This window comes from Streptomyces sp. NPDC050617, from assembly GCF_040654795.1.
Taxonomy (GTDB): domain Bacteria; phylum Actinomycetota; class Actinomycetes; order Streptomycetales; family Streptomycetaceae; genus Streptomyces.
The window spans coordinates 1-57,671 of the sequence record NZ_JBFAIS010000019.1; the positions used below are offsets into that span (position 1 = coordinate 1).

Below are 57,671 nucleotides of genomic sequence, written 5' to 3' on the forward strand. Positions count from 1 at the left end.
CCCCGCACCCCGCCCACCCCCTCCCCCCTTCCCCCCCCCCCGCCCCCCCCTTGCACCAACCCTCCGCGGCCCCCCCCCCCACGGCCCCGCCCCCCCCCCCCCCCCGGGGGCGCGCCCGGGCCGTGTTGGTCAGGATTCGTGCTTCCTGCCGCCGCTGTCGTCCGGTCGGACTCGCTCAGATCTCGCCGCGGAGCTTGGCGAGCGCCTCGGCGAGGATCGCCTCGCCGTCCGCGTCGCTGCGCCGCTCGCGTACGTACGCGAGATGCGTCTTGTACGGCTCGGTACGCGGCGGGTCCGGCGGGTTGTCCCGGTCCTTGCCTGCGGGGAAGCCACAGCGCGGGCAGTCCCAAGTGTCAGGAATCTGCGCGTCGCTGGCGAAGCTCGGCTGCGTCTCGTGCCCGTTCGAGCACCAGAAGGAGATGCGGAGGCGCGGCGCGGACTCGCCTCGCTCGGCCTCCCCCATCGGCCCCGCTCCGACCCGACTTCCTCGGATCGCGTTGCCACTTGCCACGGTCGTAACTCCCTGCGTGATGGTGCCGCGAAGCGTCAATGATGCAGCTCCGCTGCGGGCGCCCCAGTCTACGTAAGGCCCAACGCGCGTCCAGTGGCCGGAGTTACCGCCCGTCCGCGAGACGCAAGGCCCATGATAGGCCGCGCATACGACGGTACGTCAGCTGTCGAGCTTCATCAGCAGGCCGAGCACGATGATGCAGACGAACCACAGCACGCCGACGACGATGGTGATCCGGTCGAGGTTGCGCTCGGCGACCGAGGACCCTCCGACGGAGGACTGCATGCCGCCGCCGAACATGTCGGAGAGGCCGCCGCCCTTCCCCTTGTGCATGAGCACCAACATCATCAGCAGCAGGCTGAAGACGATGAGGGCGATCGAGAACCCCAAGACCACGGCTGGACCAACTCTCTCGGACTGAACACTTCGGACTGGAAAAACGGGAAACGCTGTAACCGCTGAGGAACACCAGGAACGGCGCGGGGCCGGGGCGGCGCGTATACGCCGGTCCCGGCCCCGACAGGGTACGACGGGCAGGCCCCATCGTCATAGCAGCCGTAGCCGCCGCCGCTGCTGCTACTGGTCGCGGAACCTGACGATCTTGACGAACTCGTCCACGTCCAGCGCCGCGCCGCCCACCAGGGCGCCGTCGACGTCCGGCTGCGCCATGATCGCCGCGACGTTGCCGGACTTCACGGAGCCGCCGTACTGGATGCGGACCTTGTCGGCCAGTTCCTGGCTGTAGAGCTCGGCGAGCCGCCCGCGGATGGCGGCGCAGACCTCCTGCGCGTCCTCGGGGGTCGCGACCTCGCCGGTGCCGATCGCCCAGACCGGCTCGTACGCGATCACGATGGACTCGGCCTGGTCGGCCGGGATGTCCGCGAGGGCGCCGTCGAGCTGCGCGAGGGTGTGCGACACCTGGTTGCCGGCCTTGCGGACGTCCAGGCCCTCGCCGACGCAGAGGATCGGCGTGAGGCCGTTGTCGAAGGCGGCCTTGACCTTGGCGTTGCAGACCTCTTCGTTCTCGCCGTGGTACTGGCGCCGCTCGGAGTGCCCGACGGCGACGTAGGTGCACTTCAGCTTGGCGAGCATCGCGCCGGAGACCTCACCGGTGTACGCCCCGGAGGCGTGCGCCGACAGGTCCTGGGCGCCGTACTTGATCTTGAGCTTGTCGCCGTCGACCAGCGTCTGCACCGACCGGAGGTCGGTGAACGGCGTCAGCACGGCGACCTCGACGGACTCGTAGTCCTTGTCGGCGAGGGCGAAGGCGAGCTTCTGGACGTGCGCGATGGCCTCAAGGTGGTTGAGGTGCATCTTCCAGTTGCCCGCCATCAGCGGGGTGCGGTCACTCACGGTGATTCAGTCCTCCAGTGCGGCGAGGCCGGGGAGCGTCTTGCCCTCGAGGTATTCGAGGCTGGCGCCGCCGCCGGTCGAGATGTGGCCGAAGGCGTTCTCGTCGAAGCCCAGCAGGCGCACGGCCGCGGCCGAGTCGCCGCCGCCGACGACGGTGAACGCCGGGCTGTCCAGAAGCGCCTGCGCGACGGCTTTGGTGCCCTCGGCGTAGTCGGGGTGCTCGAAGACGCCCATCGGACCGTTCCAGAAGACGGTGGCCGTGTCGGCGAGCTTCGAGGCGTACAGCTTGCGGGTCTCGGGACCGATGTCCAGACCCTCCTGGTCGGCCGGGATGGCGTCCGCGGCGACCGTCGTGGGGTGGGCCGGGGCCTTGGTCTCCAGGTCCGGGAACTCCCCGGCGACCAGGACGTCGACGGGGAGCACGAACTCCACGCCGCGCTCCTCGGCGCGCTTCAGGTAGCCCTGGACCTTCGGGATCTGGTCCTCCTGGAGCAGCGAGATGCCGACCTCGTAGCCCTTGGCCTTGAGGAAGGTGTACGCCATGCCGCCGCCGATCAGGATGCGGTCGGCCTTCTCCAGCAGGTGCTCGATGACCCCGAGCTTGTCGGAGACCTTCGCGCCGCCCAGGACGACGGCGTAGGGCCGCTCGACCTCGGCGGTCAGCTTCTTCAGGACGCCGACCTCGGTGGCGATGAGGTAGCCGGCGGCGTGCGGCAGCCGGGCCGGGAGGTCGAATACGGAGGCGTGCTTGCGGTGCACCGCACCGAAGCCGTCGCCCACGTACAGGTCGGCCAGCTCCGCGAGCCGGTCGGCGAACGCGCCGCGCTCGGCGTCGTCCTTGCTCGTCTCGCCCGCGTTGAAACGGAGGTTCTCCAGCAGCGTGACCTCGCCGTTCGCCGTGGCGGCTACGGTGGCCTTCGCGCTGTCGCCGACCGTGTCGGTGGCGAACGAGACGTTCTTGCCGAGCAGTTCGCCCAGTCGCGCCGCGGCCGGCGCGAGGGAGAACCGCGGGTCCGGGGCGCCCTTCGGGCGGCCCAGGTGGGAGGCGACGATCACCTTCGCGCCCGCCTCGGCGAGCGCGCTGACCGTCGGGACGACGGCGCGGATGCGCCCGTCGTCGGTGATGGCGGTGCCGTCCAGCGGCACATTGAGGTCGGCGCGGACGAAGACCCGCTGCCCTTCGACCCCACCCTGGATGAGTTCGTCGATCGTCTTCATGGTGACTCCGTCGTAGTCAGTCATGAGACAGGGCCCGCACGACGCGTCATCGCATCGCACGAGCCCTGTCCTTCACATCTCGGTGCCCGGGTCAGGCAACGCTCAGAGCTGGCTGCCGACGTACGTGGTCAGGTCCACCAGACGGTTGGAGTAGCCCCACTCGTTGTCGTACCAGCCGATGACCTTGACGCTCTTGCCCTGGACCATGGTCAGGGAGGAGTCGAAGGTGCAGGAGGCCGGCCAGTTGACGATGTCCGAGGAGACGATCGGGTCCTCGGTGTACTCCAGGATGCCCTTGAGCTGGCCCGCGGCGGCCTTCTGGAACGCGGCGTTGACCTCGTCCTTGGAGGCCTCCCGCTCCAGCTCGATGACCAGGTCGGTGACCGAGCCGGTGGGGACGGGGACGCGCATCGCGATGCCGTCCAGCTTGCCGGCGAGCTCCGGGATCACCAGGGCGGTCGCCTTGGCGGCGCCGGTGGTGGTCGGGATGATGTTCTCGGCGGCGGCGCGGGCGCGGCGCAGGTCCTTGTGCGGGAAGTCCAGGATGCGCTGGTCGTTCGTGTACGCGTGGACCGTGGTCATCATGCCCTTGACGATGCCGAAGTTCTCCAGGAGAACCTTGGCCATCGGCGCCACGCAGTTGGTGGTGCAGGAGGCGTTGGAGATGACGTGGTGGTTGGCCGCGTCGTACTTGTCCTGGTTGACGCCCATCACGATCGTGATGTCCTCGTCCTTGGCGGGCGCGGAGATCAGGACCTTCTTGGCGCCGGCGGCGAGGTGCTTCGAGGCGTCGGCCTTCTTGGTGAAGATGCCGGTCGACTCGATGACGATGTCGGCGCCGAGCTCGCCCCACGGGAGGGCGGCCGGGTCGCGCTCGGCCATCGTCTTGAAGGTCTGGCTGCCGACCGTGATGGTGTCGTCGGTGTGGCTGACCTCGTGCTTCAGGCGACCCAGGATGGTGTCGTACTTCAGCAGGTGAACCAGGGTGGCGTTGTCGGTCAGGTCGTTGACACCGACGATCTCGATGTCCGCACCCTGCTCCAGCAGTGCGCGGAAGTAGTTACGACCGATACGGCCAAAGCCGTTGATGCCTACGCGGATCGTCACGAACCGATCTCCTCGTTGGTTTGCCGGTCTGGACGCCGGCGAGCTGTATGGGATGTCCCCGACCGACTCCGACCCTACCTCTAACAAGGGACGTACGTGACATTGGCAGCGCTGGCCCGCACCCTCCGGCTTCGGGGTGCGGGCCGGCGCCCCCGGCCGCGCCGGGTCAGCCGCGTACGGCCCGCAGCGCGCCGCCCAGGAGCTTCGCCCGCTCGGCCGCTCCCGGCACGTGTTCCAGGCCGAACCCCAGCAAAGCGGTGTCGCGGGTGGTGACGGCCGCCGAGGAGTGGAAGAGCTCCTTGGAGCGGGTCCAGTCGGAGGGGCTCACCGGGCTGCCGGGCGGCGGTCCGGGCGCGGCCCAGGGGGCGAGGGCGGTCTCGAAGCCCTCGGCGGGCTGTGCGGCGCCGCCGATGACGACCTTGGTGCTGTCGACGAAGACGCCGCGCCCTCCGGTGTTGGGGTCGGTGATGTACGAGATCGCCAGCTCGACCTTCTTGCCCGCGTAGGCGCTGAGGTCGAAGGAGGCCGGCTGCCAGCCCGCGGAGGCGCCGGTGAAGCGGTTCCACGCCCCCGTGGTGCCGCGCGGCTGGCAGCTGCCGTCGCCGAGGGTCAGGTAGTGGGTGAGCCAGGGGTGCAGGTTGATGTAGTAGCCCTGGCCGCATTCGGCGGGGACGTCGGCGGTCGTCCCGCCGTTGGCGTCGGGCAGCGTGGTCCAGTCGTCCTGGCCCACGGTGTGCGCCTCGACGACCGCGTTGTCGTAGCCGTTCTCGGTGTCGAAGGCCAGCTGGAGGGCGAGGCTCGGCTTGTCCGCGGCGCTCGCTCCGGTCAGGTCGACGGTGCGGGCCAGCCGCTGGTAGGCGCTGTCCTGGTGCTGGGCCGCGGCCATCCAGTCGCCCTCGAAGGGCTGGGAGGGCGGGCGCGGGCCCTGGTAGTCCCCGGCCGCGGCGCCGGTGAACTGCGGGAACTGGGCCGGGGGCAGGCTGTCCGAGGTCAGCGCGTACGAGCCGGCCGCGTCGAGCGGGTTGCCGGCGGCGTCGGCGAGGTTCGCGGAGATGCCCTTGAGGGGGCCCGCGCCGGTGAACTTCGTGGGCGCCTTGAGGGACGTACGGCCGTACGCGCCCAGGTAGTACTGGCTGAAGTCGTCGGTGTCGGCCGGGCCGACGCGCGAGCTGCCGCCGGCCAGCTCGCCGCTGGTGACGACCTTGCCGCCCTCGTTGATGTAGTCGCGCACGGCGAGCAGGGTCGCGCCGCCGGGGCGGTTCGCGCCGGTGTACCAGAGCACGGTCCGGAAGTGGCTGAGCACGCCGAGCGCGTGCGGGGCGCCCTGCTTGGCGACGTCCCAGACGGCGGCCTTGCGGCCGTTGCCGGCGAGGGCCTCGGTATAGGCGGCGAGGTGCCGGGCGGGGGCGGCGCCGCCCTCGTCGGCGAGGATCAGGGTGTCGGCGCGCGGCCGCTCGGCGACGGTGTAGGTGAAGGGCTTGCTGGACGTGGTCGCCCCGTCGCGGGTACGGCCGGTGAACCACACCTGCACCTTGGAGCCGACGGCGGCGTCCTCCACCTGGGCCCGGTACTGGTCGAAGCGGATGTTGTCGTCACCCCCGTACCGTTCGCCGCCCGTCCACGCCTTCAGCGGCTCGGTGTGCGTACGGCCGCCGTCCACGCGGTAGTTGAGCCGCTTCTCGCGCAGGCTCTTGCGGGCGGTGACGGCGACTTCCTGGCCCTCGCCGCGCGCGTAGGAGGCGGCGAAGGTGTCGGGGCTGAAGTCGGGGGCGGGGATGCCCACCGAGGAGGCCGGCCGGTCGGGGTGGAGGGAGCTCTCGGCGACCGAGAGGGCGAAGGGGATGTTCTTGGCGAACTCCCGCTGGATCAGCTTCTCGTCGTCCGGGAAGTTGAAGACGGACTGGCAGTCGGCCGGGTTCCAGGGGTCGTTCGGGTCGACGGCGGAGGCCGTCTGGCAGGTCGACATCTCCGGGGTGAACATCATGACCCCGTTGGCGTTGGCCGCGTGTCCGTCGGCCTCGCCGTTGGTGGTGTAGAGCTCGGAGGAGACCTGCGGGCGGTAGCCGGGGATCGCGGGGTTCTCCGGGGTGCCGGCCAGGGACCGGTAGATCACGTCGTCCGGGGTCGGGGTGGCGACCTGCCAGCCGACGCCGTAGAGGATCAGTTCGGCCGCGGAGTGGTAGTTGATGGCGTACGTGAAGCCGACGCGCTTCTCGAACGCGTCGAGGGCCTGGGTCTCCGGCTCGGAGGAGGGGCTCTTGCCGCGGTAGGTCTCGCTCGCGGGGCGGGGTGACGAACCCTCGTTGTCGTAGCCCCACTTGTAGGAGAAGTTGCGGTTGAGGTCGACGCCGTCGCCGGCGGTGATCTTGCCGTCGCCGTTGTTGTCGCGGAGGTTCTTGCGCCAGAGCCGGTTGGCGGGGTCCTTGAAGGTGTAGTCGTAGCCGTCCGGGTTGGCGGAGAGCAGGAACCACAGCTCGGACCGGTCCACGAGCTTGGTGATCTGCTCGGTCCGGCCGTAGTTGTCGAGGTAGTAATGCAGCAGCCGGCGGGTCATCTCGGGCGTGATCCACTCGCGGGCGTGCTGGTTGGAGGCGTACAGCGTCGCGGGCTTCTCGCCGTCCGGGGTCTTCTTCGCGCCCTTGCTGAGCTTGAGGGCGAGGATGTCCTGGCCGTTCAGCGTCTTGCCGATGCTGACGACCTTGGTGATGTCCGGGTGGGCCCGCCCGATGTCGAGGATCTCCTGCTGGAGGCCGTTCTTGCCGCTGTACGGGCGGAAGACGCCGTCCCCGGCGGCCTTGAGCCGCTCCGTCGTCCGCCGGGAGATCTTCTTCTCGGTGAGGTGGACGCCCTGGCCGCGCAGGGTCGCGGCCTGGCCTCCGGTGAGGTACAGCTCGACCGGGGCGGTTCCCTTGTCCGGTATCCGCCTGCCGATCTCCTGCCCGTCCACGCCCGCCCGGAGCAGCAGCGGCAGCTGCGCGTGCCCCACGTCGGCGGTCCATACGGTCAGCCCGTCCCCGCCCGGCCGTGCCTGTTCCCGCGCCTGTGCGAAGGGCGCAGCGGCCAGTCCGCCGAATAACAGCGATGCCACTGCGAGAACCGCTCTCGCCTTGCGTCTCATGTGCCCCCCTTGCTGTTGTCTGTCGCGTCTGTGCGCAGACGACAGGCTTGCCACACTTCATGATCATGTCAATGACTCATCCGGGGGCGGACACGGCGCCGCCCCCGGCATCCGTTCTTTTCGGACGCCGGGGGCGGCTCGCGGTGACTGCGGACCGGTCAGCCGACCAGACCCTCGGCCAGGTCGTCGGCGAGATCCTCGGTGAGATTCGACTCCGTGCCCGGGATTCCGAGGTCCTGCGCGCGCTTGTCGGCCATCGCCAGCAGCCGGCGGATGCGGCCCGCCACCGCGTCCTTGGTCAGCGCCGGGTCGGCCAGCGCGCCCAGCTCCTCCAGCGACGCCTGCTTGTGCTCCATGCGCAGCCGGCCGGCCGCGGCGAGGTGCTCGGGCACCTCCTCGCCGAGGATCTCCAGCGCCCGCTGCACCCGCGCGCCCGCGGCCACGGCGGCCCGCGCCGAGCGGCGCAGATTGGCGTCGTCGAAGTTGGCGAGCCGGTTGGCGGTGGCCCGCACCTCGCGCCGCATCCGGCGCTCCTCCCAGGCCAGCACCGACTCGTGCGCGCCGAGCCGGGTCAGCAGCGCGCCGATCGCGTCCCCGTCCCGTACGACCACCCGGTCCACGCCGCGCACCTCGCGTGCCTTGGCCGCGATCTGGAGCCGGCGGGCGGCGCCGACCAGCGCGAGCGCGGCCTCCGGGCCCGGGCAGGTCACCTCCAGGGACGAGGAGCGGCCGGGCTCGGTGAGCGAGCCGTGGGCGAGGAACGCGCCGCGCCAGGCGGCCTCGGCGTCGCAGGTGGCACCCGAGACGACCTGCGGGGGCAGTCCGCGGATCGGCCGGCCGCGGCCGTCGACCAGGCCGGTCTGCCGCGCCAGCTGGTCACCGCCCGCCACTACCCGCACCACGTATCTGCTGCCCCGCCGCAGCCCGCCGGGGGCCATCACCACCAGGTCGGAGGCGTGCCCGAAGATCTCCAGGATGTCCTTGCGCAGCCGCCGCGCCGCGATCCCGGTGTCCAGCTCCGCCTCGATCACGATGCGGCCGCTCACCAGGTGCAGCCCGCCCGCGAACCGCAGGATCGCCGAGACCTCCGCTTTCCGGCAGCAGGTCCGGGTGACGGGAAGCCGGGAGATTTCGTCCTTCACCGCTGCCGTCATCGCCATGGGCCGATCCTTCCATGCATCCGAAAAATACGGTCGTACGCGGCGGCCAACAGCTCCGGGTCGTGCCTCGGGGAGCCGTCGAGCGCGGCGACCGGCGCCAGCTCGACCGCGCCGCCGAGCCGCTTGGCGGCTTCGGTGAGGCTCTCCCGGTCGGGCACGGCGGCCTCGTCGGCCAACACCACGTCCAGGGCGAGTTTAGGGGCGTGTCGGGCCAAAACCTCCAAATGACGCTGCGGGGAGAAGCCATCTGTTTCACCGGGTTGCGGTGCCAGATTCAACGAGAGGACCCGGCGCGCCTTGGTCTCCTGGAGCGCTTCGAGCAGTTCGGGTACGAGCAGGTGCGGGATGACGGAGGAGAACCAGGAGCCGGGGCCGAGCACCACCCAGTCGGCGTCGAGCACCGCCGCCACGGCCTCCGGCACCGCCGGCGGGTCCTCCGGCACGACGTGCACCGACTGCACCTCGCCGGGGGTGAGCGCCACGGTGGCCTGCCCGCGCACGGTGGACAGCTCGTCCGGGCGGTCCACGTCGTGGCCCCGTACGAGCGCCTGGAGCTCCAGCGGCACCGCCGACATCGGCAGCACCCGGCCGTGCGCCCCAAGCAGCTTGCCGACCAGGTCCAGGGCGCTCACATGGTCGCCGAGCTGCTCCCAGAGGGCGACGATCAGCAGATTGCCGACCGCGTGCTCGTGCAGCTCGCCCTCGCTGGTGAAACGGTGCTGGATCACCCGCGCCCAGGTCTGGCCCCAGTCGTCGTCGCCGCACAGCGCGGCCAGCGCCTTGCGCAGGTCGCCGGGGGGCAGCACGCCGAGCTCGTCGCGCAGCCGCCCGCTGGAGCCGCCGTCGTCGGCGACGGTGACGACGGCGGTCAGATCGCCGGTGATCCGGCGCAGCGCGGTGAGCGAGGCGGACAGCCCGTGGCCGCCGCCGAGGGCGACGACCTTGGGCTGGGCGCCGCGCGGGCTCCGGCGCGTACGGCCGCCCGGCACGAACTTGCGTACGCGCCGCACGCGCATCGTGCGATCCGTCATTCCCGCCCCATGTCCCGGTGGACGACGACGGTCTCGACGCCTTCCGAGACCAGGCGCTGCGCGAGCCGCTCGGACATGGCGACGCTGCGGTGCTTGCCGCCCGTACAGCCGACGGCGATCGTCACATAACGCTTGCCCTCGCGGCGGTAGCCGGCGGCGATGAGCTGGAGCAGCTCGGCGTACCGGTCGAGGAACTCCTTGGCGCCGGGCTGGTTGAACACATAGCCGGAGACCTCCTCGTTGAGGCCGGTGAAGGGCCGCAGCTCCGGCACCCAGTGCGGGTTCGGCAGGAAGCGGCAGTCCACCACGAGGTCGGCGTCGACCGGGAGCCCGTACTTGTAGCCGAACGACATGACGGTCGCCCGCAGCTCCGGCTCCTCCTCGCCCGCGAACTGGGCGTCCATCTTGGCGCGCAGCTCGTGCACGTTCAGGCTGGAGGTGTCGATGACCAGGTCGGCGTCGCCGCGCAGCTCGCGCAGCAGGTCGCGCTCGGCCACGATCCCGTCGACGATGCGGCCGGGGCCCTGTAGCGGGTGCGGCCGGCGGACCGACTCGAAGCGGCGGACCAGGGCCTCGTCGGACGCCTCCAGGAAGATCACCCGCCGCTTGACGTGCTTGGCCGCCAGCGCCGCGAGCGATTCGCGGAGGTTGTCGAAGAAGCGCCGGCCGCGTACGTCCACGACCACCGCGATACGGGCCACATTGCCCTGCGAGCGCGCGCCGAGGTCCACCATGGTGGGGATCAGGGCGGGCGGCAGGTTGTCGACGACGAACCAGCCGAGGTCCTCCAGGCACTTCGCGGCGGTGCTGCGGCCCGCCCCCGACATGCCGGAGATGATCACCAGCTCGGGGATGGCCGCCGTCTCGCCGCCCTCCGCCGCCGTAGCCGTACTCACCTGTGCTCCGTCTCCGTGTGTCTCGTTCATGCCTCATGCCCCCGTTCCGATGAGGACGCTGCGGGTGCGGCCTCCTCATCATCAATGATCTCTCCTGTCGCGGTATTCACCGCAGGGGCGGCCGGAGCCGCCTTGGCGAGGGCCGCGGCGACGGTCTCGGCGGTCTTGCGGCCGATGCCGGGCACCTCGCAGATCTGCTCGACCGTCGCGGCGCGCAGCCGCTTGACGGAACCGAAGTGCTTGATCAGCGCCTGCTTGCGGGTGTCGCCGAGGCCGGCCACGGCGTCCAGCGGGCCGGCCTTGATGGCCTTGGCGCGCTTGCTGCGCTGATAGGTGATGGCGAAACGATGCGCCTCGTCGCGGACGCGCTGGAGGAGGTAGAGCCCCTCGCTGCTGCGCGGCAGCACGACCGGATCGTCCTCGTCCGGCAGCCAGACCTCTTCGAGCCGCTTGGCGAGCCCGCAGACGGCGACGTCGTCGACGCCGAGCTCGTCGAGGGCCCGCTTGGCGGCGGCGACCTGCGGCTGCCCGCCGTCGACCACGACGAGCTGCGGCGGGTAGGCGAACCGCTTGGGGCGGCCGTCGTCGTCCAGGGGACCGGATTCGAGAGGCTCGGAATCGAGAAGACCGGACTCGCGGGGACCGGATTCGCGGGCGCCGGACTCGCGGGCGCCGGATTCGAGAGGCTCGGAGGACCCGGCCGCTGCCGCGCCGGGCTCGCCCGATTCCCCCGGCTCTCCCGGCTCCCCGGGCTCTCCGGCCCACTCCCCCGTCTTCTGCTTCTCCTGGAGATAGCGGCGGAAGCGGCGCCCGATGACCTCGTGCATGGACCGGACATCGTCCTGGCCCTCGAACGTCTTGATCTGGAAGCGCCGGTACTCGCTCTTGCGCGCCAGCCCGTCCTCGAAGACGACCATGGAGGCCACCACGTCGTCGCCCTGGAGGTGGGAGATGTCGAAGCACTCGATGCGCAGCGGCGCGGAGTCCAGGCCGATCGCCTCCGCGATCTCCTCCAGGGCGCGGGAGCGGGTGGTCAGGTCGGAGGCGCGCTTGGTCTTGTGCAGTACGAGCGCCTGCTGGGCGTTCCGCTGCACCGTCGCCATCAGGTCCTTCTTGTCGCCGCGCTGCGGGATGCGCAGGCTGACGCCGGAGCCGCGGCGCTCGGCGAGCCACTGCGCGATGGGCTCGACCGGGTCGGGGAGGGCGGGGACGAGGACCTCCTTGGGGACCGCGTCGCCCTTCTCCTCGCCGTACAGCTGCTGGAGGGCGTGCTCGACGAGGCCCGCGGTGTCGACGGCCTCGACCTTGTCGGTGACCCAGCCGCGCTGCCCGCGGACCCGGCCGCCGCGCACGTGGAAGATCTGCACGGCGGCTTCGAGTTCGTCCTCGGCGACGGCGATCAGGTCGGCGTCGGTGGCGTCGGCGAGGACGACGGCGTTCTTCTCCATGGCGCGCTTGAGCGCCTCTATGTCGTCGCGGAGCCGGGCCGCCTTCTCGTACTCCATGTCCTCGGCGGCCTCGCGCATCCCCGCTTCGAGCCGGCGGATGTACGTGCCGGTACGCCCGGCCATGAAGTCGCAGAACTCCTCGGCCAGTTCACGGTGTTCCTCGGGGGTGACCCGGCCGACGCAGGGCGCGGAGCACTTGCCGATGTAGCCGAGCAGGCAGGGCCGGCCGATCTGGGCCGAACGCTTGAACACCCCGGCGGAGCAGGTCCGTACCGGAAAGACCCGGAGCATCAGGTCGACGGTCTCGCGGATCGCCCACGCGTGCCCGTACGGCCCGAAGTAGCGCACGCCCTTCTTCTTGGGGCCGCGCATCACCTGGACCCGCGGGAACTCCTCGTTGAGCGTGACGGCGAGGGACGGATAGCTCTTGTCGTCGCGGTACTTGACGTTGAACCGCGGGTCGAACTCCTTGATCCACGAATACTCCAGCTGGAGCGCCTCGACCTCGGTGGACACGACGGTCCACTCGACGGAGGCAGCCGTGGTGACCATCGTCCGGGTACGCGGGTGCAGCCCGGCGAGATCCTGGAAGTACGAGGAGAGCCGCTGACGGAGGCTCTTCGCCTTCCCTACGTAGATCACCCGGCCGTGCTCGTCACGGAATTTGTAGACCCCGGGCGAGTCGGGGATCTGTCCCGGCTTGGGTCGGTAGCTGCTGGGGTCGGCCATGTCAGACACCCTACTGGCGGCCGGTGACAGTTCCGCCGCCGAGCGGGCCCGGGGGCCCGCTTGTGCCGGGGCTGTGTTGGGCTTGCGCCGGGGTGGGTCCGGCCTACGCCGGGAGTGGGTCCGGCTGGCGCCGAGGAGGTTCCGGCTCGCGCCGGAGGGGGATTCCGGCTCGCGCCGGGGCCTGGGGCCGCTTGAGCCGGGGAGGGGCCCGCACGTTCCGGAGGCACGTATGGCACCGGCGGCACGTGGACCGAGCCCCGCCCGTTCCGGGCCCCGGGGCCACCCGTGCCGGGCGCCCGTGCTGGGGGGGGCTTATGCCATGGCCGAAAGCCTGCTCGTGCCAGGCCGGGGCCTACCGGATGCGGGAGAGCGGGATCCGGAAGTCCGATAGGGCACGGGAGAACGGGGCCGGGGCCCTACAGGACGCAAGGAAGCTGAACCGGGAGCCCGCTGAGGCATGGGAGAGCCGTTGCCGCAGGCCCTATGAGGCACGGCTGTACGGAAGGGCCGGGACGTCTCCCGCACGGGAGTTCCGAGGAGGGCGGGCACGGAGGAGCCCCGGCGGCGGGGAGGCACTGCCGCCGGGGCCGTTGATCGGGGACGGTCCGCCCGAGACGTCCGGGAGGGGCCGGTGCGGGCGAGACGTCCGGGAGGAGCCGGGCCGACCGAGACATCCGGGCGGGTCCGCGGGCCGATCCGCGGGCCCAATCGAGGGCCGAATCGCGAACCGATCCGCGGTTCCGGCCCGTACGCGGCGCCCGTCGCACCCCGTCCGTGCCGGCCCCGGCGAATCGTTCTTGCCGGGGCCGGAATCGGGGTCAGGCGCGGCGTCGCCGCCTGGCCGCGACTACGGAGAGGCCGAGCGCCACCACAGCCGCCCCGCCCGTCGCGAGGGAGGTCGCGGTCAGCAGGCCGTCGTTGTCGTGCGCCACCGACACGGCCTGCGCCACGGCCGGCGCATCGCCCTTGGCGGCATCGGCATCGGCGCCGGCGTCGGCGCCATAGCCGCCCGCCAGGCCCTTCTTGGCGTACTCGGAGCCCGGCAGCTTGTCGCCGTACGCCTTGTGCACCCGTGCCTGGTACGCCTCGACGGTGGTCCCCTTCGCGCCCACGGCGCGCTCGGCATCGGCGTCCAGCGGCAGCACCCGGTCGCCGCGCTGCACGTACCAGGCGTCGATCTGCGGCTCGCGGAAGACGGTCCCGCCGCTCGCCTTCTCGGCTCCGGCCGCCGCGTAACGCGTCTCGTCGTCGCCGGTGGCGATGTTGACCACCTTGTACGAGCCGCCCTGCCGGACGGCCCATACCGACGCCTTCCGCCCGTCGGCGGAGACGGCCTTGGTGGCGAGGAAGTCGAGCTTCGCCACGGGGGCTTTCGCCTTGCCGGCCACGAACTCCGGCGCGAGCGTGTAGACCGGCACGGTCGCGCCCTCGACCTTGGGGGCGGCCTTCGCCTTGACCATCGCGCCGCCGGCCGCGCTGTCGCGGGCGAAGAAGCGGGAGAGCGTGTCGAGCGTGGCGGGGGCGGTGGCCGCCCGGTGGGCCTCGGCGACCGCGGAGGCGGCGGGAGCGGCGGGGGCGGCCGAGGTCTCGGCCGCCTGGGCCGCCGGGGTGAAGCCCAGGAGCACGCCGGCGAGCGCGCCGCCGGCGACGGCGGCCGCGCGGGTCGCGTTCCTCTTCGTACGGCTCGGGGCGTTGGTGTGGCTCGTCGCGGTCATGACCTCACGCTCCGATCCCGTAGAGCGAGTGGGTCCAGGAGAATTCTTGATTGCTGACATACCAGTCGTGCGAGGCCCAGTTGTAGCGGTTGTTGGAGGGCCACGGGTCGCCCCAGGAGACCTGGTTGTCGCGGGAGTTGTCGTAGCCGTACAGCACATGCATGTGCCCGCCGCCGGAGGACCACTCGATGCGGGTCTCGATCGGCCGCCCGGCGCTGATCTCATTCTGCACGGTCGGGTAGCGCAGCCATCCGGTCACATAATTGCCGGAATTGATGCCCGCCCAGCGCAGCGCGGTCTGCACATTGGCGAGGTTGGCCTGGTTGTTGGGGCAGTCGGTGCCCTGGCGGCGGTTGAAGGCCGCGTTGCAGAACTGGTTCTGGCTGTAGTTCCGGCCGAAGAACGTGGCGATGGTGTCGCCGGAGGCGGCCCAGCACCAATTGTCCTTCTGCTGGGCCTGCATGGTGATGTTGAGCTTCTTGGCGCCGGGTACGGCCCGCGGGCCGGCGCTCTGGCCGCTCGCGGCCTGGACCGACGCTGCGGCTGGTGCGGCGGCCAGTGCGGCGCTGCCGGCGGGCTCGGCCGAGGCGGACGCGGCGGTGGCCGTCGTCACGGCGGCTCCGGCCAGCAGCGCCGAGGCTATGAAGCCTGCTATCGGCAGCCGTCTGCCGCGTGCGCGGCTCTTCTGCGAGGGTGCGGGTGCACGGGTCATTGCGTTCCTCCCGAGCTGGGGGGTTGGTGTGGAGGAGCGCGTCCGGACGCTGGTGAGGAGCATCCGGGTGTTGTCGGGGGTCGGTCAACAGGATTCCCCGCGGGTGATGCGGAGGTGTGAACGACGGGAACCTGATGTGAACAGACCACATCTGTCAGCCAGGAACACAACGGTCCCAGCCGATGAGACCTGTCACACTGGTTGTGAAAATTCACAGAGGGGTGCGGGAACGGTGCACATCACCTCACGGACGAAGCCGACCGAGGCCGAACTCGCGCAGACGCTGCGCACCGGTCCCTTCGACCTCGCCCTCCGCTCGGCACTGGCCGCCCGCGGGCTCGCCCTGCACAGGGTGCAGCACCGGCTCGCGCAACGCGGCATCAAGGTCGGGGTGACGAGCCTCAGTTACTGGCAGCAGGGCGCCCGCCGCCCGATGCGCCCGGAGTCGCTGCGGGCGGTACGGGCCCTGGAAGACATCCTGGAGCTGCCCGCGCAGGCCCTGACCCGGCTGCTGGAACCGCCCGCACGCCCCGCCGAGCACGAGCGCCCGGCCGGCCGTACGTACCGCTCGCTGCTGGACGAACCGCGCCCCCTGGAGCGGCTCCTCACCGAACTCGAAGCCCCCTCGGACGGCGGTCTGCACACCCTCTGCCACATGGAGCGGGTCCGCATAGGCGACCGGCGCGAGCTGCAGGGCCGGGACTCGCACCATGTGGTGCGCGCGCACCGGGACGGCGTGGACCGCTATGTGGCCATCCACCACGGGGACCCCGGCTGCGACCCCGGCCAGGTGGCGGCGCGGGCGACGGAGAACTGCCGGCTGGGGCGCGTGCGGTGGCACGCGGAGACCGGCGTGGTCGTCTGCGAGCTGCTCTTCGACACACGGCTGCGCGCCGGCGACACCTATGTCTTCGCCTACGGCTTCGAGGACGGCACCGGCGGACCGAGCAGCGAGTACGTACGGGGGTTCGGCTTCGCGGGCGCCCAGTACGTCCTCCAGGTCCGCTTCGCCGCGGCGGCCCTGCCGGTGCGCTGCCGGCGCTTCACCCAGACCACGGCCGGCGCGCCGCGCGGCAGGCTTCAGGACCTGACCCTCGCCGGGCGGCACCGCGGGGTGCACCTGGTCGAGCAGAGCGTACGGCCGGGGATTCTGGGCATCGGGTGGGACTGGCGCTGAGAGCGGTACGGGCGCGGGTACGGAGCGGCACGCGCGCGTGCGCGCGGGTAACGTGCGCGCGGGTAACGGTCGTACTCGGCTTCGGGCATGCCGTGCGGATGCGGCACGCGCGCGTGCGGGGGCGGCGCGTCCCCCATCGTCATCATCGACTTGGCGTCAGGCACGCGCGCGTGCGCGCGGGGCGGCGCACGGGGTCCGACGCGGCGGTACGCGCGCGGGCGGGCCGGTACGGGCTCGGTGCGCGGCGGCCGGGGTCAGAAGCGCTTGACGAGGCTGACCGCGCGGTCGCCGACGGTGAAGCCGAGGCTCTGGTACAGGCCGAGCGCGCCGGAGGGGTTCTCGGCGTCGACGTCGAGCACGGCCTTGTCCAGCCCCTCGGCGCGCAGCGACCGCAGCGCATGAGCGAGCAGCGTGCGCGCCAGCCCCTGCCCCCGCGCGTCCCGCCGCACGCCGACGGCCGTGATGTAACCGAACGGGCCGCCGCGCAACGGCCACTCGTCCTTGGCCACGTCGACGAAGCAGAAACCGACGACACGCTCGTCGCCGGAAGCGTCGGAAGTGCCGGAAGCGGCGGTGGCGTCAGGAGCAACGGAGGTGACGGCGATGACGGACAGGTCCGGGCGGAACGCTTCGAGGCGGTCGCCCGCGGCCCATTCGGCGACGGTGACGGGCTGCGTGCCCCAGTGGTCCCGGAAGGAGTCGTTGAAGGCGTCCCTGGCCCGCTCCTGCCACCGCGGTCCGTAGGACACCAGCCGCACCCCCGGCGCGGTCGGCGCCTCGGCGACGGGCTCGGCGAGGTCGCGTTCCAGCTCCAGCCACCACCGGGCGCGCTCATAGCCGTGCGCTTCGAGGAACCCGATCGTGGAGGCGGCCTTCTCGTCCGCGCCGGAGACGAGCCAGCCGGGCAGGGCGGAGTCGCAGGCCGCGAAGTGCTGGAGCCCGCGGGCCTCCTGCCACGCCAGCAGCGCGCTGCCGATGCCTTCGCCGCGGCGGTCGGGGGCCACCGTGCCGTCGAGGTCGATCCAGACGATCGTCTCGCGGCTCGACGGGGCCGCGGCCGAGCCGTAGGCGACGGCCCGCCCAGCGGCGTCGACGGCGATCACGGTGTCGCGCTCGGGGTGGAAGTCCTCCTTCTTGAACTCCTCCTCCAGCTCGTCCCGCGTCACCAGCCAGCGCGGGTGGTCGACCTCCCCGGCGGCCCGCCTCAGGTCGAGGATCAGGCCGATGTCGGCGGCGGTGGCGGGCCGCCAGGCGAGGCCGTCGCCGGCCGAGGGCAGCGCGACGGACGTCGGAGCGGTCACCCGGTCGCGCAGCGGACGAGGCTCGGGGCTGTGGTCTTTCGTCCCGCTCATGGGAAGTCCTCTCTCGGTACCGGGCGGCGCACCCGCTGTGCCGGCGCAGCGTCAGCGACGCCCGGTCCGTTCGGGCACAACCGGCTGCCGATCCGAGCGTATCGAGTCAAAACTATGGAAAAAACTGATTATTTGCGCGCCAATATGCGCACCCGGACGCGATCGCCGACCGGTGGTTACGCCACCACGGCCCGCGGAACCGTCCCGGGCGGTCCACTCCGGCCCCGGCGGTAGATCCGGCCCCCGGCGGCGAGCCCCGGCGGCCGCTCAGGCGTCCGGGCCCGCCACCAGCTTTCCGCCCTCCGTCTTGAGCGGTACGGACGGCAGCGGCGCGCCCGCCGGGCCGCGCAGGACCTTCCCGGTCTCCGCGTCGAACTGGCTGCCGTGGCACGGGCAGTTGATCTTCCCGTCCTCGATCTTGTCGACGACGCATCCGGCGTGCGTGCAGACCGCGCTGAAGGCCCTGTACTCGCCCTTGGCGGGCTGCGCCACGACGACCCGCTTCTCCCGGTAGAGCTTCGCGCCGCCCACCGGCACCGCGGAGGCCGCGCCGAGGTCGACCGGCGCCGTGGGGGTGGCCGGCGGCTTCCCTCCGGACGTGCCTCCCGAGCAGGCCGCCACACCGAACCCGGCGGCCCCCGCCAGGGCGGCTCCGCGCAGCACGGTTCGGCGGGCGGGCGGCTGGCTGCTCATGAGTGCTCCACAGGGGCGGCTGAGGCGGTTCGCTGGCCTCCTGACGATACCGTCACAGATCATTCCGCTTCGGTCGCCCCTCCCGTAGGAAACCCGTCCGGCCAGGGGGGACCGCGGAAAAATCAGCGCTCATCAGGCCCGCTCGCGCCGCGGGTGTGATGGGATTCGCCGGGGCCGCGGCAGTGGGGCGGGCGGCCCGGTCGCCCGCCCGCGCCACGCGCCCGCGGCGCCGGGAGAACCCGGCTCAGGGACCAGGAAAGGAACGCCCGCGTGATCGTCGTCGCCGGAGAAGCCCTCATCGATCTCGTGCCCGGCAGCGCCCCGGCCGACGGCGCGCTGCCCGCGCTGCTCCCCCAGCGCGGCGGCGGCCCGTACAACACCGCGATGGCGCTCGGCCGGCTCGGCTCGCCGACCGCCTTCTGCTCGCGCGTCTCGACGGACGCCTTCGGCGAGGCGCTGCTGGCGGAGCTGCGGGCCTCCGGCGTGGACGTGGCGCCGGTGCAACGCGGCCCGGAGCCGACGACGCTCGCCGTGGCCAGCATCGGCGCCGACGGCTCGGCGGGCTACGGCTTCTATGTCGAGGGCACGGCGGACCGGCTCTTCGAGCTCCCCGCCGCGCTTCCGGAGGAGACCCGCGCCCTGTCGCTGGGCACCTGTTCCCTGGTCCTGGAGCCGGGCGCGAGCGCGTACGAGGCCCTGCTCAAGCGCGAGGCGCGGCGCGGCGTCTTCACGGCGCTCGACCCCAATATCCGGGCCGGGCTGATCCCGGACGCGGCCGCCTACCGGGCCCGCTTCCGCTCCTGGCTGCCGCATGTGACGCTGCTCAAGCTGTCGGTCGAGGACGCCGAGTGGCTCGCGGACGGCGCGGACCTCGACGCCGCGCTGGCGGACTGGCTGGCCGCCGGCCCGGCCGCCGCCGTCCTGACCAGGGGCGGCGACGGGCTGAGCGTACGGACCCGGGGCGGCGACGAGTACGCGGTGCCCGGCGAGCGCGTCGACGTCGTGGACACGATCGGCGCGGGCGACACCGTGAACGCGGCCCTGCTCCACCGGCTCGCGGAGCACAAGGCGCTCGCGCCCGCCGAGGTCGCCTCGCTGGACGCCGGGCAGTGGCGCGACATCCTGGGGTTCGCCGCCCGCGCCGCGGCCGTCACCTGCTCCCGCGCCGGGGCGCAGCCCCCGTACGCGTCGGAGCTCGACTGAGACGCCCGCCGGAGCCGGAGAGCACGGTGCCCGGACGCCCCTTGAGCGGCGTCCGGGGCGTGCGAGAGCGGCTCATATGGGAAGAGATGGGGGGAGAGAAGGCAGACGAAGCGGCGCGTACGGGAAGGGGCGGCTGCCATGACTGATCCGCGATCGATACCTCCGGTACTCCGGTCCCGCCATGAACTCGCCGGTCGCGGGCTGTCCATGCCGCCCCCGCCGACGCCTGCCGCGGCGTTGCCGATCACTTCCGGCGGCACGACGTACGAGATGGCGCAGCGCCTCGCGTGGCTGGACGACGACCAGTTCGCCGTCGGCCGCTGGGACGGCTCGATGAGCGTCTTCCGCTTCACCGAGTCGGCGGCCGCCGGGCCGCGCATCAATGTGGCGGTCAACAGCCCCGCCTTCCAGGGCGTGCAGATGCTCGCCCCCTTGTCCGGCCGGACGCTCGCGAGCTCGAACGACGACCGCTCCCTCGCCCTGTGGCACTCGCCGAGCGGCGACTGGAGCGACCTGTGCCCGGCCGGGACCGTCCCCTACGATCCGGCGCTGGGCGTCGCCACCAGCGGGCAAGCGGTGCGTGCCGGCGTGCCGGGGACCCTGGTGGTCGGGCATTCGTCGGGCTATGTCTCCCTGTGGAACTACGATCCGGCGCGACGCCGCCTGAGGTTCGCGCGGAGCGTGGACGTACGGAATCCGCATCCGGTCAACCCCTGGGGGCTGCACGATGTGCAGGCCACCGAGGTGCTGTCCGACGCGGACGGCACCGCCTACGTGATGACCGGTTCCGAGGACGGCTATGTCTGCGTCCTCCAGGCGCCCTCCGGCCGGATCATGTCGCAGACGGTCTTCAACCCCGAGGCGCAGCGCGGCATCAACAGCCTTTCCGTGCGCGGCCGTTCGCTGCTGGTGGCCAACTGCTCGGTGGGGCCCCAGGACCACAATCTCTGGTACTTCACGGTGTCCGGGAAGACCTGGCAGCCCGCCCTCCGGGGCCGCGCCAACCTCCTGGTCGACCCCCAGCGCCCCCAGGCGTTCAACTTCAGCACCACCTGGGGCGCGTACGCGGACGGGCCGTGCTGGTTCGCGTCGACGGAGGAGGGCGCGCTGTGGATGGGCACCGCCACCCCTGACGCGCTGAACGTCATCGGCTACCAGGAGGTGACCAGCCCCTTGGGCTCGGCACTCGGCTACCGCGGCGGCCCCGGCCGGCTGGCCATGGTCGCGTACGACCTGTACGAATTCACGACCGGCGCACCCTGAACCACCCGGCCCAGGAGCCGCACCGGCCGTCCCGCGGCCCGCACCGTCCCGCCGCGGACGCCCGTAGGCACCCGGCGGCGGGACACCCGCGGCCGCTCAGTGACGCGGGACATTCTCCGCGACCACCGCTCAGCGGGCGGGCGGCTGGACACCGCCCCGCCCGCCCGCCGGGCGCTCAGGCGCGACGCGCCTTCGTGGCCTTCTTCGCGGCAGTCTTCTTCGCGGCGGTCTTCTTCGCGGTGGTCTTCTTCGCGGTGGCCGCCTTGGCCGTGGCCGTCTTCGCGGTGGCCGCGGCCACCGTCTTCTTCTTCGCGGGCGCCTTCTTCGCCGGCTTCCGCGTCGCGGGCGGCGCCGCGTCGCTCACCCGGTCGCCCAGCAGATCGCGCAGGAACTTGCCGGTGTGGCTGGCCGGAACCGCCGCGACCTCTTCGGGCGTGCCCTCGGCGATGACCAGTCCGCCGCCGCTGCCGCCCTCCGGGCCCATGTCGACGACCCAGTCCGCCGTCTTGATCACATCGAGGTTGTGCTCGATGACGATCACGGTGTTGCCCTTGTCGACCAGCCCCGACAGCACCTTGATCAGCTTGCTGATGTCCTCGAAGTGCAGGCCGGTGGTGGGCTCGTCCAGGACGTAGACCGTACGGCCGGTCGAACGCTTCTGGAGCTCGCTGGCGAGCTTCACGCGCTGCGCCTCGCCGCCGGACAGCGTCGGGGCGGACTGCCCCAGCCGCACATAGCCGAGGCCGACCTCATGGAGCGTGCGCAGGTGCCGCGAGATCGTCGGCACCGACTCGAAGAAGTCGAGCGCCTCCTCGATGGGCATGTCCAGCACCTCGGCGATGGACTTGCCCTTGTAGTGCACCTCCAGGGTCTCCCGGTTGTAGCGCGCGCCGTGGCAGACCTCGCACGGCACGTACACGTCCGGCAGGAAGTTCATCTCGATCTTGATGGTGCCGTCGCCGGAGCAGTTCTCGCAGCGGCCGCCCTTGACGTTGAAGGAGAAGCGCCCCGGCAGATAGCCGCGGACCTTGGCCTCCATCGTCTCGGCGAAGAGCCTGCGCACATGGTCGAAGACACCCGTGTACGTGGCCGGGTTGGAGCGCGGCGTACGGCCGATGGGCGACTGGTCGACGTGCACGACCTTGTCGACGAGGTCGTCGCCGTCCACCCGGGTGTGCCGGCCGGGCACGGACTTGGCGCCGTTCAGCTCGCGGGCCAGGTGGGTGTAGAGGATGTCGTTGACCAGCGTCGATTTGCCCGAGCCGGAGACTCCGGTGACGGCGGTCAGCAGCCCGAGGGGGAAGGACACGTCGATGTCGCGCAGGTTGTTCTCGCGCGCGCCGTGCACCGTGAGCTGCCGCTCCACGTCCAGCGGCCGCCGGACGTCCGGGGTGGCGATGGCCCGCTTGCCGGCCAGGTACTGCCCGGTGACGGAGTCCTTGTTGCGCAGCAGCTCCTTCAGCGAGCCGCTGTGCACGACCTTGCCGCCGTGCTCACCGGCGCCGGGGCCGATGTCGACCACCCAGTCGGCGACCTTGATGGTGTCCTCGTCGTGCTCGACGACGATCAGGGTGTTGCCCATGTCGCGCAGGCGCACCAGGGTCTCGATGAGCCGGTGGTTGTCGCGCTGGTGCAGCCCGATGGACGGCTCGTCCAGCACGTACAGGACGCCGACCAGGCCGGAGCCGATCTGCGTGGCGAGCCGGATGCGCTGGGCCTCGCCGCCGGAGAGGGTGCCCGCCGCCCGGTTCAGCGACAGGTAGTCGAGGCCGACGTCGACGAGGAACCGCAGCCGTTCGTTGACCTCCTTGAGCACGCGCTCGGCGATCTTCTTCTCGCGGGCGTTGAGCTTCATGCCGCGCAGGAAGTCCGCGCACTCGCTGATCGACATCGCGGAGACCTCCGCGATCGACTTCTGCTGCACCGTGACGGCGAGGACGATCGGCTTGAGGCGCGTCCCGTCGCAGGTGGGGCACGGCACCTCGCGCATATAGCCCTCGAAGCGCTCGCGGCTGGAGTCGCTCTCCGCCTCGGAGTGCCGCCGCTTCACGAACGGCACCGCGCCCTCGAAGGCGGTGGTGTAGGCGCGCTCCCGGCCGTAGCGGTTGCGGTAGCGGACCTCGATCTGGGTCTTGTGGCCGTTCAGCAGGGCCTTCTTGGCGCGCTGGGGCAGGCCGGCCCAGGGGATGTCCATCCGGAAGCCGAGCTCCGCGGCGAGCGCGCCGACCAGCCGGTTGAAGTAGTCCTTGGTGTGGCCGTGCGACCAGGGGCTGATCGCGCCCTCTTCGAGGGTCTTGTCCTCGTCCGGGATGATCAGCTCGGGGTCGACCTCCATGCGGGTGCCGATGCCGGTGCAGTCCGGGCAGGCGCCGAAGGGCGAGTTGAAGGAGAAGGAGCGGGGCTCCAGCTCCTCGAAGGACAGGTCGTCGTACGGGCAGTAGAGGTGCTCCGAGTACATCCGCTCGCGCTCGGGGTCGTCCTCGGCGAGATCCACGAAGTCGAGGATCACCATGCCGCCGGAGAGCCCGAGCGCCGTCTCGACCGAGTCGGTGAGCCGCCGCTTGGCGCTGTCCTTCACCGTCAGGCGGTCGACGACCACCTCGATGGTGTGCTTCTCCTGCTTCTTGAGCTTGGGCGGCTCGGCGAGCTGGATCGTCTGCCCGTCCACCCGGGCGCGGCTGTAGCCCTTGGTCTGGAGGTCGGAGAAGAGGTCGACGAACTCGCCCTTGCGCTCGCGCACCAGCGGGGACAGCACCTGGAAGCGGCTGCCCTCGGGCAGCTCCAGGACCTTGTCCACGATGGCCTGCGGCGACTGCCGGGAGATCGGGCGGCCGCACTCGGGGCAGTGCGGCTTGCCGATGCGGGCGAAGAGGAGCCGGAGGTAGTCGTAGACCTCCGTGATGGTGCCGACCGTCGAGCGCGGGTTGCGCGAGGTCGACTTCTGATCGATGGACACCGCCGGCGAGAGGCCCTCGATGAAGTCCACATCGGGCTTGTCCATCTGGCCCAGGAACTGGCGGGCGTAGGAGGAGAGCGATTCGACGTAGCGACGCTGCCCCTCGGCGAAGATCGTGTCGAACGCGAGCGAGGACTTGCCCGACCCCGAGAGCCCGGTGAAGACGATGAGGGAGTCACGGGGGAGGTCGAGCGAGACGTTCTTGAGATTGTGCTCGCGAGCGCCACGGACGATGAGACGGTCGGCCACGCCGGTAGGCACCTTTCTTGAGAGCTGCGGGATGCGCCGCACCCCGAACCCAGGGTATGGGGGGCGTCGCTCGGATGTCGTATCTCGTGCCTCCCCCGAGCCTATAGCACGCACATTCGATTCACGGCCGGAGCCGACTACCTTCACCCGAACGGGTGGCCGCCGCTAGGGTGCCGATCATGAGCGATTTCGCATCCGACCTTGCCGCCGTACGGGCCGCCACCGACCGCCTCCTCGCCGGGGCCGGCGCGCTGGACGACGCCGGGGCCGCCGCCCCGTCGCTGCTCCCCGGCTGGACCCGCGGCCATGTGTTCGCGCACATCGCCCGCAACGCCGACGCCATCACCAACCTCCTCACCTGGGCCCGTACGGACGTCAAGACGCCGATGTACGTCAGCCCCGAGGCCCGCGACGCCGACATCGAGCGCGACAGCGCGCGCCCGCTGACCGCCCACCTCGACGACCTCCGCACCAGCGCCGCGCGCTTCGACGAGGCCGCCGCGGCCGTCTCCGAGGAGCGGCGGGAGTACGTGGTGGAGATGCGCAACGGCGTCATGGAGCGGGCCGCCATGCTGCCCTTCCGCCGCCTCGTGGAGGTCGAGCTGCACCACGTGGACCTCGGAATCGGCTACGGGCTGGAGGACCTGCCGGCCGCCTTCGTCACCCAGGAGATCGGTTTCATGGCCGGCGTGAAGCTCGCGGGCCGCGCCGAGGTGCCCGCGCTGCGGCTGACGGCCTCCGACGGAAGCAGCTGGCGCACGGGCCGCGAGGACGGCGAGGCCATCACCGTCACGGGCTCCCCCACCGACCTGCTCGGCTGGCTCGTCGGCCGCGCGGACGGGGCCGGCCTGGAGGTCCGGGGCGGTTCCTCCGGGGGCCTGCTGCCCGCGCTGCCGCCGCTATAGGGTTGATGCCATGACGTACAGCGGAGCGGTGAAGGTCGGCGGACCGGCGGACGTACACGAACTGACCGAGCTGATGATCTCCAAGGTCGCGGTCGGTCCGATGGACAACAATGCCTATCTGCTGCGCTGCCGCGCGACCGATGAGCAGTTGCTGATCGACGCCGCCGCGGAGCCGGCCACCCTGCTGAGCCTGATCGGCGACAGCGGCATCGCCTCCGTGGTCACCACCCACCGGCACGGCGACCACTGGGGAGCGCTGCGCGAGGTGGTGGACGCCACCGGCGCCCGCACCTACGCCGGGCGCTACGACGCCGAAGGCATCCCGGTGCCGACCGACGTGCCCGTCGAGGACGGCGACACGATCCGGGTGGGCGACGTCGAGCTCACCGCCCGCCACCTCGTCGGCCACACGCCGGGCAGCATCGCCCTGGTCTACGACGACCCGCACGGCCACCCGCACCTGTTCACGGGCGACTGCCTCTTCCCCGGCGGCGTCGGCAATACCTGGGGCGACCCCGAGTCCTTCGCCCGGCTGCTCGACGACGTCGAGAACAAGCTGATGTCCGCGCTCCCCGACGAGACCTGGGTCTATCCCGGCCACGGCGGGGACACCACCCTCGGCGCCGAGCGCCCGCACCTCGCGGAGTGGCGCGAGCGCGGCTGGTGACGCCCTCTCAGCAGAGGACCGAGGCGCGGCGGGAGTTGTTGTACGAGCACGAGTCGGCCTTCGACCCGTTCGACTTGCGCAGCGTCGCCGTGTCCCGGTCGTTGTTCCAGACGTAGGCCCGGCGGTCCTGGTAGCGGTTTGCCGCGGTGTCGCCGCCCCGGCCGGTGCGCACCTTCACCGACTTCCCGGCGCCCAGGGTGTAGGAGCCGAACGTGTACTGGTGACGGGAGGCGTCCGTCAGCTTCCAGTTCCGCAGGTTCACGGCGCGGCTCGTCGGATTCTTGATCCGTACCCACTCGGCGTTGAGGCTGGAGTTGGAACGGGTGTCCTTGCCGGGGCTGTTGTAGTAGATCTCCGTGATGTGCACGGAGGGCGCGGCGGACGCCGGCGCGGCGGCGAACAGAGTCGCCGCGGCCGTTCCCGTCGCCAGAATGGTGGCTGCTATGCGGTGGCGCATGGGTCCCCCCTAGGAACAAGCGGCTCCGATCGCGGGCCGCTGCGCACACCACGGTAGCGGCGCGGCCGACGGACGGTTCCGCTCCGGAGCGGCCGCAGTCCGCCGGCCCGGCGCCCGCGTCAGACCTCCAGGCTGTCCTTGCGCTCCTCCGCCTCGGCCTGCTTCTTCGAGGCCCGCAGGCTGGTGATCGTGGTGATGATCAGGACCGCGCAGATGACGCCGAGCGAGACGGGGATGCTGATCTCGGGGACGTGCACGCCGGATTCGTGCAGCGCGTGCAGGACCAGCTTCACCCCGATGAAGCCGAGGATCACCGACAGGCCGTACGAGAGGTGGACCAGCTTCTTCAGCAGGCCGCCGATGAGGAAGTAGAGCTGGCGCAGGCCCATCAGGGCGAACGCGTTGGCGGTGAAGACGATGTACGGATCCTGGGTGAGGCCGAAGATCGCCGGGATGGAGTCGAGCGCGAAGAGGACGTCGGTGGTGCCGATCGCCAGCATGACGACCAGCATCGGCGTCATCAGCCGCTTGCCGTTCTCGGCGATGAACAGCTTGGTGCCGTGGTACACGCTGGTGGAGGGGACGCGCCGCTCGACCGCCTTGAGCAGGCGGTTCTCCTCGAACTCCTCGTCCTCCTCGTTGCTGCGCGCGTCCTGGACGAGCTTCCAGGCGGTCCAGATCAGGAACGCGCCGAAGAGGTAGAAGATCCAGGAGAAGTTGGCGATGATCGCGGCGCCCGCGCCGATGAAGATCGCTCGCAGTACGAGCGCTATGAGCACGCCGACCATCAGCACCCGCTGCTGATAGATCGGCGGGACCGCGAACTTGGCCATGATCAGGACGAAGACGAAGAGGTTGTCGACGCTCAGCGACTTCTCGGTGATGTATCCGGCGAAGAACTCGCCCGCCGCCTGACCGCCCCCGAGCAGGAAGAGGCCGAGCCCGAAGAGCGCCGCGAGGGCGACCCAGACGACCGTCCAGACGCCCGCCTCCTTGATGGAGACAGCGTGCGGCTTTCGGCCGCCGATGAAGAAGTCCGCGGCGATCAGGGCGCACAGACCGACGATCGTCAGCGCCCACACGTTCAGGGAAACATCCACTGCTGCTCCTCCGGCAGAGTCGTACGGCACTCACAGCGTCGTCGCTGCCGGGGGTCCCGGTCCGCTGACACGCCAGCCATGACCTCCGTACGCCAAAGAGTACAGGAACAGCCAAGAGAAGGTAAAGAAGAATACAAATCAGCAGGTCAGTGGCGGTGAGCTTGCAATGCCTGGCCCACCTGCCGGATGACCCGCCCCAGCACCTCGCTCCCCCTCGGCACGGTCGGCGGCTCGTACGTCCAGACGTGCCCGACCCAGGGGTCGGCGAGGTGGTCGTCGGGGACCGGCGTGAGGCGCAGCAGCGCCCGCCACAGCGGGTCGAGCACCGGCCCGTACTCGCGGGCGTCCTGCCGGTCGGCCACCATCATCAGGTGGACGCCCACCGACGGCCCCTCGTCCGCGAGGTAGCGCAACTGGTTGACGGCCCGGTCGTCGAAGCCGTGCGGGAAGTCGTTGACGATCAGCAGCTGTTCCGCGGTGTCGAGATCGCGCGGCAGCGAGTCCACGGCCCCGCTGCGGACCGCCATCTGCACCAGATCGACGCGGCGCGTGAGCTTCGTCAGCGTCGCGGCGACCCCGCGCGCGCCGGCCGCCGGGGGCTCCCGGAGCGCGCCCGACCGCAGCAGGGGCGCGAGCGAGGCGCCCGCCGCGCCCGCCGGGTCGATCACCTGCACCGCGAAGTCGCCGACCGGGTGGACCGCGAGGAGCCGCGCGGCGTGCGCCACCGCGGTGTCCATGGCCAGCCGGCGCACGTCGGCCGACGCCATCAGCGCCGCCTCCGGGGCGCCCGTACGGCCGCTGTCGATCCACAGACCGCGCTCCAGCGGCAGCCGCATCAGCATGGGGATGCGCAGGTCGTCGCGTTCCGGCAGGCGCAGATCGCCGAGGCGCAGGGCCATCGGGCTCTCGAACGGCATCTGGTAGCCCTGCCAGACGGGGCTGGTCCACCGGGCGTAGGCGGGCGGCAGAGCCTGCTCGACGACGTCGGACTCGGCGGCGAGCCGGCCGAGATCGCGGTCGAGGACGGCGCGGGCCCGCGCGACGAGCCCGGTCTGCTTGCGGCGCGCCGCCTCGCGGGCGGCGTCGGCGGCCGGGCCGACGCGCGTGCCCGGGTCCGAGAGGACCTCGTCGAGCTCCCGCTCCATGCGCGACTCCGCGAAGTCCACCGCGCTGCGGTACGCCGCGACCGTACGGGCCAGGTCCTCGAACATGCCCCAGACCTGGTTGTAGAGCCGCTCGTCCATCGTCCAGCCGCCGGCGTCCCCCGCTACGGGCGCGGCGGGGCGCTCCTCCTCGCCGGACCGTGCCGCCGGGCCGGGCTGCGGCCGTGGGGCGTCCGCCGGGGCGGGAGACCGCTCGGCGGAAGCCCGACCGGCCGGCGCGTCCTGGGGAGGCTTCGCGGGCCGGCGCCTCGGATGCCGGTAGTCGACCGGTCCGGAACCGGGCACGGCGGCCGGTTCGGGTGACTCGTTCTTGCCGTCGGGGTGCCGCGCCCGCTCGCCCTTGTCCTGGTTCCGCGCGGGCCGCGGCGGCGGGGCGAGCGAGCGGGACGCCCCCTGGTCCACCGCCGCCTCGATGACGGCGGCCAGCTCGGCGGCGCCCGGCAGCCCCTGGTCGTGCAGCATCGCGGTCAGCCCGCCCGCGTACCCCTGGCCCACGGCCCGTACCTTCCACGCGCCCTGCCTGCGGTAGAGCTCCAGCGCGACGACCGCGGACTCGGAGTCCAGATCCGTGATGGTGTACCCGGCGACCTCGGTGCCGTCGAGGCCGGTGACGGCGACGAACGGCGCCGCCATCGCGCCGAACCGCGCCGGGCCGCCCACGCCGGACGGCAGCGCGAGCAGCACGCTGACCCGGTGGGCGGCGGCGGGGAGCGCGTCCAGGTCCACGGCCAGCCGGTGGTCGGCGGCGGCCTGCTGGGACACCTCCAGACCGGGGAGGTGCGGCGCGGCGGGGTGCGCCACCCACCCGGCGTCCGCGGCCCGCCCCCGCTCGTCGCCGAGGACGGCCCCGGCCACGACCGGGCCGCCCGCCGAGACCCGGATCTCCAAACGGGTCTGAGGCAGTGGGTGGTTCTGGCCCCGGACCAGTTCGGCCATCATCGGTGCGCCCCCTTGTTATGTCGTTCGCGGCCGTGCCCGTCGCGCACGGCCCTGCCCGCCTGCCCGGCGGTTCTCCCCCGCCGGGCCCCGGCCGGAGCCTGGGGCCCCCTCGCCGAACCCCCGCCTACAGGCTGGGCAGTATCGCCGGAATCAGGTCCTGGAAGGTGCGGCCGTCGGCCGGGACGCCGATCGCCGTCATCTGCCAGCCGCTGCCGGACCGGTGCACCTTCGCCATGATCTGCGCGGTGTACGGGCCGCCGCCGTCGAGGGTGTAGCGGACCAGCTCCTGGCCGGTGGTCTCATCCAGGAGCCGGCAGAAGGCGTTCTGCACCTCGGCGAAGGTCTGGCCGGTGAACGAGTTCACCGTGAACACGATCTGGTCGATGTGCACCGGCACCCGCTGCAGGTCGACGAGGATCGCCTCGTCGTCGCCGCCCTGCCCGGCGCCGCCGACCCGGTTGTCGCCGGTGTGCTGGACGGAGCCGTCGTCGCTGACGAGGTGCTGGAAGGACACCACGTCGACCGGCTCCCCCTCGGCGAACAACACCGCCGAGGCGTCCAGGTCGATCTCCTTCCTGCGCGAGCCGAACAGGCCGCGGCGGGGAGCTGCCTGCCAGCCCAGCCCCATCCGCACCGCGCTCAGGGTGCCCCCGTCGGCCTTCTTCAGGCTGATGCCCTGGCCCTTGGCCAAGTTGACCGTCACGCGCTGTCCCTTCTCGATGTACCGAGTGTCCCCGTGGCCGCGCGTCGGGCGCGGCCTCCTCGGAAAACCCTATGCACTGGCGCTCCCGGTGCCACCGGCCGGACGCGGTTTGTGGCGTTCTTGCAACACGTCCCCGAGACGAGCCCTCGCACCGCTTCCTCGCACGGCGCTCGCACGGTGCCCTCGCACCGCGCCACGGCCGCCCCTCAGGCGATTCCGGCCTCCCTCATCTGCCGCAGCTCCTTCTTCAGCTCCCCGACCTCGTCGCGCAGCCGGGCCGCGACCTCGAACTGCAGCTCGGCGGCGGCGCTGCGCATCCGCTCCGTCATCTCCTCGATCAGCTCGGCCAGCTCCGCGGCGGGCCGGTCCGTGAGCGCGGCGTCCTTGCCGGCGGCCGCCTTGCCGGACTTCCCGGCCCCCGCCGAGGGCACCGGGGCCTTGCCCTTGCTCTTGTCGCCCTGCCGGTAGCCGGTGCCCAGCAGCTCCTGGGTGTCGATCTCCTCGCGCGCGATGGTCGCGACGATGTCGCCGATCTTCTTCCGCAGCGGCTGCGGGTCGATCCCCTTCTCCTTGTTGTACGCGATCTGCTTCTCCCGGCGGCGGTTGGTCTCCTCGATGGCCTTCTCCATCGCCGGGGTGACCTTGTCCGCGTACATATGGACCTGTCCGGAGACGTTGCGCGCCGCGCGCCCGATGGTCTGGATCAGGGACGTGCCGGAGCGCAGGAACCCTTCCTTGTCGGCGTCGAGGATCGCGACCAGGGAGACCTCGGGGAGGTCGAGCCCCTCGCGCAGCAGGTTGATGCCGACCAGCACGTCGTACTCGCCGGCCCGCAGCTCGCGCAGCAGCTCGATGCGGCGCAGGGTGTCGACGTCGCTGTGCAGATAGCGCACCTGGATGCCCAGTTCCAGGAAGTAGTCGGTGAGGTCCTCGGCCATCTTCTTGGTGAGGGTGGTCACCAGGACGCGCTCGTCCTTCTCCGTGCGCGTCCGGATCTCGTGCACCAGGTCGTCGATCTGCCCGTCCGTCGGCTTGACGACGACCTCGGGGTCGACGAGGCCGGTGGGGCGGATGATCTGCTCCACGAAGCCGTCGCCGCGCGCGAGTTCGTACTTGCCGGGGGTGGCGGAGAGGTAGACGGTCTGGCCGATCCGCTCGACGAACTCCTCCCACTTGAGCGGGCGGTTGTCCATGGCGGACGGCAGCCGGAAGCCGTGCTCCACCAGGGTGCGCTTGCGGGAGGCGTCGCCCTCGTACATCGCGCCGATCTGCGGGACGGTGACGTGCGACTCGTCGATGACGAGGAGGAAGTCCTCGGGGAAGTAGTCGAGGAGGGTGTTGGGCGGCGAGCCGGGCTCGCGGTCGTCCATGTGCAGCGAGTAGTTCTCGATGCCGGAGCAGGAGCCGATCTGGCGCATCATCTCGATGTCGTACGTCGTACGCATCCGCAGCCGCTGGGCCTCCAGCAGCTTGCCCTGCTTCTCCATCGTGGCGAGGGTCTCCGCCAGCTCGGCCTCGATGCCCGCGACGGCCTTCTCCATGCGCTCCGGGCCGGCGATGTAGTGGCTGGCCGGGAAGACGTACAGCTCCTGGTCGTCGGAGATCACCTCGCCGGTGAGCGGGTGAAGCGTGGAGAGCGCCTCGATCTCGTCCCCGAACATCTCGATCCGGACCGCGAGCTCCTCGTAGACCGGGAAGATCTCGATGGTGTCGCCCCGGACCCGGAAGGTGCCGCGGGTGAAGGCCAGGTCGTTGCGGGTGTACTGGATCTCCACGAACCGGCGCAGCAGCTGGTCGCGGTCGATCTCCTCGCCGACCTTGAGCCGCACCATGCGGTCCACGTACTCCTGCGGGGTGCCCAGGCCGTAGATGCAGGAGACGGAGGCCACCACGACCACGTCGCGGCGGGTGAGCAGCGAGTTCGTCGCGGAGTGGCGCAGCCGCTCGACCTCCTCGTTGATCGAGGAGTCCTTCTCGATGTAGGTGTCCGACTGCGGTACGTACGCCTCGGGCTGGTAGTAGTCGTAGTACGAGACGAAGTACTCGACCGCGTTATTGGGCAGCAGCTCCCGGAATTCGTTGGCGAGCTGGGCCGCGAGGGTCTTGTTCGGCGCCATGACCAGGGTGGGCCGCTGCAGCTTCTCGATCATCCACGCGGTGGTGGCCGACTTGCCGGTGCCGGTCGCGCCGAGCAGCACCACATCTTTCTCACCTGCGCGAATACGCCGCTCCAGCTCGGCGATGGCCGTCGGCTGGTCACCGCTGGGCTGGTAGGGGCTGACGACCTCGAAGGGCGCCACGGTGCGTTCGATCTTGGATACGGGCCGCATGGAACCACCGTACGACCCACCACTGACAACGGCCCTGCCGTCGGTGTCCGAAGCCCGTCTCTCGGCCGAATGAGGGGCGGAATATCCGCAGAGTCCGCCGATGCCCGCGCGCGTTCGCCGGTCATCGCGTACTTATCTTCTTGTACGCCACATCCGGGACGCTCCCCGGCCCGGACCGGACGCCGCGAGGAGACCGTATGCAACTGCGCCCCGCCGCCGCCGTCGCCACCGCACTTCTGGGCCTGTCGGCGCTGCTCACCGGCCCCGCCCACGCCCACGCCACCCCCCATTCGCACGCACCCGTGGTCATCGGCCACCGCGGCTCGCCCGTGAGCGCGCCCGAGAACACGCTCGCCTCCGTCGACGCCGCCGCCCGCCTCGGCATCACCTGGGTCGAGAACGACGTCCAGCGGACCAAGGACGGCGCCCTCGTCGTGATCCACGACACCACGCTCAGCCGCACGACCGACGCCGAGCGGCGCTATCCGAACCGGTCGCCGTGGCGGGTGTCGGACTTCACCCTCGCCGAGATCGAGCGGCTCGACGCGGGCAGCTGGTTCGACCGCCGGTTCGCGGGGCAGCGCGTGCCGACCCTCGGCCGCTACCTCGACCGCGTCGAGCGGAACCGCCAGAACCTCCTCCTGGAGGTCAAGGCGCCGGAGCTCTACCCCGGCATCGAGCGCCGGATCACCTCGGAGCTGCGCGACCGGGGCTGGCTCGACCGGCGGCACGTGGCGCACCGGCTGGCCCTCCAGAGCTTCAACGCCGCCTCGCTGCGTACGCTCCACCGGCTCCGCCCCGATCTGATGCTCGGCTTCCTCGGCGCCCCGAAGGCCGCCGAGCTCCGCTCGTACGCGGCGTACGCCGATCAGATCAACCCGAACCACAAGGCCGTCACGCCGGAGTACCTCCGCGCCGTCCACGCGCTCCGAGGGCCGCACGGCCGCCCCCTGCGGCTCTCCGCGTGGACCGTCGACGACACGGGCGCCGCGCGGTCCCTGGCCCGGATGGGCGTGGACGCCATCATCACCAACAAGCCCGCGGAGATCCGCCGGGCCCTCGGCTGCGGGGCTTCGGGCGCCGCCGCCCCGCCCGTACGCGTACCGGCGGCGGCCTGACCCGGCGCGCCCTGGGGGCGGCGCCCCCAGGGCCTACGCTGCTCATATGACGGACACCGAGGGCGCCGACCGCGCCGAGGAAGAAGCGGCGGCAGCGGCGGGCCGGACGCGGTCCTGGTCCTGGAGGACGCTGGAGACCCCCATCGGCACGCTGGGGCTCGCCGTCACGGCCGAGGGGCTGCTCCGCGTCGTCTTCGACGCCGGTGAGACGCGCGCCGCGCGGGCCGTGGAGGAGCTGACCCGCCGCCTCGGCACCGGGCCCGATGCGCCGACCGGGGCGGCCCGCGAGCTGCCGGCGGAGACGGAGCGCCAGCTCGGGGCCTACTTCGACGGTCGGCTGCGGGCGTTCACGGTGCCGCTGGACTGGTCGCTCACCACGGGCTTCAACCGCCGGGTGCTGCGCGCGCTCGCCGCCCACGTCCCGTACGGCACGGTCGTCGGCTATCAGGACCTCGCCCGCCGCGTCGGCGAGCCCGGCGCCGCCCGCGCCGTGGGGACGGCGATGGGCGCCAACCCCCTGCCGGTCGTCGTCCCGTGCCACCGCGTGGTCGAGAGCGACGGGGGCATCGGCGGCTTCGGCGGGGGCCTGGAGGTCAAGCGCGCCCTGCTGGCCCTGGAGGGCGTCCTGCCGCAGCCGCTCTTCTAGCCTGGTCAGGCGGCCCCTGCGGGCCCAACAGGCCCGCTCGCCCGGCCGATTGTCAGTGGCAGCCCCTAGCGTTTCCCAGCAGTAGAGGTCGGCCGCCGGTGGCCGCCCTGGGAGAGGGGTATGCCATGACGCAGGCGTCGGGCGACAGGACGTATCTGGAGCTGTCACAGGACGGCGGCGGGGCGCACAAGTTCTACGAGGTGACCGTGGACGGCGTCACCGTCTCCGTCCGGTACGGACGGATCGGCGCGGCGGGCCAGTTGCAGACCTCCACCTTCCCCACCGCCGAGAAGGCGCGGGCCGCGGCGGCGAAGAAGGTCGGCGAGAAGGTCCGCAAGGGGTACGCGCCGGCCGTGCAGGGCGCCCGCGCCGCACGGGCCGTGACGCGCCGTCAGGTCGCGTCCGCGCCGTCGACGGCGCGCGCCGTGGCCCCGGTGCTGTGGCGGTTCCGTACGGGCTCCGCGGCGTTCGGCATCCACATCGACGAGGACCGCTGCTGGGTGGGGAACCAGGCCGGGGATGTCTTCACCCTCGCGCACGACGGCGAGGTGCTGTCCCGCTACCGGCTGCCGGACGGCGTCAAGTGCCTGGTGGCGGACGACTTCTGGATCTACGCGGGCTGCGACGACGGCACGGTCTACGACCTGTCCTCCAAGCTCCCCTTCGCCGCCTACCAGATCGCGGCGGACGTCGACATCTTCTGGCTGGACGTCCGCGAGGGCGTGCTCAACGTGTCGGACCGGAACGGCGGTCTGACGGTCATCGACCATGAGGACGAGTACCAGTGGTCGCGCGGCAGCGCCGGAGCGCACGGCTGGATGGTGCGCCGTGACGAACGGGCCGTCTACCACGGCCACGACCGCGGCGTGACGGCGTACGCCCCGGACGGCGGCGGCGAGCTGTGGCACACGCCGACCAACGGGGCGGTGCTGTTCGGCTGGCAGGAGGACGACGCGGTCTACGCGGGCACCGACCGCCGCGTCGTGCAGCGCCTGTCGAAGGCGACGGGCCGGACGGAGGCCACCTATCCGTGCGACACCGCGGTCTACTCCTGCGCCACCGCCCCCGGCGGGCGGTACGTCTTCGCGGGCGACTCCGCCTCGTCCGTGTACTGCTTCGCGGCGGACGGCACCCGGCTGTGGAAGCTGGGCACCGGCGGCGGCTCGGCACTGTCGATGCAGTATCTGGACGAGAAGCTCTACATGGTCACCACGGACGGCTCGCTGGTGTGCGTCGACGCGTCGGAGGCCGCGATCGCCGCCGCGCGGACCGGCACCGTCCCGGTTCCGGTGGACGTCAAGTCGGCCGAGGCGCTGCCCACTTACGCGCCGACGACCACGCTGGCGACCGTGACGGCCGCCCCGGCCTCGGGCATCGTCGTGGAGTGCGTCGAGGAGGGCGGCCGGCTGCGCGTCCACGTCGTCTCCGAAGGCTACGAACCCCAGTGGAACGTCCAGTTCCCGCGCCAGATACGCGAGCCCGGCGTCCGTTACGTGGTCGACGCGCTCGCACCCGCGACGGCCGGCTTCTACCGCGTCCGCGGCGAGATCAGGCGTCTGCTCTGAACCCGCTCCACGCCGGATGGCGGGGGTCGTCGGCCCGTACGACCACCTGGGCGGCGTCCTCCGGCCCGACCTCGTCGGCGTAGCGCGCGAAGGCGGGTACGGTCCAGGCGTCCGCCGCGTCGGTGCGGCGCGCCAGCGCGGCGGGCGACATCCGCAGGTGCACCGCCAGGTCGAAGGGGAACCAGTGCCCGAGGAGGAGCGGGCCGTGCACGATCACGACGCCGCCGGGCGGCACCGTCAGGTACGGGCTGCGCGTCGCCCGGTCCGTCACGGGGTCCCAGAGGTCGGGCAGCACCCGTCCGCTGCCGCCGGGCTCCAGGGGCGCGAACACCTCGCGGTGGAGCGCGCCGGTGTCGAGCCACAGGTCGTAGTACGCGTCGGCGTCCTGCCGCCCGTATTCGAGGCGCAGCGAGGCGGGCCGCAGGAATCCGCCGGTCCCGATGACGGCCGCCGGCCGCCCTCGTGCCCGCAGTTCCCCGGCCATGCCCTGCGCCAGCTCCGCGGGGCGGGCGGCGGGAGCACCGTCGACGGCGACCCGCAGCCAGGGGCTGCCGTCCTCCGCCTCGGACCCCGCGATCCGCTCCACGAGCGCTTCCGTCAGTCGCGTCCACGAGATCGCTTCCCACTGCACGGACCCATGATGCACGCCGCGCTGTGAAGGGAGGGCTCCGGCCCGGCCCGCTCAGGTATCGCCGGCCCCCGCGCCCGCCTCCACGGGATGTGTCAGTACGGCGGCGCGGCCCGCGCGACCGCATCGTCGCGCTGAAGCAGCGACGACAGGGCGTCCGCCGGGTCGTCGTCCGCGGGTCCCGCCGGCCACCAGTCCGGGTCGGGGCCCGGATCGGCCTCGTAGGGGTACCAGCGGCCGTCATGGCCGAAGCGGAGCTGGAGGCCGCGGGCGTCGTCGGTGAGGTGGTTGTGGCGCGGACGCAGGGGCGGCAGCCCGGCGGCGGCCAGGGCGGGACGGGCCCGGTCGAAGGGGCCGGCCGGCGGGTTCCACGGGGATTCGAGGAGCGTCAGGCCCTCCAGCCCGCCCTGCCGCCAGGCGGCCACCGCGCGGGCCACGTCGGTCGGGGTGCGGCCGGTTCCGGCGGCCAGGCTCCGGTACAGGGTGCGGGTGGTGGCGGTGAGTCCGGAGGTGGGCCGGGTGGCGGCGAGCCGGACCGCGTCCTGCCAGGGGGTGAGGCCGGGGTGCGGGTCGCCGCCCGTGGTGAGGAAGGCGTGGGCGCGGGCGGCCGCGTCCGTGGCCAGCAGGTCGAGCGCCGCCGCGTCGACGGGCAGCCGACGGGCGGGCGGCAGCGCCGGCGGTATGCCGGGGCGCCGGGGGACGGGGAGCGGGTCGGGGAGAGCCGCGGGGGCGGGCGCGGCGGAGAGCGCGGTACGGGCGTCGACACCCGTGCGGGCGGCCGGTGACTCGCGGGACGCGTGGGCCGCGTTGCGGCGGGCGAGGTCGTCGAGGAGCGCCCGTTCGTCGCGGCCCCGCATCAGGAGGAGGACGAGCGGGTCCGCGTCCAGCAGCAGGGCGGCCTCGTAGCAGAGGGCCGCCGCGTGTTTGCACGGGTGCCCCCGGTCGGGGCAGGAACAGCGCGGCGACAGCTCGCCGGGGCCCGGCAGCAGCCGCACGCCGGCCTCGGCGGCGGCGTCGACGAGCGCGTGCGGCATGTCCTTGCCGAGGAGGGCCGCGATATGCGACGGCTGGGCGGCCACCGCGGTCAGGAAGCGGTCCCAGTCGGCGTCGGAGAGGACGTCCAGCCCGATACCGGTGCGGTACGGGCGCGAGCGGCTGCCGTCGACGCGGGCCGCGATCCGGCCGGGCGTGACGGTGATGTCGTGGACGTGGCCGCCGCGCGCGTAGGCCCGGCCGCGGGAGAGCCGGGCGGCGTCGAGCGACGCGCTCTCCAGGGCCTCGATCCAGGCGTTGCCCCACCAGGACTCGGCGAAGGTGGTCACCGCGGCCTCCTCAAGGCGACCAGCTCGGCGAGCTCCGCGTCGCTCAGCTCGGTCAGCGCCGACTCGCCGCCGCTGAGGACCGCGTCGGCCAGCGCGCGCTTCGCCTCCAGCATCTCGGCGACGCGGTCCTCGACCGTGCCCTCGGTGACGAGGCGGTGGACCTGCACGGGCTGGGTCTGGCCGATGCGGTACGCGCGGTCGGTCGCCTGGTCCTCGACCGCCGGGTTCCACCAGCGGTCGTAGTGCACGACATGGCTCGCGCGGGTGAGGTTGAGGCCCGTGCCGGCCGCCTTCAGCGACAGCAGGAAGACGGGGACCTCACCGGACTGGAAGCGGTCCACGAGCTGTTCGCGCCGCGCGACCGGGGTGCCGCCGTGCAGCAGTTGGGACGGCACGCCGCGCGCCGTCAGGTGGGCCAGGAGCAGCCGGGCCATCTCCACGTACTGCGTGAAGACCAGCACCGATCCGCCCTCGGAGAGGATGGTGTCCAGCAGTTCGTCGAGCAGTTCCAGCTTCCCCGAGCGGCCCGCCAGCCGCTCGCCGCCCTCCTTCAGGTACTGGGCGGGGTGGTTGCAGACCTGCTTCAACGCGGTGAGCAGCTTCATCACCTGGCCGCGCCGCGCCATGCCCTCGGTCCCCTCGATGTTCACGAGGGTTTCCCTGACGACGGCCTCGTAGAGGGCGGCCTGTTCGCGCAGCAGCGCTGCCGGCCGGTCGGTCTCCGTCTTGGGCGGCAGCTCGGGGGCGATGCCCGGATCGGATTTCTTCCGGCGCAGCAGGAAGGGCGCGACGATGTGGGCCAGGCGTTCGACGGCCTCCTGGGTCTGCTCGTCGTCCTCGCCGCCCTCGATGGCGCGGGCGTGGCGGGCCCGGAAGTTCTTGAGGGAGCCCAGCAGCCCCGGGTTGGTCCAGTCGAGGAGCGCCCACAGCTCGGAGAGGTTGTTCTCCACGGGGGTGCCGGTGAGGGCGATCCGGGCGGCGGAGGGGATGGTGCGCAGTGCCACGGCCGTGGACGCGTACGGATTCTTCACGTGCTGCGCCTCGTCCGCCACGACCAGTCCCCAGGGCCGTTCGGCGAGCTCCTCGGCGCTGGAGCGCATCGTGCCGTAGGTGGTGAGCACGAAGCCCCCGGCCAGGCCGTCCAGGGTCCGTCCGGAGCCGTGGAAGCGGCGCACGGGGACGCCGGGCGCGAAGCGCTCGATCTCGCGCTGCCAGTTGCCGAGCAGGGAGGCCGGGCAGATGACCAGCGTGGGGTCGGCGGGCGCGCGGTGCAGGTGGAGGGCGATGACGGTGATCGTCTTGCCGAGTCCCATGTCGTCGGCGAGGCAGCCGCCGAGGCCGAGGGAGACGATCCGGTCGAGCCAGCCGAGCCCGCGCAGCTGGTAGTCGCGGAGGGCGGCGCGCAGTCCGGGCGGCTGGACGGCGGGTTTGGGCTCGGCGGTGAGCCGGTCGCGCAGGACGGCGAGCGCCCCGACCGGCACGGTGGCGACCTGTTCGCCGTCGACCTCGGCGGTGCCGGTCAGCGTCATGGACAGGGCTTCGGCGGGGTCGAGCCGCCCCAGGTCGCGTCTGCGGGCCTTGCGGACGAGCGCGGGGTCGACCAGCACCCACTGGTCGCGCAGGCGCACGACGGGCCGGTGCGCCTCGGCGAGCGCGTCCATCTCCTGCTCGGTGAGCGGTGAGCCGCCCATCGCCAGCTGCCAGCGGAATTCGAGGATCTGCTCCGCGTCGAAGAAGCTCGGTTCGTCGGACGCGGTGCCCGGTGCGATCCGTACGACCGCGCGGGCGGTCAGGTCGCGCGCCAGCTCCCGGGGCCAGTGGACGGCGACCCCGGCCGCCGACAGCCGCTGGGCGGCCACGCCGAGGAGGTCGTTCAGCTCGTCCTCGTCGAGCGTCAGCACGTCGGGCACGGGCCGCTCCAGGAGGCGGCCGAGGGGTGGCCAGACGCGGGCGGCGCGCCGGAGCGAGAGAACCGTGTCGACACGGGCGCGCGCGCCGAAATGCTCCCCCGCGCGCCCCTCCCACAGCGCGACCGCGTCCGTGAGCAGAGTCGGGTCGGTGAGGCTGTGGACCTGGACCACCGCCGCGGCGAGCCCGCCGTCCTCCTCGTAGAGGTCGTACGCGCGCAGGTCCAGGCGGAGCGAGATCCGCACCCCGCCGTCCGTCCCGGCGGCGGCTTCCGCGACCCACTCGCGCAGCGCGGGCAGCTGGTGCGCGGCGCGCGCGGCGTACGGCTCCCCCGCCGCGTACGGCGCCGCGGGCGTCCGCGGCAGGGTGTCCGCGACCGCGTCCAGCAGCGCCCGTACGAGTCCGTCGGGGTCCGGGAGCCGCAGCGGCCCGGGGCCCGGCAGCGGCGCCGCGTACGCCTCGGCGGGCATGGCGGCGGCGACCGCCCGCAGGTGCGCGAGGTCCTCGGCGTCCAGCGGCCCGGCCCGCCAGGCGTCCTGGTCGGCCTCGGTCAGCCCTGGGAGCAGCCTGCCGCGCGCCACGAGCTGCAGTCCGTGCAGCGCCGCGGCCCCCCAGCAGGCGGCCGCCGGATGGGCCGCCGGGTCGTGGCGGGCGCGCACCAGCGGGGGGACCGCCTGTTCCAGGGGGAGCACGAGCGCGGGCACCGTGCGCTGCTCCACGCCGTCTCCGCTCCGGCGCACGACGGTCAGCTCGGTGCGCTCCCCCTCCGCTCCGACCGGAAGATCGCCGCCGTCCGGCCGCCAGAAGGCGACGGCGCCCTCGCGCGGCAGTTCACCGGGCAGGAAGACGGCGGCGCAGCGCCCCAGCGGACCGGCCGGACCGCCCACCGCAGCAGCCGAGGGACCACCAGGTTCCGCGGCGGCCGAAAGCCGCCCCGATACCAGCCTCACCCGCCCCACCACCTCGCCGTTTCCCGCGGCTCCTCGAGCCGTTTCCCGTGTTGTCCGAGCGGTTCCCGAGTCTACGGAGGGGCACTGACAATCCGGCCGGCTCAGCCCCTCAGCAGCCGCTCGGCGAGGGCCAGCGGCTCGGCGGCCCTGCGGGCGGCGGGCAGCGGCGCCGGGGCCTTCGCCCGGTGCGCGGCGGCCCGTTCGACGACCGTCGTACCGGTCTCCGCCTCCAGCACCGGCGCGTATCCGGCCGCCCGCAGGGCCCGCAGCACGGCGTCCGGCGGTTCGGCGGCGACCAGGACCGTCGGCGCGACGGCCCGCAGCCCCAGGGCGCGCAGCTCGCGGTGCGCGGCGAGCTCCCGCACCAGGGCCTCGTCGTCGGAGCGGACGCAGCAGGCGGTGCGTACGACCCGTACCCGGCCGTGCGTACGGGCGGTGTCGCCGATCAGGTACGTCAGGGGCTGCGGCAGCGTTCCCGAGGCGGACGCGGCCGTCAGTTCGGCCGTCAGCGCGGCGGGGTCGTGCCCGGCGTCCAGGGCGCGCCGCACGGAGTCGGCGGTGAACCGCCAGGTCACGGCGTGTCCCTCCGATTCGCGGTCGGCGCAGGCTCCGAGGAGGCCGGCGAGCCCGGCCGACGGCGCGCCGGGGGCGACGGCGGTCAGGTCGGCCTGGAAGTGGGCGTGTTCGAGCGGCGGCGGCAGGAGACGGCCCAGTTCGGCGCGGAGCGCGGCGGGGCCGACGAGCAGCGCCCGGCCGAGCGGGCTGAGCGCGCCGTGGGCGACGACGCCGAGGAACGCCGCCTCGCTCAGGGTGTGCGCCGACCGGTCCGCCGCCATCGGCTGGCCGCGGACGGCGAGCGGGCGGTGCCAGTCGGCGGCCCGGATGAGCGCCTGCAGCGGCTGGAGCGCGTCCGCGGCGTCCGGCAGCGGCGGCGGGGGCACGGCGGCCCCGGTCCCCTCGGGGAGCGCGGCGAGGGCCTCCAGCAGCGCCCTGCGCAGGGGCGCCGCGTAGCGGTCGTGACCGCGTACGAGCGTGGCCGGCGGCTCCCCCGGCGTTCCCAGCGTGGGGATGCCGTGCAGCTCCGCCCAGGCCGTCAGCACGGGCGCCAGCCGCTCGCCCGCGGTCCGCGTCAGCCACTCGTCGTACGCGGCGGTGGGCAGCGCCGTCGTGCCGCCGCGGTCCCGGCTGAGCGCGATCAGCCCGGCGGCCTCGGCGGTGTCGAGGAGCAGCCGGGCGTGGCCCTCGCCGGTGCCGGCCGCCTTGGCCAGCCGCCTGGTCTCGCGGACGGCCAGCCCGCCCGACTTCCGCAGGGCGGCGGGCTGGGCGGCGAGGGCGGCGAGGAGCCGGTCCATGGCGGCCGAGAGGGCGGACGCGGCGGCCTGCGTCTCCGCGCCGACGAGGGCGGGATCGGTCTGCGTCAGGGCGTCGGCCGCGGGGCTCGGCGCGTCGCGGGCGAAGTCCCCGAGGTCGAGGCCGCCGATGAGCTGCGGAACGCGGGGCGGCACGACGATGCGGCCGTCCTCGGCGGGTGCGGCGAGCCCGTCCTCGTACAGCGCCCGCAGCGCGGCGGCGGCGGCCTCCCTGTCGGGTCCGGGGCTGTCCGCGCCGAGCGCCTCGTACGCCGTCCCGGCCGGTACGGGCTCGGCGGCGAGCCGCGGGAACGACAGGCTGTGCGACATCAGCGCCTCGAAGCCGGCCCCGGAGCGCGGCGCGGGCGGCCGGGGCGGCGCGTTCTCCGCCGCGAGCCGCTGCCCGGCGCGGGCGACGGCGGCGAGGAGCTGGAGCCGGGGCCGGTCGAGCTGGAGGACGAGGTGGTGGACGGTCTCGTACGACCACAGGGCGGTGGCCAGCCCGCGCAGGTGGGTGGGCGCGGGCCGGTGGGACAGGGGCTCGCGGTGGCGTGCGAGGAGGCTCGCGAGCTGCTCCGGGGTGCGCTGTCCGAGCGCGCGGGCGAGGGTGTCGAGGCCGTCCATGGCCCCGACCCTACTGGCCGCCGGAAACCTCGATCGCGCAGGTGGGAGGGGGCCTGCGGACGCGGGGCGCGGAAGGGCTTGGACGAGGCCGGGATCGGGTGGATTCTGGAAGCAGGAGATGCGTGGCGATGCGTACGGGCAGCGAACCGGTGCAGGCACGCAGCCCGCTCAGGCTCAGGTGCGGGCTGGCCGTGTGGGGGCTGGCGTGGGCCGTCGCGGGGACGGTCGTCTTCGCGGACCTCGGCCGGCCGGGGTGGGCGATCGCCTGCGGGGTGCTCTCCGCGGTGACGGCCGCGGACCTGTTCATGGTGATCCGCCATATCCGCCAGGGCCCCCGCTACCAGCCGGGCCGGGATGTCCCGCCGTACGATCCGGTCAAGGGCGGCGGCCGCGGCAGGCGGAGCCGCCCGCGATAGCCCTCCCGCGACAGCCCTGCCCCCGGGACCGGCCCAGCACGACCGGGGTGCGGTCCGGACGTTCGCCGGGGGTCAGCCCGCTCCTTCATCGAAGCGGGCCGCCTCGATGTAGTCCGGCCGGGGGTCGAGGGCCGCGGCCAGCCGGAAGTGGCGGGTGGCCTCGGCCCGCCGCCCGTCGCGCTGGAGGGTGCGGGCCAGCGCGAAGTGGGCGAAGGCGTTGTCCGGTTCGCGCTCCAGGACCAGCTGGAATTCCAGTTCGGCGGGGCGCAGTTGAGCCGCGCCGAAGAAGGCGCGGGCGCGCAGCAGGCGCGCCGCGGTGTTCTCGGGGTGGGCGGTGATGACCGAGTCGAGGAGTTTGACGGCTCCGCGCGGATCGCGGGCGGCCAGCAGCTGCTCCGCGGCGCGGTAGTCGATGACGTGGGTCTCGGGCGTCGGCTCGGACACGTGCCGTTCTCCTTCCTGGATACGGATCCCGGATACGGACTCCCGGTCGCGGGCTACCCGGTACGGGCTCCCGGATGCGGGCTCCCTGCCGCGGAACGCCAGGGTCCGGCCGCGGGCATGCGTGATCACGGCGTACGCCCGTCCCAACGCGGCGCGGCAGCGCCCTATTCCGACCGCGTGCCCGCTCCTATTCCGATCGCGGCCCGGATGTCCCCTCGGCCCGCTCCACCAGCTTCGCCCAGACCTCGCGGACCTGCGGTTCCAGCGCGTCGAGCGGACCGTCGTTGTCGATGACGAGATCCGCGACCGCGAGCCGCTCCTCGCGCGTCGCCTGGGCGGACATGCGCGCCCGGGCGTCGTCCGGCGTCATGCCGCGCAGCCGTACGAGCCGGTCGAGTTGGGTCCGGGGATCGGCGTCGATGACGACGACGGCTTCGTAGAGCGGCGCGAGGCCGTTCTCCGCGAGGAGCGGCACGTCGTGGACGACGATGGCGTCCGGGCCCGCAGCCGCCTCCAGCTCCGCGGAGCGGGCGCCCACCAGGGGGTGCATGATCGCGTTGAGGGCCGCGCGCCGGTCCGGGTCAGCGAAGACGACCGCACCCAGCGCGGGCCGGTCCAGGGACCCGTCGGCCGCGAGCACCTCGGGCCCGAACTCCGCGGCCACGGCCGCGAGTCCGGGCGTGCCGGGCTCCACCACCTCGCGCGCGATCTTGTCGGCGTCCACGACCACCGCTCCGTAGGAGGCGAGCAGCCGTGACACCTCGCTCTTGCCGGCGCCGATCCCGCCCGTAAGGCCCACCTTCAGCATGCGGCCCACGCTATACGGCCGGGGCTCACTGGCCCCCGTCGCCCTCGCGGTCGGCGAGGAAACGCTCGAACTCCGCGCCGAGTTCGTCCGCGGAGGGCAGTTCCACGGGCTCCGCGACGAGGTTGCCGCGCGCTTCGGAGCCCGCCACCGCGTCGTACTGGTGCTCCAGGCCCCGTACCAGCGCGACCAGCTCCTCGTCACCCTCGCCGATCTGCCGCTCGATCTCCTCCTGCGTGCGCAGCGCCTCGGTGCGCAGCGCGTGCGCGGCGCTCGGCAGGACGAGTCCGGTGGCGGCGGTGACCGCTTCCAGCGCGGTGAGGGCGGCGTCGGGGTAGGACGAGCGGGCCACGTAGTGCGGGACGTGGGCCGCCACGCCGAGCACGTCGTGGCCCGCCTCCGCGAGGCGGTACTCGATGAGGGCCGCGGCGCTGCCGGGGACCTGCGCCTCGTCGAAGAGGGCGGCGTGGCCGGGCATGAGGTCCGTGCGGTTTCCGTGCGGCGTGACGCCTACGGGGCGCGTGTGGGGGACTCCCATGGGGATGCCGTGGAAGTTGACCGACAGCCGTACGCCCAGCCGCTCGACCATCTCGCGCACGGCCGCCGCGAACCGCTCCCACTCGACGTCCGGCTCGGGGCCTGCCAGCAGCAGGAAGGGCGCGCCGGTGGCGTCCTGCACCAGGTGCAGTTCGATCTTGGGCGTCTCGTACGCGGTCCAGCGGTTGCGCTGGAAGGTGAGCAGCGGGCGGCGAGCCCGGTAGTCGACGAGCCGGTCGTGGTCGAAGCGGGCGACGACCTGGTGCGGCAGCCCGTCCAGCAGCCGCTCGACGATCTGCTCGCCGGTCTCGCCGGCGTCGATGTAGCCGTCGAAGTGGTAGAGCATGACCAGCCCCGCCGAGTCCTGGGCGAGGGCCAGGTCGGCTACGGCGAGCCCCTTGGGCTCCCATTCGTACAAACCCTGCGGATCCAGCACAGTGACCGCTCCTCCTCGTGTTTCCGTCATGAAGAACACCGGGCGCGCGCCGGCCATTCCCGCTTGCCGCTTCCGGGAGTTGAGACGGAGCCGCTGGTACGGGCGCGGCCCGATCCGGTGCGTCGCGCATGCGTCCCGGTGGGTTGACGCTGCGTCAGTCAGGCCCTAGGTTCGCGAACCGCCGCACGGATTCATATCCACGCCCATCGTTCACATACAGGAAAGGATCTCGAATGCGTGCCAGACCGCTCCTGATGGCCCCCACCGCCGCTCTGCTCGCCGTCGGCGGCCTCGTGGCCGCCGCGTCGGCTGCGAACGGCGCCCCCGTCGCCGGTCGCGCCCCGTCCGCCGCCTCCCCCGCGTCCGTCATCTCCGTGACCACCGCGGCCCAGCTGAAGTCCGCCCTCGCCGCCGCCGGACCCGGCGACACGATCCAGCTCGCCGACGGCACGTACAACGGAAACTTCAAGACCACCGCCCGCGGCTCCGCGTCCGCCCGCATCACGCTCACCGGTTCGCCGAAGGCCGTGCTCACGGCCGGCGGCGGCTACGGACTCCACCTCAACGGGGCCTCGTACTGGACGGTCAAGGGCATCACCGTCACCGGCGGCCAGAAGGGGATCATGATGGACGGCGCGGACGGCGTCGTCATCGACTCGGTCACCGTCCACGGCCTCGACATGGAAGGCGTGCACTTCCGCAAGTCCAGCCGCGACGGCCTCATCGAGAACTCGAGGATCTACGACACCGGCAAGGACGGCCAGGGCATGGGCGAGGGCGTGTACGTCGGCTCGGCCGGCGGGCTCTCCGACAAGAGCGACAACATACGGATCCGGTCCAACACCATCGGCCCGGACGTCCGCGGCGAGAACGTCGACATCAAGGAGGGCACCACCGGGGCGCGGATATCCGGCAACACCTTCGACGGCAGCGGACTCAGCAACGCCAACTACGACGACTCCTGGGTCGACGTGAAGGGCAACGGCGTGGTCGTCGAGAACAACACGGGCACGCACACCAGCAACGACGGCTACCAGACCCACACCCAGCAGCAGGGCTGGGGCTGCGGCGCCGTCTTCCGCGGCAACAAGTCCGACCTGAACGGCGCCAAGGGCTCCTCGCGGCTCGCCGTCAACGTCACCAACTACGACGCGAGCAGCTGCAAGGCCACCGTGTACGCGAGCAACACCGTCTCCGGCGGCAAGGGGCTCACGAACATCAAGGTCACGGGCGGCGGCTGAGCACCCGCCCGCTGGGCGCGCCCGCGCATGAGTAAGGCCCGCCCCCCATTGGGGAGCGGGCCTTACCTCAGTCAGCTACGACAACCGACCGCGGAGCAGAGCGTCAGCTCTGGCCGCCGGCCAGCTTCTCGCGGAGCGCGGCCAGGGCCTCGTCCGACGCCAGGGCGCCGGAGTTGTCCGCCGACTCCGAGGAGTACGAGCCACCGGAGGCGTTGCCGCCACCGGTGCCGGCACCGGCGGCGGGAGCCGCAGCACCCTCGGCCGCGGCCTGCTCGTCGGCCTCACGGGACTTGATGACCTGGGCCTGGTGCTGCTCGAAGCGCTGCTGCGCCTCGGCGTACTGGGTCTCCCAGGCCTCACGCTGCTGCTCGTAGCCCTCGAGCCAGTCGTTCGCCTCGGGGTCGAAGCCCTCGGGGTAGATGTAGTTGCCCTGGTCGTCGTAGGACGCGGCCATGCCGTACAGGGTCGGGTCGAACTCGACCACGGACGGGTCGGCGCCGAAGGACTCGTTGGCCTGCTTCAGCGAGAGGCTGATGCGACGGCGCTCCAGGTCGATGTCGATGACCTTGACGAAGATCTCGTCGTTGACCTGGACGACCTGCTCCGGGATCTCCACGTGGCGCTCGGCCAGCTCGGAGATGTGGACCAGGCCCTCGATGCCCTCGTCGACGCGCACGAACGCACCGAACGGAACGAGCTTGGTGACCTTACCCGGGACGACCTGACCGATCTGGTGGGTCCGGGCGAACTGCTGCCACGGGTCTTCCTGCGTCGCCTTGAGCGACAGGGACACGCGCTCGCGGTCCATGTCCACGTCGAGGACCTCGACGGTGACTTCCTGACCGACCTCGACGACCTCGGAGGGGTGGTCGATGTGCTTCCAGGAGAGCTCGGAGACGTGCACCAGACCGTCGACGCCGCCGAGGTCCACGAACGCGCCGAAGTTGACGATCGAGGAGACGACGCCGGAGCGGACCTGGCCCTTCTGCAGGGTCGTGAGGAAGGTCTGACGGACCTCGCTCTGGGTCTGCTCGAGCCAGGCACGGCGGGACAGGACCACGTTGTTGCGGTTCTTGTCCAGCTCGATGATCTTGGCCTCGAGCTCCTTGCCCACGTAGGGCTGGAGGTCGCGGACGCGGCGCATCTCGACGAGAGACGCCGGCAGGAAGCCACGGAGGCCGATGTCGAGGATGAGACCACCCTTGACGACCTCGATGACGGTACCGGTGACGATCCCGTCCTCTTCCTTGATCTTCTCGATCGTGCCCCAGGCACGCTCGTACTGAGCGCGCTTCTTGGACAGGATGAGACGACCTTCCTTGTCCTCCTTCTGGAGAACCAGGGCCTCGATCTCATCGCCGACCTTGACGACCTCGTTCGGGTCGACGTCGTGCTTGATCGAGAGCTCGCGGGAAGGGATGACGCCTTCGGTCTTGTAACCGATGTCGAGCAGGACCTCGTCCCGGTCGACCTTCACGATGACGCCGTCGACGATGTCGCCGTCGTTGAAGTACTTGATCGTCTCGTCGATCGCGGCGAGGAAGGCTTCCTCGTTACCGATGTCGTTGACCGCAACCTGCGGGGTGGTGGCGGTGGTCTCGGTGCTGCTCGTCATGTGGGAAAGGGCTCCGGTACGGACAGTGAGTCGTAGGTACTGCTACGCCGTGAGCCGGTATCGCACTGCCGAAGCCGGACAGCCTTAGAAGCGCACCTCCCGGCAGAACCGGAAGCGCCTCGACAACCGAGGGGACATACAACAAGTGCGAGCGCGACCTGCTCCGTCTGAGGTGCGCAGGCCCGCAGCGCAACTTGTAGCATACGGGGGCAGCCGGGCACGGTCAATGCGCGAAGGCGCACACCCAGGACAGAACATCCCATACCTGGCACAACTCATGTTCGGCGAGGCCACAAGGGTCGTGCCGCGCACCGCGGCCACCGGCCCGAACGAAGGGTACGACGGGCGTCACGATGATCCAAGAGCATGAGCCGGAGGCCACCCGACGCGCCTCCGGAGCGGCCGAGAGCAGCCGCGCCAACCGCGGCTGGTGGGACCGGAACGCCGACGAGTACCAGCAGGAGCACGGCGGGTTCCTCGGCGACGACCGGTTCGTGTGGGGCCCGGAGGGTCTCGACGAGGCCGAGGCGGCGCTGCTCGGCCCCGCCGCCGAGCTGAAGGGGCGCGACGTCCTGGAGATCGGCGCGGGCGCAGCCCAGTGCTCCCGCTGGCTGGCCGCCCAGGGCGCCCGCCCGGTCGCGCTCGACCTCTCGCACCGGCAGTTGCAGCACGCGCTGCGCATCGGCTGCGCGTTCCCCGTCGTGGAGGCCGACGCCGGGGCCCTGCCCTTCCCCGACGGGACGTTCGACCTCGCGTGCTCGGCCTACGGAGCCGTCCCGTTCGTCTCCGACCCGGTACGCGTGATGCGCGAGGTGCGGCGGGTGCTGCGGCCCGGCGGCCGCTGGGTCTTCTCCGTCACCCACCCCGTCCGGTGGGCGTTCCCCGACGAGCCGGGCCCCGAAGGGCTCTCCGTCGCCGCCTCCTACTTCGACCGCACGCCCTACGTGGAACAGGACGAGAACGGCCGCGCCGTCTACGTGGAACACCACCGGACCCTGGGCGACCGGGTGCGGGACGTGGTGGCCGGCGGCTTCCGCCTGGTCGACCTGGTCGAGCCGGAGTGGCCGGCGTGGAACAGCCAGGAGTGGGGCGGCTGGTCCCCGCTGCGCGGCAACCTCATCCCCGGCACGGCCATTTTCATCTGCGAGCGCGACTGACCCCGTAGCGCGGACGCCCCTCCTCGCAGTCCTGGCGGTGACGGAGGTTTTCCACAGGGCTCCGGGGCCGCGCGGGACCGCTGCGAAGATGAAGCGGTGACCATCCGCACTGACGCGCTCGACCGACTGCCCGTACGCACCGCCGTGCCCGCCCTGACCGAGGCCCTGGACGGGCACGGCGCGGCGGTGCTCTGCGCGCCGCCCGGCACGGGCAAGACGACCCTGGTGCCGCTGGTGCTCGCCGGGCTGGCCGGCGGCGGGCCCGCGCGCCGGGTGATCGTCGCCGAGCCGCGCCGGATCGCGGCCCGCGCCGCCGCCCGCCGGATGGCGTGGCTGCTGGGCGAGGACGTCGGCGAGCGGGTCGGGTTCACCGTGCGCGGCGAGCGCAAGGCGGGGCGGCGGACCGTCGTCGAGGTGGTGACGACGGGTGTGCTCCTGCAACGACTGCAACGCGACCAGGAGTTGGCGGGCGTCGACGCCGTGGTGCTCGACGAGTGCCATGAACGGCACCTCGACGCCGACACCACCGCCGCCTTCCTGCTGGACGTGCGGGCGGCGCTCCGGCCCGAGCTGCGGCTGGTGGCGGCCTCCGCGACGACGGACGCGGAGGGCTGGGCCCGGCTGCTCGGCGACGCGCCCGTGGTGACGGCGGAGGGCGTCGCGCACCCCGTGGAGACCGTGTGGGCCCCGCCGCGGCGCCCGGTGCGGCCGCCGCACGGCATGCGGGTGGACCCGGCCCTGCTGGAGCACGTGGCCGCGGTGGTGCGCCGGGCGCTGCGCGAGCGGGACGGCGACGTGCTGTGCTTCCTGCCGGGCGTCGGCGAGATCGGCCGGGTCGCCGGGCTGCTGGGCGGCGCGGAAGCGCTCGGGGCCGAGGTGTTGCAGGTGCACGGCCGCGCCCCGGCCGCGGTGCAGGACGCGGTCCTCGCGGGCGGAGCCGGGCGGCGGGTGGTCCTGGCGACGTCGGTCGCCGAGTCGAGCCTCACGGTGCCGGGGGTGCGGGTCGTGGTGGACTCGGGGCTGGCACGGGAGGCCCGCACGGACCACGCGCGGGGGCTGAGCGCGCTCACGACCGTACGGGCCTCCCGTGCCGCCGCGCGGCAGCGGGCCGGACGGGCGGGGCGGGAGGCTCCGGGGGTCGTCTACCGCTGCTGGGCGGAGGCCGACGACGCGCGGCTGCCGCGGTTCCCGGCCCCGGAGATCACGGTCGCCGACCTGACGGCGTTCGCGCTGCAGGCCGCCTGCTGGGGCGACCCGGACGCGTCGGGTCTCGCCCTGCTCGATCCGCCCCCGGCCGGTGCGCTGGCCGCCGCCCGGGAGGTGCTGAGCGCCATCGGCGCGGTGGGGGCGGACGGCCGCGCCACGCGCAGGGGCGGCCGGATGGCGCGGCTCGGGCTGCACCCCCGCCTCGCGCGGGCCCTCCTGGACGGCGCACCGGAGGTCGGCCCGCGCCGGGCCGCGGAGGTCGTGGCGCTGCTGAGCGAGGAGCCGCCCCGCGAGTACGGCGACGATCTGGCGGGCGCGTGGCGTGCCGCCCGCCGGGGCGGCGACGGCTACGGCGCGCGCTGGCGCACGGAGGCCCGCCGCCTGGAAGGCGCGCTCCGCGACAGACAGGGCGGCTCCGGGCCGGGCGCGGGAGGGGATGCGAGCGCGGGCGTGGCCGCCGCTGCTCGTACGGACACGGGCGCTGCCGGCGGCGGGGCCGTCGCCCTCGGTACCGACGATGTGGCAGCGGGCCTCGTGGCGGCCCTGGCGTTCCCGGAACGGGTGGCTCGGGCGCGGGGCGGGGGCACGTATCTCATGGCGTCCGGGACGGGTGCGGAGCTGGGCGAGGGGTCGCGGATGCGCAGCGCGGCATGGCTCGCGGTCGCCGTCGCCGACCGGCCGGTGACGGCGGCGTCCGCGCGGGTGCGGCTCGCCGCCGTGATCGACGAGCCCACGGCCCGTACCGCGGCTGCCGCGCTGCGCGAGGAGGGCGAGGAGGTCGGCTGGAGCGAGGAGCGGCGGGATGTCGTGGCGCGCCGGGTGGAGCGGCTGGGGGCGATCGAGCTGGGCGCGCGGCGGTTGCCGTCCCCGGAGCCCGCGCGCGTACGGGCGGCGCTGCTGGACGGGTTGCGGCGGGAGGGGCTGGGGCTGTTGCGCTGGACGGCCGACGGGACCGCGCTGCGCGAGCGACTGGCCTTTCTGCACCGGGAGTTGGGTGAGCCGTGGCCGGACGTGAGCGATGCGGCGCTGGTGGAGCACATCGACGACTGGCTGGGGTTTGAACTCGATCGCGCACAGAAGCGGTCCGGTTTGGAGCGGGTGGACGCCGGGAAGGCGCTGGCCCGGCTGCTGCCGTGGGCGTCGGGGGACGCCGTCCGCCTCGACGAGTTGGCCCCCGAGCGGATCGAGGTGCCGAGCGGTTCGCGGATCCGCGTGGACTACGGCGGCGGTCAGCCGGTCCTGGCGGTGAAGGTGCAGGAGCTCTTCGGCTGGCAGGAGGCGCCGCGGATCGCGGGCGGCCGGGTGCCCCTGCTCGTACATCTGCTGTCCCCGGCCGGCCGCCCGGCGGCCGTCACCGCCGATCTGGCGTCCTTCTGGAGGGACGGATACCGCTCTGTACGGGCCGAGTTGCGCGGCCGCTACCCCAAGCATCCCTGGCCCGAGGACCCGACGGCCGCGGTCCCGACGCGGCGCACGAACGCGCGGCGCTGATCAGACGGGCACGGGTTCGGGGTCGGGGGCGGCCGGGTCCTCGGCCGGGGCGGCGCCGGCACCCGGCCGGCGGGAGCGGGCTTCGAGGACGAGGGAGAGCGCGAGGAGCACGAAGCCCAGTCCGAGGAAGCCCCACGGGAGGTAGCTGGTGAGGAGCAGGACGAGGACCCGCTGCGACTTGACGAGCTTGAGAGTGGACTCCACGTAGTCCGGCCGCATCTTCACATGCCCGGCGAAGGCGGTGATCGGCTTCTTCTCGGGGTGCCCGGTCCAGCGCATCTCCTCCTTGTGCTGCTCCTCGCCGTTGACCGGCGCCCCGGTGACGGGGTCGACCCAGAACATCCGCTTGGTGCTGTACCAGCGCTCCAGTCCGGTCTGCTTGACGACCTCCGGGGTGACGCCCAGCGGCATCTTCTTGGGCAGCGGGACCTTGGTCCAGGGGATGGTCTGCTCGAAGTAGTAGACCTTGAGGCCGTGGAAGTTCTGGGTGCCCCGGTAGTGGATGGGCGCGGAGGTGCGGGTCTGCATGTCGAAGTACTGGTAGTCGCGCTTCTCGGTGAGGAAGGGCCACTTGTACTCGATGCCGTCGCGGCGCACCGGGGTGCCGTCCACGCTCTCGCCGCCGGCGTGCACGGGTTCCTGGCTGTGGGCGTCGAAGACGTAGCGCTCGGGGATCCGGGAGACCATCTTGCCGTCGGGGCCGACGATGTAGCTGAGGGTGTCCCAGACGACGACGTCGCGGCCGGTGGCGTCCTTGACCTTCCTGGCCTGTTCGACGTTGCCCTTGAGGGTCTGCACGATGTCGACCCTGGGGACCTTCCTGGCCTCCATCTTGTTGTAGTCGATCAGGTCGGCGTCCTTGGCCTCCATGACGACCGACTGGTACTGGCTGGGCGGCACCTTCGCGAGCCGCGGGAAGGCGTACCAGCGCAGCAGCGGCGAGAGGGCGGCGCAGAAGACGGCCGCGGCGAGCAGTACGAGGCTCGCTCTGCGGCGCATCCCGCCGCCGCGGGCGCGTCGTCCGGCCGGGGGGCCGGGTGGTGGGGCTTCCGGGTCGTCTCCGGGCGGCACAGCGCGGCGCATGGCGGTACGTCCCTCCCTCAGGGGTGTGCGGGGACGGTGGTCTGCAGGGGTTTGGGGGAGGTTTCGCCGCTGGGCGGTCCGATGGCGGTGATGGTGAGGACGAGCGCGAGGGCGGCGGCCAGTCCGATGGCCGCGGCGATGAGTGCGCGCATGCTCGGCCTCCCGGTTGCTGATGCGGCGTCAGGGCGGGGGCACCGTAGCAACGGGGGGCGAAGATGAGAACACGTTGCACCGCCCTGTGCCGCCCGGATCGGCTCCGGGCGGCACAGGGCGGGTACGTGCGCGGGGCGCGGCGAGCGCCCCGGTGGGTCAGCGGGCCGCGGGTGCGGTGACGGTCAGGTCGATGGTCAGGACCGCGCCGTCGGCGGTGGTGAGGCGGAGCTGGAAGGTGCCGGTGTGGCCGTCGGTGAAGATCTCCGGGAGCGTGAGGACGCCGTTCGCGTCCGTCTTGAGGCCGGAGAGGGAGCGGATCGGCTTGTCGGCGGCCTTGCCCTTGCCGTCGGCGGCCTTGCCGGCGGCGTCACCGCCCGCGCCGCTGCTGCCGGGCGCCTTGAAGTACGGGCCCTTGTCGTTCTCCGTCGGCTTCCCCGCACCGGGGGCGACCATCGTCGCGGTCACGGGCACGCCCGCCGCGAGCTTGCCCCGGTACGTGGCCTTGACGCCGATGTGCCCGGCGAAGGAGCTGCCGGCCTCGGCCGTGAGGGGGCCCGTGCCCGTACGCGTCAGCGCGTCGGCCTTGGGGGTGGGCGCGGGGCGGGCGGTGACGGTCGCCGCGAAGTCGACGGCGGCGAGCTTCTGCCCGGGGACCGTGGCCCGTACGGTGAACGCGCCGGCCTGCTCGCCCGCGCTGAGCTTCGGAGCGGTCGCGGTGCCGTCGCGGCCGGTGACGACGGAGGCGCGCGTGGCGTCGCCGGGGAACCGCGCCTTGGTCTTGCCGACGATCTCGTACTGGACGCGCACTCCGGCGACCGGCTTGCCCGCCTTGTCCTTGGCCTTGACCCGCGGCTGCGCGGCGAACTCGTCGCCCGCCGTGGCCGTCAGTTCGCGCGCGCCGACGGAGTCGAGGGCGGCGGGCTGTGCGGGCGTGGTCGGCGGCGTCGTCGGGGGCTTGGTGGGCGGCGTCGTCGGCGGCTTGGGCTCGGGCGAGGGCTTGGACGGCACCTCGATGCCGCCGTGGCCGGTCTTCGGCGGGAGCGGCGAGGGCGAGGGGCTCTTGCCGTGGCCCCCGGCGCCGCCCTTGCCGCTGCCCGCGCCCTTGCCGGAGGAGCCCTTACCGGAGTGACCGGAGGACCCCTTGCCGACGCCGTTCGTCGTGCCGCCGCCCGTACCGGGGCCCGGCGGGGTGGACTTGGGGAGCTTGGGCAGCACGCCGGCGCCGTCGGGTACCTCGTGCGTGCCCTTGCGGTAGTACTCGTACCACGTGCGGACCGTGTTCAAGTAGTCCGTCGAGTGGTTGTAGCCGAGGATCGCGAGATCCATCTTGGCGTCGTCCGACAGATCGCCGCCCACCCCGCACAGGTAGTACCCCGCGCTCAGTGCCGCGTCGTAGATGTTGTTGGGGTCCTTGACCCCGTCGCCGTTGCCGTCCCTGCCCCATATCTCCCACGTCGAGGGGATGAACTGCATGGGGCCGACCGCGCGGTCGTGCTCCGGGTCGCCGTCGTACTTGCCGCCGTCGGTGTCCTTGATCAGGGCGAAGCCCTTGCCGTCGAGGACCGGACCGAGGATCGGCTGAAGGGTCGTGCCGGCCTCGTCGACCGCGCCGCCGCGCGCGTGCCCCGACTCGACCTTGCCGATCGCGGCCAGCAGCTCCCAGGGCAGGTTGCAGCCGGGCTTGGCGGTCCCCAGGGCCGACTCGGCCTTCTTATAGGCGTCGAGAACGGTCGCGGGGATGCCTGACTCCGCCGTGCCCGTACCCGTGCCGGGCGACTGGCTGGGCGAAGTGCCCGGCGGATTCGGGGAGTTCAGAGGCGGCAGGTCCGTGTGGTACGGCGACCCGCCGTCGATCGGCGGGCCGGGCGGAGGCGTCGCCTCCGCGGCCGGGTCCGCACGCGACACGGCGAACCCGGGGGCCTGGGAGGCCGTCATCGCGGCCATCGCCGCCGCGGCCACCGCGGTCGTCGCGGCTCCCCTGCGCAGTCGCCGACCGAACTTCGCTGCCATCCGTCTGTCCCCTCCGTGGGCGATGCGGCGCTCCCCCGCGTGTCAACGCAGGTGACACTACGGCAACTTCCTGCCCTCAGCCACAGACTCGGCGCGCCCCGGACGGGCGGCCGCGACGGCCGCCCGCACCCCGCTCACGGAACGGGATACGGGTGGCACATTCCGTACCCGCGACCGGTCAGTGCGCGGCGGATTCCCAGTCCGCTCCGACGCCCACGGAGACGTCCAGCGGGGCGCGCAGCTCGACCGCTCCGGCCATCTCGCGGCGGACCAGCGCCTCGACGGCCTCCCGCTCGCCGGGGGCGATCTCCAGCACGATTTCGTCGTGCACCTGGAGCAGCATCCGGGAGGACAGCCCCTCGGCGGCGATGGCCGCGTCCACCCGCAGCATCGCGATCTTGACGATGTCCGCGGCGGTGCCCTGGATCGGCGCGTTGAGCGCCATGCGCTCCGCCATCTCCCGGCGCTGGCGGTTGTCGCTGTTCAGATCGGGCAGATAGCGGCGGCGGCCGAGGATCGTCTGGGTGTATCCCGTGGCCCGCGCTTCCTCTACGACGCGCTGGAGGTAGTCGCGCACCCCTCCGAACCGCTCGAAGAACGTGTCCATCAGCCGGCGCGCCTCGTCCGGGGCGATCCCCAGCTGCTGGGACAGGCCGAACGCCGACAGTCCGTACGCGAGCCCGTACGACATGGCCTTGATCTTGCGGCGCATCTCGGGGTCGACCTCGGACTTGTCGACGCCGAAGACCTGCGAGGCGACCGTGGTGTGCAGGTCCTCCCCGGAGGTGAACGCCTCCAGCAGCCCCTCGTCCTCGGAGAGGTGCGCCATCACGCGCAGCTCGATCTGGCTGTAGTCGGCGGTCAGCAGCGACTCATAGCCCTCGCCGACGACGAAGCCGCGGCGGATGGCCCGCCCCTCGTCCGTACGCACCGGGATGTTCTGCAGGTTCGGATCGGTGGACGAGAGCCGGCCCGTGGCCGCCACCGTCTGGTTGAACGTCGTGTGGATGCGGCCGCCGCCGGGCGAGATGGTCTTGATCAGCCCCTCGACCGTGGAGCGCAGCTTGGACTGCTCGCGGTGGCGCAGCATGATCACCGGGAGTTCGTTCTCGGTCTGCGCCGCGAGCCACGCCAGGGCGTCCGCGTCCGTGGTGTATCCGGTCTTGGTCTTCTTCGTCTTGGGCAGCGCCAGCTCCCCGAAGAGAACTTCTTGCAGCTGCTTGGGCGACCCCAGGTTGAACTCGTGCCCCGCAGCGGCGTGCGCCTCCTGGACCGCCTGCTGCACGGCCCCGGCGAACTGCTGCTCCATCCGCTCCAGCCAGGCGCGGTCCGCGGCGATGCCGGCACGCTCCATCCGGGCCAGCATCGCGCTCGTCGGCAGCTCCATGTCCGTCAGCAGCTCGGCGGCGCCCACCTCCCGCAGCCTGCCGGTGAACGCCTCGCCGAGGTCGAGGATCGTACGGGCGTGGCCCATCAGCGCGTCCGCCTCGGCCTGCTCGTCGGCGCCGAACGCCAGCTGCCCGCTGTCGGGCGCCGCCGTCGGCAGCTCACGGCCCAGGTACTCCACGGACAGCGCGTCCAGCTCGAAGGACCGCCGGCCCGGCTTGACGAGGTACGCGGCGAGCGCCGTGTCCATCCGCACGCCCGCCACCGACCAGCCGTGCTCGGCGAAGACCCGCATCACGGCCTTCGCGTCGTGCATCACCTTCGGCTTGGACTCGTCCGACACCCACGCCGCGAACGCCGTCTCGTCCGCCTCGTCGAGCTGCGAGGGGTCGAACCAGGCGGCCGGCCCCTGCGCCGTGGCCAGCGCGATCTCGCTGACGCTGCCGCTGCCCAGCGCCCAGGCGTGCACCGTCGCCAGCCCCAGCGGATCGGAACCGTGCTCCGCCAGCCACGGCGCGAGCCCGCTCGCGGACAGCACCGCGCCGTCCAGCTCGACACCGGCCTCCGGCGCCGCCTCCGCGGCCTCGGCGGCGCCCGGGTCCACCGCCAGCAGCCGGTCCCGCAGGCCCGCGTTGCGGATTTCCAGGCCCTCCAGGAAGACCGTCAGCGCCTGCCGGTCGTACGGCTCACGGGCCAGCTCCAGCGGCCCGCACGGCAGCTCGACGTCGAGGACCATCTCCGTCAGCCGCCGGTTGAGCTTCACGGACTCCAGGTGGTCGCGGAGATTCTGCCCGGCCTTGCCCTTGACCTCGTCCACGCGCTCCACCAGCTCGGCGAACGAACCGAACTGGTTGATCCACTTCGCGGCGGTCTTCTCGCCCACTCCCGGAATGCCCGGCAGGTTGTCCGACGGGTCGCCGCGCAGCGCCGCGAAGTCCGGGTACTGCTCCGGCGTGAGCCCGTACTTCTCCACCACCTTCTCCGGCGTGTAGCGCGTCAGCTCCGAGACGCCCTTCGTCGGATACAGCACCGTGACATCGTCGGTGACCAGCTGGAAGGAGTCACGGTCGCCCGTGACGATCGACACCTCGAACCCTTCCGCCGTGGCCTGCTTCGCGAGCGTCGCGATGACGTCGTCGGCCTCGAAGCCCTCCACCGCGAACCGCTTCGCGCTCATCGCGTCGAGCATCTCGCCGATCAGCTCGACCTGCCCCTTGAACTCGTCCGGGGTCTTCGAGCGGTTCGCCTTGTACTCGGGGAACTCCTCCGACCGCCACGTCTTGCGCGACACGTCGAACGCCACCGCGAAATGCGTAGGCGCCTCGTCGCGCAGCGTGTTCGCCAGCATCGACGCGAAACCGTACACCGCGTTCGTCGGCTGGCCCGTCGAGGTCGTGAAATTCTCCACGGGCAGCGCGAAGAACGC

General features: G+C 72.6%; 44 protein-coding genes (1 of these 44 running past the window's edge). 12 read left to right on the top strand and 32 right to left on the bottom strand.

What is annotated here, in order from left to right; all coding sequences use genetic code 11:
* Window positions 1–175 precede the first annotated feature (175 nt).
* The 12 genes from AB0I49_RS23940 to AB0I49_RS23995 form a co-directional block, all read right to left on the bottom strand.
* Window positions 176–511, bottom strand: coding sequence for an RNA polymerase-binding protein RbpA (locus AB0I49_RS23940; protein ID WP_076971064.1), 336 nt, complete (start codon window positions 509–511; stop codon window positions 176–178).
* Window positions 512–670: 159 nt separating this feature from the next.
* Window positions 671–907, bottom strand: a complete 237-nt coding sequence (gene secG, locus AB0I49_RS23945) for a preprotein translocase subunit SecG (protein WP_363229093.1) — start codon at window positions 905–907, stop codon at window positions 671–673.
* A 180-nt stretch (window positions 908–1,087) separates the two neighbouring features.
* Window positions 1,088–1,864: a triose-phosphate isomerase gene (tpiA, locus tag AB0I49_RS23950; RefSeq protein WP_363229094.1), complete on the bottom strand. Its 777-nt coding sequence runs from the start codon at window positions 1,862–1,864 to the stop codon at window positions 1,088–1,090.
* A 6-nt stretch (window positions 1,865–1,870) separates the two neighbouring features.
* On the bottom strand, window positions 1,871–3,082 hold the full coding sequence (locus tag AB0I49_RS23955; protein WP_363229095.1) for a phosphoglycerate kinase: 1,212 nt from the start codon (window positions 3,080–3,082) through the stop codon (window positions 1,871–1,873).
* Between the two features lie 102 nt (window positions 3,083–3,184).
* On the bottom strand, window positions 3,185–4,189 hold the full coding sequence (gap, locus tag AB0I49_RS23960) for a type I glyceraldehyde-3-phosphate dehydrogenase (protein WP_363229096.1): 1,005 nt from the start codon (window positions 4,187–4,189) through the stop codon (window positions 3,185–3,187).
* Window positions 4,190–4,355: 166 nt separating this feature from the next.
* On the bottom strand, window positions 4,356–7,307 hold the full coding sequence (locus AB0I49_RS23965; RefSeq protein WP_363229097.1) for a M14 family zinc carboxypeptidase: 2,952 nt from the start codon (window positions 7,305–7,307) through the stop codon (window positions 4,356–4,358).
* 158 nt (window positions 7,308–7,465) lie between these two features.
* Window positions 7,466–8,467, bottom strand: coding sequence for a DNA-binding protein WhiA (whiA, locus tag AB0I49_RS23970; RefSeq protein ID WP_363229098.1), 1,002 nt, complete (start codon window positions 8,465–8,467; stop codon window positions 7,466–7,468).
* On the bottom strand, window positions 8,458–9,498 hold the full coding sequence (yvcK, locus tag AB0I49_RS23975; RefSeq protein ID WP_363229099.1) for a uridine diphosphate-N-acetylglucosamine-binding protein YvcK: 1,041 nt from the start codon (window positions 9,496–9,498) through the stop codon (window positions 8,458–8,460). Before yvcK ends, whiA begins: the two co-directional genes overlap by 10 nt.
* Entirely contained in the window at window positions 9,495–10,424 is a 930-nt protein-coding gene (gene rapZ / locus AB0I49_RS23980; protein WP_363229100.1) for an RNase adapter RapZ, read from the bottom strand. The genes yvcK and rapZ overlap by 4 nt, the downstream gene beginning before the upstream one ends.
* On the bottom strand, window positions 10,421–12,571 hold the full coding sequence (gene uvrC / locus AB0I49_RS23985) for an excinuclease ABC subunit UvrC (protein ID WP_363229101.1): 2,151 nt from the start codon (window positions 12,569–12,571) through the stop codon (window positions 10,421–10,423). Before uvrC ends, rapZ begins: the two co-directional genes overlap by 4 nt.
* Before the next feature lie 818 nt (window positions 12,572–13,389).
* On the bottom strand, window positions 13,390–14,286 hold the full coding sequence (locus AB0I49_RS23990; protein WP_363229102.1) for a hypothetical protein: 897 nt from the start codon (window positions 14,284–14,286) through the stop codon (window positions 13,390–13,392).
* A 4-nt stretch (window positions 14,287–14,290) separates the two neighbouring features.
* Entirely contained in the window at window positions 14,291–14,998 is a 708-nt protein-coding gene (locus AB0I49_RS23995; protein ID WP_363229103.1) for a papain-like cysteine protease family protein, read from the bottom strand.
* A 232-nt stretch (window positions 14,999–15,230) separates the two neighbouring features.
* Here AB0I49_RS23995 and AB0I49_RS24000 point away from each other — a divergent pair, with 232 nt between their 5' ends.
* Window positions 15,231–16,175: a hypothetical protein gene (locus AB0I49_RS24000; protein ID WP_363229104.1), complete on the top strand. Its 945-nt coding sequence runs from the start codon at window positions 15,231–15,233 to the stop codon at window positions 16,173–16,175.
* Window positions 16,176–16,429: 254 nt separating this feature from the next.
* Here the strand turns inward: AB0I49_RS24000 and AB0I49_RS24005 are convergent, their stop codons facing one another.
* Entirely contained in the window at window positions 16,430–17,527 is a 1,098-nt protein-coding gene (locus tag AB0I49_RS24005; protein WP_363229105.1) for a GNAT family N-acetyltransferase, read from the bottom strand.
* A gap of 267 nt (window positions 17,528–17,794) precedes the next feature.
* Entirely contained in the window at window positions 17,795–18,220 is a 426-nt protein-coding gene (locus AB0I49_RS24010) for a Rieske (2Fe-2S) protein (protein ID WP_363229106.1), read from the bottom strand.
* A gap of 270 nt (window positions 18,221–18,490) precedes the next feature.
* Here AB0I49_RS24010 and AB0I49_RS24015 point away from each other — a divergent pair, with 270 nt between their 5' ends.
* Both AB0I49_RS24015 and AB0I49_RS24020 read left to right on the top strand, forming a co-directional pair.
* The gene (locus AB0I49_RS24015; RefSeq protein ID WP_363229107.1) at window positions 18,491–19,423 is read left to right on the top strand and encodes a carbohydrate kinase; all 933 of its coding nucleotides are present in this window, start codon (window positions 18,491–18,493) and stop codon (window positions 19,421–19,423) included.
* Window positions 19,424–19,561: 138 nt separating this feature from the next.
* Entirely contained in the window at window positions 19,562–20,686 is a 1,125-nt protein-coding gene (locus AB0I49_RS24020) for a hypothetical protein (protein WP_363229108.1), read from the top strand.
* A 175-nt stretch (window positions 20,687–20,861) separates the two neighbouring features.
* On the opposite strand, the gene uvrA is transcribed toward AB0I49_RS24020, so the two are convergent.
* The gene (gene uvrA, locus AB0I49_RS24025; RefSeq protein WP_363229109.1) at window positions 20,862–23,891 is read right to left on the bottom strand and encodes an excinuclease ABC subunit UvrA; all 3,030 of its coding nucleotides are present in this window, start codon (window positions 23,889–23,891) and stop codon (window positions 20,862–20,864) included.
* A gap of 179 nt (window positions 23,892–24,070) precedes the next feature.
* Between uvrA and AB0I49_RS24030 the strand changes: the two genes are divergently transcribed.
* Both AB0I49_RS24030 and AB0I49_RS24035 read left to right on the top strand, forming a co-directional pair.
* Window positions 24,071–24,796: a maleylpyruvate isomerase family mycothiol-dependent enzyme gene (locus tag AB0I49_RS24030; protein WP_363229110.1), complete on the top strand. Its 726-nt coding sequence runs from the start codon at window positions 24,071–24,073 to the stop codon at window positions 24,794–24,796.
* 10 nt (window positions 24,797–24,806) lie between these two features.
* Window positions 24,807–25,463, top strand: a complete 657-nt coding sequence (locus AB0I49_RS24035; RefSeq protein ID WP_363229111.1) for an MBL fold metallo-hydrolase — start codon at window positions 24,807–24,809, stop codon at window positions 25,461–25,463.
* Between the two features lie 7 nt (window positions 25,464–25,470).
* Here the strand turns inward: AB0I49_RS24035 and AB0I49_RS24040 are convergent, their stop codons facing one another.
* The 5 genes from AB0I49_RS24040 to uvrB all read right to left on the bottom strand — a co-directional run bounded on the left by AB0I49_RS24040 (window position 25,471) and on the right by uvrB (window position 32,155).
* Window positions 25,471–25,920, bottom strand: a complete 450-nt coding sequence (locus AB0I49_RS24040) for a lamin tail domain-containing protein (RefSeq protein ID WP_363229112.1) — start codon at window positions 25,918–25,920, stop codon at window positions 25,471–25,473.
* Window positions 25,921–26,039: 119 nt separating this feature from the next.
* Complete coding sequence (locus AB0I49_RS24045) at window positions 26,040–27,020, bottom strand: TerC family protein (protein WP_363229113.1); 981 nt, start codon at window positions 27,018–27,020, stop codon at window positions 26,040–26,042.
* 146 nt (window positions 27,021–27,166) lie between these two features.
* The gene (locus AB0I49_RS24050; RefSeq protein ID WP_363229114.1) at window positions 27,167–29,122 is read right to left on the bottom strand and encodes a TerD family protein; all 1,956 of its coding nucleotides are present in this window, start codon (window positions 29,120–29,122) and stop codon (window positions 27,167–27,169) included.
* Between the two features lie 124 nt (window positions 29,123–29,246).
* A complete protein-coding gene (locus AB0I49_RS24055; protein ID WP_363229115.1) occupies window positions 29,247–29,825 on the bottom strand; it encodes a TerD family protein in 579 nt (192 codons plus the stop codon).
* Between the two features lie 206 nt (window positions 29,826–30,031).
* Window positions 30,032–32,155, bottom strand: a complete 2,124-nt coding sequence (gene uvrB / locus AB0I49_RS24060) for an excinuclease ABC subunit UvrB (protein WP_363229116.1) — start codon at window positions 32,153–32,155, stop codon at window positions 30,032–30,034.
* A gap of 197 nt (window positions 32,156–32,352) precedes the next feature.
* On the opposite strand from uvrB, the gene AB0I49_RS24065 reads away from it, so the two are divergent.
* From AB0I49_RS24065 to AB0I49_RS24075, 3 genes are all read left to right on the top strand, one after another.
* Window positions 32,353–33,273 carry a glycerophosphodiester phosphodiesterase family protein gene (locus AB0I49_RS24065; RefSeq protein WP_363229117.1) on the top strand — a complete coding sequence of 307 codons (921 nt, stop codon included), beginning with the start codon at window positions 32,353–32,355 and terminating at the stop codon, window positions 33,271–33,273.
* Window positions 33,274–33,319: 46 nt separating this feature from the next.
* The gene (locus tag AB0I49_RS24070) at window positions 33,320–33,919 is read left to right on the top strand and encodes a methylated-DNA--[protein]-cysteine S-methyltransferase (RefSeq protein ID WP_363229118.1); all 600 of its coding nucleotides are present in this window, start codon (window positions 33,320–33,322) and stop codon (window positions 33,917–33,919) included.
* A gap of 125 nt (window positions 33,920–34,044) precedes the next feature.
* Window positions 34,045–35,484: a WGR domain-containing protein gene (locus tag AB0I49_RS24075; RefSeq protein WP_363229119.1), complete on the top strand. Its 1,440-nt coding sequence runs from the start codon at window positions 34,045–34,047 to the stop codon at window positions 35,482–35,484.
* On the opposite strand, the gene AB0I49_RS24080 is transcribed toward AB0I49_RS24075, so the two are convergent.
* The 4 genes from AB0I49_RS24080 to AB0I49_RS24095 form a co-directional block, all read right to left on the bottom strand.
* Entirely contained in the window at window positions 35,468–36,115 is a 648-nt protein-coding gene (locus tag AB0I49_RS24080) for a uridine kinase (protein WP_363229120.1), read from the bottom strand. The two genes, AB0I49_RS24075 and AB0I49_RS24080, sit on opposite strands and share 17 nt — an antisense overlap.
* A gap of 92 nt (window positions 36,116–36,207) precedes the next feature.
* A complete protein-coding gene (locus AB0I49_RS24085) occupies window positions 36,208–37,434 on the bottom strand; it encodes an SWIM zinc finger family protein (RefSeq protein ID WP_363229121.1) in 1,227 nt (408 codons plus the stop codon).
* Window positions 37,431–40,229: a DEAD/DEAH box helicase gene (locus tag AB0I49_RS24090; RefSeq protein WP_363229122.1), complete on the bottom strand. Its 2,799-nt coding sequence runs from the start codon at window positions 40,227–40,229 to the stop codon at window positions 37,431–37,433. The genes AB0I49_RS24085 and AB0I49_RS24090 overlap by 4 nt, the downstream gene beginning before the upstream one ends.
* A gap of 164 nt (window positions 40,230–40,393) precedes the next feature.
* Complete coding sequence (locus AB0I49_RS24095) at window positions 40,394–42,265, bottom strand: helicase-associated domain-containing protein (RefSeq protein WP_363229123.1); 1,872 nt, start codon at window positions 42,263–42,265, stop codon at window positions 40,394–40,396.
* A 128-nt stretch (window positions 42,266–42,393) separates the two neighbouring features.
* Here AB0I49_RS24095 and AB0I49_RS24100 point away from each other — a divergent pair, with 128 nt between their 5' ends.
* Entirely contained in the window at window positions 42,394–42,681 is a 288-nt protein-coding gene (locus tag AB0I49_RS24100) for a DUF6343 family protein (protein WP_363229226.1), read from the top strand.
* A 72-nt stretch (window positions 42,682–42,753) separates the two neighbouring features.
* Here AB0I49_RS24100 and AB0I49_RS24105 read toward each other — a convergent pair whose 3' ends face one another.
* The 3 genes from AB0I49_RS24105 to AB0I49_RS24115 form a co-directional block, all read right to left on the bottom strand.
* Window positions 42,754–43,125, bottom strand: a complete 372-nt coding sequence (locus AB0I49_RS24105; protein WP_363229124.1) for a tetratricopeptide repeat protein — start codon at window positions 43,123–43,125, stop codon at window positions 42,754–42,756.
* 187 nt (window positions 43,126–43,312) lie between these two features.
* Window positions 43,313–43,933, bottom strand: a complete 621-nt coding sequence (gene coaE, locus AB0I49_RS24110; RefSeq protein WP_363229125.1) for a dephospho-CoA kinase — start codon at window positions 43,931–43,933, stop codon at window positions 43,313–43,315.
* Window positions 43,934–43,958: 25 nt separating this feature from the next.
* Window positions 43,959–44,903 carry a PAC2 family protein gene (locus tag AB0I49_RS24115; protein ID WP_363229126.1) on the bottom strand — a complete coding sequence of 315 codons (945 nt, stop codon included), beginning with the start codon at window positions 44,901–44,903 and terminating at the stop codon, window positions 43,959–43,961.
* A gap of 233 nt (window positions 44,904–45,136) precedes the next feature.
* On the opposite strand from AB0I49_RS24115, the gene AB0I49_RS24120 reads away from it, so the two are divergent.
* Entirely contained in the window at window positions 45,137–46,144 is a 1,008-nt protein-coding gene (locus AB0I49_RS24120) for a right-handed parallel beta-helix repeat-containing protein (RefSeq protein ID WP_363229127.1), read from the top strand.
* A gap of 103 nt (window positions 46,145–46,247) precedes the next feature.
* Here the strand turns inward: AB0I49_RS24120 and rpsA are convergent, their stop codons facing one another.
* Window positions 46,248–47,759 carry a 30S ribosomal protein S1 gene (gene rpsA, locus AB0I49_RS24125; protein ID WP_030888093.1) on the bottom strand — a complete coding sequence of 504 codons (1,512 nt, stop codon included), beginning with the start codon at window positions 47,757–47,759 and terminating at the stop codon, window positions 46,248–46,250.
* Window positions 47,760–48,112: 353 nt separating this feature from the next.
* Here rpsA and AB0I49_RS24130 point away from each other — a divergent pair, with 353 nt between their 5' ends.
* On the top strand, window positions 48,113–48,916 hold the full coding sequence (locus AB0I49_RS24130; protein ID WP_363229128.1) for a class I SAM-dependent methyltransferase: 804 nt from the start codon (window positions 48,113–48,115) through the stop codon (window positions 48,914–48,916).
* A 96-nt stretch (window positions 48,917–49,012) separates the two neighbouring features.
* Window positions 49,013–51,613: an ATP-dependent helicase HrpB gene (gene hrpB / locus AB0I49_RS24135; RefSeq protein WP_363229129.1), complete on the top strand. Its 2,601-nt coding sequence runs from the start codon at window positions 49,013–49,015 to the stop codon at window positions 51,611–51,613.
* Here the strand turns inward: hrpB and AB0I49_RS24140 are convergent, their stop codons facing one another.
* From AB0I49_RS24140 to polA, 4 genes are all read right to left on the bottom strand, one after another.
* Window positions 51,614–52,612 carry a DUF3068 domain-containing protein gene (locus AB0I49_RS24140; RefSeq protein WP_363229130.1) on the bottom strand — a complete coding sequence of 333 codons (999 nt, stop codon included), beginning with the start codon at window positions 52,610–52,612 and terminating at the stop codon, window positions 51,614–51,616. It lies immediately after the preceding gene.
* 101 nt (window positions 52,613–52,713) lie between these two features.
* Complete coding sequence (locus AB0I49_RS24145; protein WP_363133072.1) at window positions 52,714–52,848, bottom strand: SPW_0924 family protein; 135 nt, start codon at window positions 52,846–52,848, stop codon at window positions 52,714–52,716.
* A 157-nt stretch (window positions 52,849–53,005) separates the two neighbouring features.
* Window positions 53,006–54,859, bottom strand: a complete 1,854-nt coding sequence (locus AB0I49_RS24150; protein ID WP_363229131.1) for a lytic transglycosylase domain-containing protein — start codon at window positions 54,857–54,859, stop codon at window positions 53,006–53,008.
* A 178-nt stretch (window positions 54,860–55,037) separates the two neighbouring features.
* A protein-coding gene (polA, locus tag AB0I49_RS24155) for a DNA polymerase I (protein WP_363229132.1) crosses the window boundary here: on the bottom strand, window positions 55,038–57,671 show its 3' portion. The gene runs 105 nt beyond the window's last position; 2,634 of the gene's 2,739 nt are visible here — the last part of the coding sequence; its start codon lies beyond the right edge, outside the window — the gene reads right to left on this strand; the stop codon is at window positions 55,038–55,040.

What these genes read in the sequence shown, in the direction of transcription:
- AB0I49_RS23955 (WP_363229095.1), bottom strand. Translation starts at nt 3,082, where the DNA reads ATGAAGACGATCGACGAACTCATCCAGGGTGGGGTCGAAGGGCAGCGG.
- AB0I49_RS23965 (WP_363229097.1), bottom strand. Translation starts at nt 7,307, where the DNA reads ATGAGACGCAAGGCGAGAGCGGTTCTCGCAGTGGCATCGCTGTTATTC.
- whiA (WP_363229098.1), bottom strand. Translation starts at nt 8,467, where the DNA reads ATGGCGATGACGGCAGCGGTGAAGGACGAAATCTCCCGGCTTCCCGTC.
- yvcK (WP_363229099.1), bottom strand. Translation starts at nt 9,498, where the DNA reads ATGACGGATCGCACGATGCGCGTGCGGCGCGTACGCAAGTTCGTGCCG.
- rapZ (WP_363229100.1), bottom strand. Translation starts at nt 10,424, where the DNA reads ATGAACGAGACACACGGAGACGGAGCACAGGTGAGTACGGCTACGGCG.
- uvrC (WP_363229101.1), bottom strand. Translation starts at nt 12,571, where the DNA reads ATGGCCGACCCCAGCAGCTACCGACCCAAGCCGGGACAGATCCCCGAC.
- AB0I49_RS23990 (WP_363229102.1), bottom strand. Translation starts at nt 14,286, where the DNA reads ATGACCGCGACGAGCCACACCAACGCCCCGAGCCGTACGAAGAGGAAC.
- AB0I49_RS23995 (WP_363229103.1), bottom strand. Translation starts at nt 14,998, where the DNA reads ATGACCCGTGCACCCGCACCCTCGCAGAAGAGCCGCGCACGCGGCAGA.
- AB0I49_RS24005 (WP_363229105.1), bottom strand. Translation starts at nt 17,527, where the DNA reads ATGAGCGGGACGAAAGACCACAGCCCCGAGCCTCGTCCGCTGCGCGAC.
- AB0I49_RS24010 (WP_363229106.1), bottom strand. Translation starts at nt 18,220, where the DNA reads ATGAGCAGCCAGCCGCCCGCCCGCCGAACCGTGCTGCGCGGAGCCGCC.
- AB0I49_RS24020 (WP_363229108.1), top strand. Translation starts at nt 19,562, where the DNA reads ATGACTGATCCGCGATCGATACCTCCGGTACTCCGGTCCCGCCATGAA.
- AB0I49_RS24030 (WP_363229110.1), top strand. Translation starts at nt 24,071, where the DNA reads ATGAGCGATTTCGCATCCGACCTTGCCGCCGTACGGGCCGCCACCGAC.
- AB0I49_RS24035 (WP_363229111.1), top strand. Translation starts at nt 24,807, where the DNA reads ATGACGTACAGCGGAGCGGTGAAGGTCGGCGGACCGGCGGACGTACAC.
- AB0I49_RS24040 (WP_363229112.1), bottom strand. Translation starts at nt 25,920, where the DNA reads ATGCGCCACCGCATAGCAGCCACCATTCTGGCGACGGGAACGGCCGCG.
- AB0I49_RS24050 (WP_363229114.1), bottom strand. Translation starts at nt 29,122, where the DNA reads ATGATGGCCGAACTGGTCCGGGGCCAGAACCACCCACTGCCTCAGACC.
- uvrB (WP_363229116.1), bottom strand. Translation starts at nt 32,155, where the DNA reads ATGCGGCCCGTATCCAAGATCGAACGCACCGTGGCGCCCTTCGAGGTC.
- AB0I49_RS24065 (WP_363229117.1), top strand. Translation starts at nt 32,353, where the DNA reads ATGCAACTGCGCCCCGCCGCCGCCGTCGCCACCGCACTTCTGGGCCTG.
- AB0I49_RS24070 (WP_363229118.1), top strand. Translation starts at nt 33,320, where the DNA reads ATGACGGACACCGAGGGCGCCGACCGCGCCGAGGAAGAAGCGGCGGCA.
- AB0I49_RS24075 (WP_363229119.1), top strand. Translation starts at nt 34,045, where the DNA reads ATGACGCAGGCGTCGGGCGACAGGACGTATCTGGAGCTGTCACAGGAC.
- AB0I49_RS24095 (WP_363229123.1), bottom strand. Translation starts at nt 42,265, where the DNA reads ATGGACGGCCTCGACACCCTCGCCCGCGCGCTCGGACAGCGCACCCCG.
- AB0I49_RS24100 (WP_363229226.1), top strand. Translation starts at nt 42,394, where the DNA reads ATGCGTACGGGCAGCGAACCGGTGCAGGCACGCAGCCCGCTCAGGCTC.
- coaE (WP_363229125.1), bottom strand. Translation starts at nt 43,933, where the DNA reads ATGCTGAAGGTGGGCCTTACGGGCGGGATCGGCGCCGGCAAGAGCGAG.
- AB0I49_RS24120 (WP_363229127.1), top strand. Translation starts at nt 45,137, where the DNA reads ATGCGTGCCAGACCGCTCCTGATGGCCCCCACCGCCGCTCTGCTCGCC.
- rpsA (WP_030888093.1), bottom strand. Translation starts at nt 47,759, where the DNA reads ATGACGAGCAGCACCGAGACCACCGCCACCACCCCGCAGGTTGCGGTC.
- AB0I49_RS24130 (WP_363229128.1), top strand. Translation starts at nt 48,113, where the DNA reads ATGATCCAAGAGCATGAGCCGGAGGCCACCCGACGCGCCTCCGGAGCG.
- AB0I49_RS24140 (WP_363229130.1), bottom strand. Translation starts at nt 52,612, where the DNA reads ATGCGCCGCAGAGCGAGCCTCGTACTGCTCGCCGCGGCCGTCTTCTGC.
- AB0I49_RS24145 (WP_363133072.1), bottom strand. Translation starts at nt 52,848, where the DNA reads ATGCGCGCACTCATCGCCGCGGCCATCGGACTGGCCGCCGCCCTCGCG.
- AB0I49_RS24150 (WP_363229131.1), bottom strand. Translation starts at nt 54,859, where the DNA reads ATGGCAGCGAAGTTCGGTCGGCGACTGCGCAGGGGAGCCGCGACGACC.